This window comes from Polyangiaceae bacterium, assembly GCA_016715885.1.
In the GTDB taxonomy this organism is placed as follows: domain Bacteria; phylum Myxococcota_A; class Polyangia; order Polyangiales; family Polyangiaceae; genus Polyangium.
The window spans coordinates 185,172-242,437 of the sequence record JADJXL010000016.1 but is presented as its reverse complement, the minus strand read 5'-3'; the positions used below and the strand labels follow the sequence as shown (position 1 = coordinate 242,437).

Sequence of the window (57,266 nt, the reverse complement as noted above, 5' to 3'; positions counted from 1 at the left end):
AGTGGCACAGCTAACGCAATCCATCGCGGCATTCTCCTCGGGCGAGGTGCAATCTTCTGCCGAATGGGATCGGTCGTCAATTCGGTTGAGGCGCGAATCTGTTATCCTTGCGCGCACTCGTGCGTTACGTCCTTCTCGATCGAATCACTCGCCTCGAACCGCCGAAGTTTGCGGCGGGAATCAAGTGCGTTTCCTTGTCGGACGATATTTTCGCCGACCACTTTCCGGGTCATCCCATCATGCCTGGAGCCCTCATCGTGGAATCGCTCGCACAACTTTGCGGCGTGCTCCTCGAAGCTGCTCGACGTCTGGAAGGACAAACCAACGTGCATGCGCTGCTCACGATGGTCGATCGTGCGCGGTTTCGTCGCGTCGTACGCCCCGGCGACAAACTCGACCTCGCGGCCGAGATGATCGTTGCGCGTGAAGATGGTGGACAAGTCAAGGGGACGGCGAGTGTCGATGGTGCGGTCGTTGCTACGGCGGAGCTCGGGTTTGCCCTGGCTCCCGTGACGCACCCTGTCTTGCTTGCGCGACGCAAAGAATACCTCGACATCTGGCTCTCCGGCTCGGCGGCGGAACATTGATGCGGCACGTGTTCGTTCGCGGTGTTGGGGTCGTCAGCCCACTTGGACAAACCTGGCCCGAGGCGCGCGATGCACTCGAGTTGGGCAAGACGGCCGTTGCTCCCGTGACTTCGTTTGACGTCGAAGGATATCCATCGCGCGTCGCTGCATGCGTTCCTTGGCCGGTCGACGATGCTCGAGATCGACGCCTCGCGCTCGCTCGTCGTGCAGCCGATGAAGCTTGGCAGAGCGCGCGCATCGATGCGCCCTCATCGCGGATCGGCGTTTTCATCGGTGCCGAGAGTGGTCGCGCAACGTACGAGACCATCTTTGCACTATCTCGTGCTGCAGGCGGCGGCTCGCGATTCGATCACGCTCGGTTTGGTCAAGACGCACGGCACCTTGCGGCATCCATTCAGAGCGACACGGTGTCACCAGCAGCCGTTGCATCGGCTCTTGCGGGCAAGATTGGCGCGCACGGTCCCGTAGAGACGATCTCGCTTGCATGTGCGTCCGGAGCTGCGGCGATTGTCGAAGCGACGCGTGCGATCCGTCTCGGCGTGTGCGACATCGCGCTTGCAGGAGGCGTTGGTGCCGACGTCGATCCGTTCATGCTCGTAGGATTCGGTTTGCTCGGCGCGCTCAGCGCGCGTGGCGTATCGTGCCCATTCGACGTGCGTCGTGACGGGTTTGTCGTGGGCGAAGGAGCGGCGATGGTCGTGTTGAGTGCCGAACGAGGCGATGCATCCGTTGAAGTAGCTGGTGTTGCTCGGTCACTCGATGCGCATCACCTCACCGCACCGGATCCTGCCGGTGATGGAGCCGCTCGCGCGATGCGCGGCGCGCTCGACGATGCGCACGTTGATGCGGTCGAGTACGTGCAAGCGCATGGCACGAGCACACCGCTGAACGATGCCGTCGAAGCGGCGGCGATTTCGCAAGCTCTTGGATCTGCCCTCGCAAACGCGCACGTCGGCGCAGTCAAGGGCGCGCTCGGACACTGGATTGCAGGTGCGGGCGCCATCGGTTTCGTGTGCGGGTACGAGGCAGTTTTGTCAGGGATTTGCCTACCCACAGCAGGGCTCGTAGAACCGGATCGTGCGACATGGTTGCCACACATCATGGGTCGGGGGATTCGTAAGAACGTGAGTGCGGCGCTCGTCAACGCCTTCGCATTCGGTGGAGCGAATGCGAGCATCGTGGTGACTCGGTGCAGCTAACGACCGATGTGTTCGTCGTGGCCGTGTCGACGTTGACCCACGTCGGCATGCTGGGCATCGAGCTCGGAAAGCACATTTTGCGGGGCGATCTTCCCGCGCCATCGCCGATCGACGTTCCCGTTCCTTCACGACCGGAAGACATTCGCCAACGCAAGCTCATGTCACGTGCTGCATGGATGTCGGCGCTCGTGATGCGTGATGCGCTGCGCGGCGCGGGCTCTTGGGACAAACGCGAGGAAATCGGCGCGTTTTTTGGCGTAGGTGCATCGGGCGCCGAGATGGACGACGTCGCGCGACTCGTCTCCGCGAGCATCGACGAGCAGAAGAAGTTTTCGCTCGCTCGCTGCGGCAAGGAGGGGCTCGATGCCTGCAATCCCCTCTTTGCCTTCCAGATCATGAACAACTTCACGCTTTGCCACGGCGCGATCCTCGAAGGTTTGGCGGGACCGAACGCCGCGTTTTTCTCCCGCGGCGTCGGCACCGTGACGGCGCTCGAAGAAGCTTGCCTTGCGATCGTCGAAGGCGATTGCGAGCGTGCCCTTGCCGGCGGCGCGGACACTGCAACGCACCCGGTCACGCTTGCCGAGCTCGAGCGCGAAGGCTTTTTGCGCGATGGCCTCGTTGCCGTCGACGGTGCGGCCGCACTCGCGCTTGCACGCGAAGCGGAAGATCCTCTTGGTCGAGTGGAATCCATTTGGGTTTGTCCCGTAGAACGCCCACGCGATGCGCTCGTGCCCCGCGCAGGCATGTTGCGGGATGCTGCCGTGCTCACGGCGGCCGATGCGCTTGCCGAGCGACCGTGTGATCTGCTCGTGCTCGCGCCTTGGGGCACGCCCGCGCGCGAAGCGATGATGGACTTGCCCGAAGCTTTGGCGGTCAAACAGTCGATTGACTTGACGAACCTCCTCGGCGAATCGCTAGCGGCATCGCCCGCAATCGCGTGGGCGGCTGCGCTTGGAATGCTCGTCGAAACGGGCAACACGCGTGCGCTCGTCCTTTCGGCAGGACCGGACGGAGATCTCGGGGCAGTCGTGCTCACGCGAGGGGGGACGCGATGAGCGACCGGCGCGCAGTCATTACGGGCGTTGGCGCCGTTTCGGCCTTTGGTGTGGGGTTCGGTGCGCTCGAAAAGGGCTTGCTTGGTGGACGCAGCGCCATTGGCCCCATTCGTAATTTCGATGCTTCAACGTTTCCCACACGTGTCGCGGGCGAGGTCCCGATTGTCCAGACAAACGCGGCGTTCATCACGGAGCACCTCGACGTTTTTCTGCGTTCGGGTGAAGCCGAAAAATGGGAACGTTCGGGACTCCTGCGAGATAGAAAGGTTTGTTTTGGCCTCGCGGCAGCAACCGAGGCATTTCAAAATGCGGGCTCCACTGCCGAAGAACGGCGCGCTGCCTTGTCGCTCGGTCTTGGGCTCGAGCAAGCGTTTCTGGACGACGTCGCAGCCGAATACGACGGCGAGCGAATTCGAATTGGCCCGGGCGCGATGGCAGGCGGGGAAGGCATTCGGTATCGGTCTCGCGTGGATTTGTGCGCGCAGAAAATACGCAGTGTATTGCGTTTGTCGGGACGCGTTGCCGTGCATGTATCCGCATGTGCCGCGGGAGGCATGGCCGTCGCACATGCGGCATCCATGATCGAGCGCGGGCAAGCCGACGTCGTTTTATGCGGAGCAGCCGATTCGATGGTCAATCCACTCGGCGTGGGCGGCATGTCGCGTCTTTCGGCGCCATCTCCGCGCGCAGAATCATCCGCGTGCCGTCCCTTCGATCGGCGTCGAGATGGCCTCGTGATTGGCGAAGGCGCCGCCATCTTCGTCGTCGAAGAGGAAACGCGCGCCCGCTCGCGTGGCGCAACACTGCTCGCGCGTATTCTCGGATGGGCTTCGACGCAAGACGCGTATCGAGCCACGGCCCCTCGCCCGGATGGTTCGCGCGCCAAAGCGGCCATGCAGCAAGCCGTGCGTCGTGCCAAACTCACTCCAGCCGACATCGGATACATCAATGCCCACGGTACGGGCACTCCCCTCAACGACGTCGCCGAAGCGAAGGCCATTCGAGAATTATTTGGTGGCGTACCCGTGAGCTCGATCAAGGGTGCCGTCGGACATCTCATGGCCGCGGCCGGAGCCATTGAATTGGCCGCTTGCCTTTTGCCCTTCACGCACGACGTCCTTCCGGGAACTGCCCATTTCGAGCAACCCGACCCGGAATGTCCCATCGACGTCATCGGCCGAACGCCACGAATCGCCCGCGTCGATTATGTCCTCTCGAATTCATTCGGTTTTGGCGGGCAAAATGTCAGTGTAATCCTCGGGAGGGTGGAATGACCGAGCGGCCACTTCGCATGGCCGTGACGGGTTTTTCGCTTCGCACGCCCCTCGGGGACGATGTCGATGCCATCATGAAGCGAATGCTCGCAGGCGATCGTGCTGCCGCGCCCAACGCAAGATTCGACGCACGCACGTACCCTTGCAAGCTCGCAGCAACGATTTCCACGGAACCGAAGCCCTCGAAACACCGGAAATTCGTCAAACGCATGGGGCTCTTCGGCATCGAGGTCGGAACCGAAGCATTCGCCCGCTCCAGCACGCCCGCACGTGGCGCGCGCCTCGGCTTGTTTTGCGGTTATGGCGGCCTTCGCGCCCATTGGGACGACCTCATGCCGGTGCTCGAGCGTCAAGACGGTTCGCCGCAGGCGAGCGGCGCATGGGCGAAAGGTTTTTCTTCATTGCACCCTTTTTGGATGCTGTTTCATTTGTCGAACAATGCCCACGCCCTGCTTTCGATAGGCATCGGCGCTACGGGCGATGGCACGACCACGGCGGGATCCAATGCTGGAGCGCAAGCGCTTCGAGCAGCCATTGCGGCGCTCGAAGTAGGCAGCGTCGATGCGGCCATCGTTTTTGCCTACGATTCTCTTGTCGAGCCGGAAACCATTTTGTCTTTGGGCGCATCGGGCGCCGCCACGCCCGAAGAAGCTCCGTCTGCGGTCATCGCGCCCTACGACGCACGTGCGACGGGGTTTGTCCCGAGTGAATCCGCAGCGGCCGTCGTGCTCGAGAGACCCGCGGATGCCGCCGGACGAACTGTCGGGTTCGTCTCGGCCGCCATAGCAGCCGACGGCAATGCTGGGTTCGCCGACGCATCCACACTTGCTCGAGCCCTTTCGACGTTAGCTCGCGGTGATACGATCGTGGATGGCGCTGGCCTTTCGCATCGAGAACGCGACGACGCCGAACGAGCCGTCATTGCGAACGTTCTTGGGGAAAGCGCCACGCTCGTGTCGACCACCGCCAATTTTGGACAAATGGGCGCGGCCACATCCGTCGTACAAACCATTTTGCTCACTCACCTTCTTGCAAAAGGCGTCCTCCCGCCCATTGCTGGCTTGACAACCCCTTCCGCGGGGCCTCTGCGCCCGCTCGTCGAAATGCACTCAACCCAATATCGATCGGCGATTGCGTTGTCGTGTGGCATGCCGGGTCTCGTCGGAGCAATTCGCGTGGAGGCACCATGAACACCTCGGGCAAGCGAGTCGCTATCGTCACCGGTGCAGCGCGAGGCATTGGTCGGGCCATCGCCGAAGTCTTGGCACGGCGCGGTTATTCGATTGCGGTGGTGTATCGCCAAAACGAGGATGCTGCGCAAAAAACCGCTTCCATCGTCGAATCGGCGGGCAGCGACGCCGTGCTCTTTCGCGCCGACGTATCGAATGAAAACGAAGTTGCCGAGCTCTTCGAACGGGTCGATGCGGACCTCGGATCCCTCGACGCGCTCGTCTGCAACGCGGGCGTTACCCGCGATAGCTTGCTCGCAGCAGCGACGAAAGACGAGTACGAACACCTCTTCGGCACGAACGTGCAAGGCGTCGTCCACTGCTGCCGAGAAGCATCTCGCCGATTCATTTCTCGACGCAAAGGCGTCATCGTCAACGTCTCGAGCGTCGCGGCAGCACGCCCCGGTCGTGGTCAAGCGCTTTATGCAGCGTCCAAAGGTGCCATCGAATCGCTATCCAAGGCGCTTGCGGTCGAGCTTGCTCCGCGTGGCATTCGCGTGAACGTCGTTTCCCCGGGGATCATTGAAACGGACATGACGGCGGAATTGCGCGCCGTCGCACCGGAGGAATTATTGCGACGCATTTCGTTGAAGCGAATTGGACGGCCGGAAGAAGTCGCCGCCGTCGTGGGATTTCTGGTATCCGATGAAGCGAGTTACGTCACGGGACAGGTGTGGAACGTGGACGGAGGATTCAAGCTGGAATGAGCACCGCGAAAGCCCCGAGTGGCCCTGAAATGCTCGAATGGCTCGAAACACGGAGATCTCGTCGTGTTTTCGAGGACAAACCCGTGGACAAAGAGATCCTCGCGAGACTTTTGCATGCGGCGGTGACGGCTCCATCGAACACCAATCGTCAACCGTGGCGATTTACCGTCGTGACCAAGCACAGCGTGCGTAAGCAGATTGCCAATGCGGTGCGTACACGCGCGGAGGAAATCAAAGCTATCATCAAACGCGGCCACCATGCGGACGATTTTGCCAATTATGGTGATTTCTTCCACGAGCCGCTGGACAACGCCGCTGCCATCGTGATTCCCCAATGGCGCGATTATCCCGACCTCATTGCGGATTTCATTGCGTCCGGCGGTGGAGATCCAGCGCAATGGCATACGGCTCGCAGCATGCAAGCCGAATTGTGTTCGACGTGTGCTGCGGTCATGGCTCTTTTGCTTCAAGCCCACGCCGAAGGAGTTGGCGCTTGCTGGATGGCCGGACCCATGATTGCAAAGCCTGAAATCGAGGCGATGCTCGGAATTCGTGAACCATTTCGCATGGTTGGGGCCATCGCTCTCGGTTGGCCCGAAGGCGCCACCCCGCCGTCACCAGGAAGAAAGCCCATCGAACGCGTCGTGCAATGGGTTGAAGACTAAGACGGACGCGCTGATTTCGCCTGCGATTTGGCTTTCGATCCGCTGTGTTGCAACCGTCCCAAACAATGCCTCAGCCCGAATTTGACATTGCGGAGCAGGCGCATGTGTTCGAATCGCACGTCGAGATCCAAAAGAGCCGTCGCCACGGCAGGGCGAATTCCCGTGAGAATGCATTCGGCGCCAACGAGCTCGACCGAGCGCACCAAATCCAATAAGTGCTGAGCGCTCTGGCTATCCATCGTATCGACGCCCGTCCAGTCCACGATGACGCATTGCACGCCGCGCGAAACGACCTCATCGAGCAGGCGCGACGTCATCTCTGCGCCACGCTGCGCGTCCACCGTACCAATGACCGGCAAAGCCAATACGTTGTCCCAAACTTCAATGATTGGTGTCGATAATTCTTTGACACCAGCCTCGAGCCTTTCAATGAGCACCCGTTTTTCTTCCACGGTTGCTGCAACGACTTCGTCGAGCTCGCGCACGAGCTCTTTATGCTCGGTAATGTCACGCGTCACCAAAACACATCCTCGTACGGATCCGTCTTGCTCGCAAATGGGTTGTGACGATTGAATGATCCACGTCGCTCGCTCCGGCGCCTCGAACGGACGCACGAGGCTTTCCATTCCGTCCACCGGATGCCCCTCTAGCGCACGTCGAATTGGATCTCGCTCCGGTGGAGCCTTCGTAACACCGTCCGGCAAGAATATTTCGCATGGCGGCGGTTCGTCAAAACATTCGAATGATCCACCGATGATGGATTTCATAGTGGCGTTGCACATATGAAAGTGACCCGCAATATCAGCCACCGCCACGCCCACAGGCATGGCCTCGAACGCAGCCCGCAAGAAATCACGCTCTTCCACGACACTGCGATGAATCCGCGCTTGCTCCTCGATTTGCTCGGTCAATTGGGCAACCCGAGCTTCGAGCACCACGGCTTTTGCTGCTAATTCGTTGACATCCACGCGATACTCCTCCGGCGTGATCCGGCGCGACATTCACACGGATCGCAGGAATTCGTCAAGCTTCGAAACAATCTCGACGACCACCTTTTTTTGCCAGTCGAGCTCTGTCGCAAGACGCGGAACGAAGACCGCGCGACCCGCATTGGGCGCTACCGTGAGTTGAAATTCATGCGGAACGTCGAGAACATAGAGTGCACCGCTTCCGCGAACGGATCCACGTGATACGAGGTAATCACGGAAAGCCGGAGGAAATGGTACCGAAGTCGTCCATTCGAATTGGTCGCGACGGATGCAAGCGTAACGTTGGGTTATTTGGACATCGCCGATGGCGAAAACGGCAATCGTATCGCCGTAACACAATGCGCCGCGGGTACTCGCAGCGTCGGAAGGCACATCGTCGTCGGAATTGTCCATGTGCCGCGAGGGCTAGTGGCGTTGCCGCTCGACGACGATTTCGCAGTGCGAATCACCCATTGCAAGGCAGCGGGTTTCTCGAGCGCGGAAGCTACGCGGATGGCCGAAGACTTCATGGTAGTAATCCTCGGTCAGCGCGGGCCTTTTCGTGATATCGCCCTGGTACAGCAAATTCATGAGACCTGCACCGCCACCGGCCGCCAAAAAACACCGCGGGTGCTTGGCCTTGCCATAACCTTCGAGCATGCCGACGGCTTCGTAACTATGCGCAATTTCGAGCACCAACCGCTCGTTCGGCACGAGCTCGGCGAGCCGATATCGTCCCCATCCGAGCGCATTGACGACGCCGATCATGCCTTTGGCCCAGTCTTCGCGCGTCGAAATCATGGGGCGCACGACCGCGTCCCATTCCACGGAAACCATGATGCCGCCGAACGTGTGAAATGCGCAAACGTGACCTGCTTCGGTCAACAGCGCAATGGCGTCCTCTTCGAGCTCGGGTAATTCTCGAATGAATGCACCGACCAAACCGAAGGAAATCCGATTGTAGTAATCGGCGAAATGCTTCGTGAGGTACAGGCCGAAAGCCGGGATCAATCCTTCTTCATTGCCGCGGAGCTCGAGCCCGGCGACGGCTTCGGTGACCGCGCGTTCGTCCATACCCATTACCACACCTCCACGACGAACGTGCATTGCTCTGCGCCGGCCGCGTAACACGCCGTTTCCGTCGCGACGACTCGCTCGGGCGCGAGATTCGATGCAATGGCGACGGCACCTGCGAGATACCCGGCGGGAAAGTAGCAACCAGGCGTTTGGCGAATGCCCCAGCGTGAACGCCATCCGATGGCATAATGCGACCGGGCAATGGTCGCCGTACCGCCCTGGTCATTCATTCGACTGATATCGATAGCACCAAAACCATGCTCGGCGAAGATACGCACGGCACGTTCGAGCGACTCACGCGGCGAAGCGGATGGCGCTTTCACTTCCAGCCCGCCAAGCAAATTACGGGCAGTTTCCATGCCTGCTGCTGCAAGCAACCGCGGCGCACGGGCCTTGAGACCATCCTCGATGGTGCGTTGAAGGAAGACATTGTAATGGTTGCAGTGCAGCACGACGCGCCTGCCACCAAGATCAATAATGCCCCGCTCAATATCGAATGCGGGGCCTATTTCCTTGCTCATCACGCTCCTTTGGGTTCCGGCTCACCAAGAATCGAGCGAGCGTGGAACCAAGCGCGCTGAACGACTTCGGGCTCGTCGGGCAACGTCATCGCATTGCGCGAAATGGCGCGCCCAACAAGCAAATTCAGCCTAGCGAGATCCACGACCGCCGTCCCTCTCGATTTCAGACGCACGTAGTCGACCACTTTCGCCAGCTCAATGCCCATCGCTTACCCCACCTGCTCTCGTATCATGTCACGTGCGGGCCACACGGATGTTGGCCGCATTGCGCCATTCAGTGATCCCTGAACCCGCAGTCGCGGATCGAGCACAATCTGAAAAGGGCTGCTCGACAACAACATCCTCTTCAGATTATTCCGATCCGAGTCAACCGTCAAGCGACATGTTGTAACTCGGTTCGGCAACTTGTGAAGGACTCGGGACGAAATAGCACATACTCAACGCTCGAAATATTGGTAGCATGCGCCCCACCATGACGACATCGTCCGAAGCTTCCGCAGACTTGGGCGCATATAGCGAGCTTGCCAATCACGCGATCCGCCTATGCCAAACGCTTCTTCGCATCGACACGACCAATCCCCCGGGCCGAGAACGAGCCGCCGCGGACGTCGTGGCCGATGAGCTCGATCGCGCCGGCTTGTCACCGAAACTCATCGAAAGCGCACCCGATCGGGCGAATGTCGTTGCGCGGCTCACGGGCACTGGCGAATTGCCGCCATTGCTTCTCACCGCACATCTCGACGTGGTCGAAGCGGATCCCGCCGTGTGGGCTCACCCCCCATTCTCGGGCGTCATCGCCGATGGTTGCTTGTGGGGTCGTGGGGCCATCGATATGAAAAACATGGCCGCGATGTCGATTGCCATCATGACTCGTCTCGCGCGAGAAAAACGCAAGCTCCGCAGGGACATCATTTTCGCAGCCGTCGCGGACGAAGAGGCGGGTTGTGATTACGGTTCACGGTTTCTCGTGGAGAATCACGCGGACCTCGTGCGAGCCGAATACGCCATTGGCGAAAGCGGCGGGTATACGCTCCATGTCGGAGGTGGCATTTTTTATCCCATTCAAGTCGCCGAAAAAGGGATTTGTTGGGTGCGTGCGCGCGTGACCGGTGAAGCCGGGCACGGCTCCATGCCTCGCGAAGACTCCGCCATCATCAAGCTCGCAGAAGCCATTGCAAGGCTTGGCGAAGATGGTTTGCCCGTGCACGTGACGCCTTATGTGCGCGATTTCGTAGAAGGGCTTGCATCACGAAAAGCCGGCCCGCTCACGCCGCTGCTGCTCAAGCTTTTGCACCCGAACGTAGCTCCTCATATTCTCCGCAAGCTTCCCGATCGCTCGATCGCACGCTCGTTCGCGGCGCTTTTATCGAATACTGCCTCTCCGACACTGCTTCGCGCCGGCGCAAAAATCAATGTCATTCCAGGGGTTGCCGAAATGGATATCGACGGACGAACCCTTCCCGGACAAACCGAAGACGACTTCTTGCGCGAACTGTCCGCGGTGCTAGGCCCTGGCATTTCTCTCGAAGTGCTCAAGTACATGCCCGCAACGACCACCGATCCCGTCGAATCTCCTCTATTCGACACCATCCGCAATGCAATCCTCGCAAGGGAACCCTCTGCCGCCGTCATCCCCTACATGATCCCCGGCTTTACCGACGCCAAGTACTTCACGAAGCTCGGAGCCAAGTGGTATGGGTTTTCCCCCGTCAAAATGCCCCCCGGATTGCGCTTTGCCGAACTGTTCCATGGCCGAGACGAACGCATTCCCGTCGATGGGCTCGCGTGGGGCACCGATTTGCTCTTCGATGTCGTCGAACGCTTTTGCACGTGACGAATTCCCTTGCCCCGAGCATTCTCGACATGCTCCAATGGAGCAGCGGAAACGAGGTCTCATGGTTCCCCCGCGTCTACGGTTCTGGTTCGTCGTGCACTTCGTCGCCGACATCTTCTTTGCCATTCCACTGATCCTCGCGCCCGAAATGCTCCTTCGGCCGCTCGGCTGGACCGTCGTCGATCCGGTCGTCAGTCGAGTCGTCGGCGCAGCGCTCGTTGGAATCGGAGGTGAATCGCTGCTGGGCCGCCACGCCGACCTCGCGAGTTTCCGAACGATGCTGCGCCTCAAGATTCTTTGGTCCGGCGCGACGATCGTGGGTCTCATCCTGTCGATCGGGCAAGGCGCTCCGTGGGGCGCTTGGCTATTTCTTGCAATCTTTCTATGCTTCTGCGGCCTTTGGATTTACTGGGCCGGGCGGCTTGGGCAAATCGCCGCGTCCACGAATGCATCCGCCAGTACGTAGGCAACCCGTTTCGATCAGGTACACACCATGCAAGCGAAATACTCGGTTATGCAATCTCGTCGCCTCTTTGTGCTCGCCACGTTCGTGGCGCTCGTCGGCGTGGCCTGTGTCAAAACGCGCGCACCGTCCGTCGCCACGAACGCGCCTGCACCCGCGTTTTCCCTGACCGACTCCGCGGGCAAACAGGTCTCGCTCGCAGACTTGACGGCCAACGGCCCGGCCGTCATTGCGTTTTACCGTGGATATTGGTGACCGTATTGTCGTGTCCAGCTCGGGCAGCTGGCAAATCTGTATCCGGTTCTTCAGAAGCGAGGTGTCGGAATCGCAGCGATCAGCGTCGATACTGCCGAAGATTCCGCCAAACTGGCGAAATCTCTCGAATTGCCCTATCCGCTGCTCGAGGACAAAGACTTGCGTGTGGCATTGCAATGGGGCGTGGCCATGGAAGGCCGAGACATCGCCGTTCCGGCGGTTTTCGTGGTCCTCCCGAACGGCACGATCTTTTGGAAAAAAGTGGGCGAAAATGTCGCCGACAGGCCCACGAACTCCCAAATCCTCGAAGTCACGGCCAAAGCCGTGGAAGCATCGAAACAGAAATGACCAGGGGGCTTGATGGACGCGCCGCTAGCGCGTAACATCGCAGCCACTTCGCTGGAGAACATTCCCAATGGCCGTCGTCTTGCCCGAATCGTCCGATCCCGAAATTGCTGAAAAAGTCCGCAACATCGTCGCCGAAGCCCTCGCGCTCGATCCCAGCGCCGTCAAGAACGAGTCGCTTCTCATGACGGACCTCGGCGCCGAATCGCTCGATTATCTCGACATCGTCTTCAAAATCGAGCGTACGTTCGGCATCCAGATCACGCGGGGCGAAATGCAAAAAGCAGCCCAAGGTGACATGACGGACGATGAATTCGCCCCCGGAGGCGTCGTGTCCGAAAAGGGCCTCGAAAGGTTGCGTGAATTGCTCCCCGAAGCGAAAGATCGCATCGTGCCAGGCCTACGGCCCGTACAAATCCTCGCACTTTTTTCAGTACAAACATTCATTCGAATGGTCGAGGTCAAGCGCCACGGAATCACGGTTTGATCACAAACCACCATCGATGACGACCTGACCACCCGTCATGAACGAGTTTTCGTCGGATACGAGCCACGCCGCAAAATCTGCGATTTCTTCGACCGTTCCAAGGCGACCGAGCGCCGATTGCGCGACATAACTATCGACGCGGTGTTTCGGCAATCGATGCGACAGTCCCGTCTCGAGCAGTCCCGGCACGAGGCAATTGACGGCAATTCCATAGCGACCGACTTCTTTCGCGAGCGCCATTGAAAACCCAACGATCGCCGCTTTGGATGCGGCGTAATGCACGGGCGCATCGAGGACCCGATCGGCGCCGAATGATCCGATGTTCAGAATGTGCCCCTTTTTCGACCGAATCATCGACCGCAACACGGCACGCGAAAAAAGATACGGCCCCTTGACGTTCGTATCCATCACGGCATCCCATTCGTCTTCCTCGATGAGCGCAATGGGCAATATCTGTGTAAGGCCGGCATTGTTCACCAAAACGTCGATGCCGCCAAACGCGACTTCCACCGCTTTTACGGCCTGTGCCACGTGCTTCGCATCGAATACGGAGCCCTTCACGACGACGGGTTCCACACCGATTTCGCGCAAAAGCCGGCCCGTTTCTGCCGCGTCGTCATCGCGCTCTTTGTATGTGTATGCGACTTTTGCCCCCGCACGACCCAGCGCCAAACAGATGGCTCGACCGAGGTTGCGTGAACCGCCCGTGACGAGACACCGTTTACCTTCGAGCGATGTTTTCATGCGCGCCGCCCCAAACCGAGCTTGACGAGCGCAGCGGCGGGTTGCGGGGTGAACCTCGCATCGCGTTCGCGATAAAGAACGTTGTAGGCGCATGAAGGAATGTTCGATCCATCGGGACCCGGCATCCCCACACAACACTTGCGAATGCGATCCGTATCGAACGTTTCTTCGTCCATGTGCGTGTGCACGTAAATGGCCTTCGTGCATGTTTCGGCAATGAGCATCCGGCGCTGCTCGTCCGTATCGGGGGCAAACATGCGCGTCACGAGCTCTTTGAGCGACGCGAGGACTTCATCCAGGTCTTCGCATTCCACTTCGCCCGCCCACAATCGGTTGAGCACGTCCGTGAGAATCTGTTCCATTTCCGGGCCAGGCACGATATAAAGCGCAAGCGAAAGGAGATGGCGCAGGTCGTCGCGCGTCATGAAACGCGTAAAAGGTATCCACCGACCATCGCGCAATCGCAACAAGTATGCGATTTGATAACATAGTGGATGCGCGAGCGGCGACGGCACGAAGTCCTCGACCCGTATGAGGCCTTGCGTTTGTCTTTCGATATCGGCCACGGCATCGAATGCCGTATATCTCGCGCTGCGCTCGAAACTCGTCCCGCTTTGCCCGGTGAACGTCATTGGATGAAATTCGACGGATCGGATGAAATTTTTTGATAGTGCCAAATCAAGGAAAGCGCCGATCTCGTGATCATTTACACCCCGTGCCAGAACGGGCAAGAGCGTCGTATCGACATGGTGCTTTTCGAGCAAGTCGAGAATTTTCAATTTTGCATTCAGGTGATGACCCCCGAGCATTTTCTTGTTTGCTTCACTTTCGAACGAATCGAACGACAAAATGATCCGCGCGCCCATTTTCGCGAGACGTTCGAGCAAAGGTTCGTCCCGCAAGAACCGCAAGCCGTGCGTCGATATGGTGACTCGATTGATGCCATGTTGCGCACACAAATCAACCAGCTTTTCAAATGCCGGATGCTGCGTCGGTTCGCCCCCAGTCAAATTGAGAATGCGCCTGTCCGGCACCGTATGTTGCAAGTGCTTCAAAATGGAGGCAAGCTCGTCCTCCGACATGTGATACGCGCCGTCGTTTTTATTGTGTGTATAACAAATGGGGCAATCGAGGTCGCATTTTGATGTGATGGGAACGACGGGCAAGTGATTACGTTGCTCGTGGGAAGCACACGGGCCGCAATCGTACGGACATCCAGCCGCCACCGGTCGAGGCTTTGCGGGCGGCGAAAGGACCGTAGAATGAGCCACGGTGCTTTCATACCAATCGGCCGACGACGAAAGCAATACGTCTGCCGCGCCGTGCGCATCGCATCGCTTGCGAAGAAAAACCTCATCGCCTGTCCGCACGACTTCGGCTTGCACCGTCTTTTTGCACGTATGGCAAAGACTCGTCGTGATGCTCAACGTTTTTTCTGCCGATGCCCCTGCGTCCGCCATGATGCGTCAACTCCCGAGCTCGATTGCGCTCGTGCGTGCGAGCCATTTCCGGACGAGCCAGTCGGTGGTCATGATCAAGAAAAAACCGAATATCAGATTGACCACCCAGGTTGCCCAAAGGGCACTCGTCAAACTCGCAACCGGCGGCCACGGCCGGTGCGCGAGATTCACATTGAGCGCAGGTGGCGTGAAATAATACGCGAACACCACCATCGACGCAAGAAAAGCAAACGATATCCACGGTGCCCATCGCGGCAACCCCGACCGGCGCACTTCCGCAAATCCCACGACGAGCGGCGCCACGTGCACCAGCACCGACGTCCACGTCGTTGTCCGAGTGGCGCACAGGTCGAATAGGTACCCCCAGGATCCTGCGCCCAAATGAAACGAAAAACCAAAAATGACAAATTCCTTCTTTTTTAGCAAAATTCCAACAGCGAGAATGGCCGTTGCCACGTGGCACGCGTAAAGCATTTCGTAAAGCAGATTGGACGGCAATTTCTCGAAAAAAGCATGCGCCACGAGCACCGCGAAAAGCCCAATGCCAACCCATCGAGGCGTCATAATCCCCCCGTCACGGGCAAGATCGACCCGGTCATCCACCGATTCGTAAGCGCCAGCCGAACGATGGCACGGGCCGCCTCCACGGATGTCCCACGCCGAGACAATGCGCTGAAACGCTGATAGTCCTCGAGCTGGGCCTGTTCGATTTGTGCCGTAATGCCCCCATCGAGCACGCCGAGCAGCACCAAATTGACGCGCACGTCCGCAGAACCAAGCTCCTTGGCAAGCGCGTGCGTCATGCCGAGTCGCGCCGATTGCGTTGCTGCAAATGGAACCGACGCTGGCAGTTTCGTGATTCCCGCCTGCGAAGCCGTCAAAACGACGTCACCACCTCGCCCACCAAGCCTCGAAACGAACGATTGCACCGCAACGAGGATTGACCGCACGTTGACCGCATACAATTCATCATGATAGGAATCCGTGACATCGGCGATAGACGAGCGACACGCGAGCACGGCACAATGGATCAAAATGTCCGGCACGAGCGAGTGTTCATCGAGGCGTGAGAATAGCTCACGTATTTCGTTTGGATTCGTAAGGTTTGTCGGAAATGAACGTGCACCGGTCTCGGCCTCGAGCGTTCGAGCAACGTCGGCATGACGATGGTATGTGAATACCACGCCGATTCCCTCGCGAGCGAAGGCCCGCACGACTTCACGTCCAACGTATCCGGTACCTCCAATCACGAGCGCCGAGCGGGGAGGATTCATGCGCGCGCTCCCTCGGCCGCCTGCAATCCAAGCTCGAATCGTAGCGTTTCGTCCGTACGTACGTGCCAAATATGCTGGTCGAGATAATAATGATGAAAAAAGATTCCCCAATACAGGACGAGAAATAGGTCCGCGATTGCACTCTGACGGGGAAACGGCGTTATACCAGGAAGAACCCCTCGCGCTGCGTTCAACGCGAGATACCCGAGCGATATGACCACGAATACCCCGTATGCTAAAAGCGGTCGTCTGCCCAAGAGCGCGGCGATGGAACCGTCGGTGTTTTGCCCGTGGCGGCGCAGTCCCACGATCGCCGTGATGCCGAGGTAATTCATCCCATGAACGATACCACCCACGGATGTGGACGCCATGAATGCTTGTTCGGGGTCCTCGGGGCGCGGAATCAGCGGTTCGAAGGTGCCAACGACGAACATCGCATACAATTGCAAACCAATCGCGGGCCCAAGCAAAAACAAAAGGGGCCTCGAGCTTTCATCGGGAAACCGCAGGCGACGAAACATGCCGTACGCCACGACCGATACACCGAGCGTCACGAGCAGGCCCATGCCAGCCATCGAAATCCAACGCGGAAAATCCTGCGGGAATCCGAAGAGTGAACGATTTTGCGGATGCCCAAAAGAAAACAAACCGAACGCCAGCCACAAAATTCCATGCAAAAAGTAACGATCGCAGCGTCGTGCGACGAGCGCGCTGCGTGCATGATGCTGATAAATGGCAAGAATGCCATAAAACTGTCTAATGGCGTGATGAAAGCTCCATAGCGTAGCAAAAAGCAAGAATAGATCTATCGGGGCGCGTGAATGCGTAAGGTGTGCGGCTAGCCACGCCAAAAGTCCCGGCAAAAGCCACGCAAAACTTCCAACGAGCAGTCTTCGTCGACGGCGGCGTTCGGCCGCATCCAAATACGTACGAGCCCACGTGGCCAAAAGGTGTGGGCCGTCAACGAATAGGAGAAACGCCCAGAAAAGCGGCACGACGAACCCAGGCACGGCCAATGCGAGCGCGCCAACGCTTGCGGCAACGAGCGCACTGCCGAAGAAAAAGACCAGATCGAAGCGGCGATGGCCGATCCATCCGGTTTCCGCTGCGCTTTTCCATGCCATCGCGGCGCTCGTCACGACACGACTTTACCACGACTGCGGCGCGCGCGTGCAAGGTATTCGAATGAACGAGATGACGAGGCACTCATTACGCGACCAGTTTGCCTCGCCGTAGGCGCAGGACACGCGGGAATTCTGCAAGCAGCTCGGTATCGTGCGTGCACACGACGACTGCCGCGCCGCGCGCATGTGCGCGACGAAATAGCGCTATGACTGCGGCCGCATTGGCGTCGTCGAGGTTTGCCGTCGGTTCATCGGCCAGCAGCACGGCTGGATCGTTGATGAGGGATCGAGCAATCGCCACGCGCTGCATTTCACCTCCGGAAAGCTGCATGACGTCGCTGCGAGCACGTTCTGCAAGCCCAAGCTCCCCCAACAGTCCGTCGGCGCGATCGAGCGCGCGTTTCTCGTTGCCATGCAGCTTCCAATGGGGAAGCGCAACGTTGTGACGTACGTCGAGCGCGGGCAGCAAATGAAAACTTTGAAAAATGAGCCCCACTTCGGCAAGTCGCGTGCGCGCCCGCTGCCGATTCGACATGCCTCGAATCGATCGGCCACGCATTTCGAGGTCGCCAGTGAATTCGGCGTCGAGCAAGCCGAGTATCCCCAACAGCGTGCTCTTGCCCGAACCGCTCGGTCCCACCACCGCAATCATTTCGCCATCGGCAACGGTGACGGAAACTTCGGTCAATGCTTCGACGATGCCCGCGGGCGTATGAAACGACTTAGAGAGGTTTTGAAGAGCGTAAAGCATAAAAACTATTCTCTGCGCAATTCGATGGCCGGCTCTGCTCGCGAAGCAATGACGGCCGGAACGATGCCTGCAAATAGCGTCGTTGCGAACAAGACGAGCGCTGGGACCAGAAACGCATTCAATGTTATGCTCGGTAAAACCACAAATCCAGCATGTGAAAAGATGGGGTGCTTTATAAAGTATTTGCAGAGGGCATAACCGACGCCCGCGCCGAGCATCGTGCCGATTCCACCCACGATGAGCGCTTCGAAGAGATGAATGGCAAAAATTTCGCGCCGGCTGAATCCGAGCGCTGCAATGGTCGCAATGCGACGGCGTTCCGCCAGCACGTGAATGTAGAGAAGCGCGAGAACGGGGATCATGACGGCCACGACGACCATGGACGTGGATATCGCGGCGATGGCGCGGTTGGCGTCAATGGCATTTTTGATGAATTCGTGCGCCTGAAACCAGGGCTCGACCTTGTGCTCCGGTGCGATTGCCGAAACCCGCTTTGCCCATTCCTCCGCTTTGCGATCATCGGTCGTAAAAACCCGGATTTCCGTGCCCGCTCCCTGCTTTTTGAAGATATCGCGCATTGCGCCGAGCGGCGCATACAATGCGTAATCGGTCCGGAGCCCCCCGCCTCCTTCGAGCACTCCTACGACCTCGAAATGCTCCGAAACGAGCCGCAGGTCGTCGCCAATGAAATACGGCAGCGCCACTTTCAGTTTGGTTCCGACCTTGGCGCCAATTTGTTCCGCGAGCACAGCACCAATGACGGCCTGACGCTCTTCTCCCGAAGTGATGCATTTGCCCGAAGCCACTTCACGACAAAACCCGATGGTCGCATCCTCTGCCGATACGTCGATTCCCGTCACGCGGGCCGATGCAGTTCGGTCGTCGACGAAAAGCGAACCTACGTGGACGAACCGAACCGCAGCACCTTTTGCAAATGGCTCTTGGGCGATACGGGCTGCGAGCGCGTCGGCATCGGAAAATGCACCACCGTTTCGCGCCGACACGACGACGTGCCCAGTGTCGCGTGAAATCCCCTTTTCACGTAGCTCGGCGGTATAACCATTGAGGTTTGCAGTATTGGGGATTTGAAAACCGACACCTGCCGCAACCGCCGCAAGAAGCAGCACAAACGAAATGCGGCTACGCACGAGCGTTCGGAATGCGAGGTAGAAAAGGACTTTCACGAATTGCGTTTGCGACCGCGCGCACGCACGCGACGCGAAAGAAGCAGCACCGCTGCGCCCAGAGTCCACGCCCCGACGGCTCCTGCCATGCCGCCATTTCGCACGGAACAGCCGCCCTCGTCCTCACTCGAACCACCACTGCTCGACGAAGTCGAGGAGCCGGACCCCGAGCTGGAACTGGCAGACGTTGTGCAAATCAAACAATCGTATTCAATGGTTCCAGGGGGCGAACCATCGCTGTAATCGAGCTTGGTGCACGTGGACGTCACGCATGTTCCCGCGGACCCGTCGTCTTTTTCGCACGCGTCGCCCGCGGCCTTCATGTTGCAGCCGTACGTGTCCGGAGGTGGTACATCGGCAAACGCAACGGAAGTCGTGGCAACGGACGCAAGCACGCCAAGAACGAGCAAAAAGTTTCGCATGGCCAACAGGTAAGCAGAAATGAGCGCGCATGACAAGAGCGACTCACCTTGCAACGCACGAAGGCTTGACAAACGAGACGAGTTGAGGCGCTTTGGCGCGAAGAGACCTGCACGAGGACGATGATGAAGAACGACGGCGGCGACCTCTTGACGCTTTCGATGATCGTAAAGGACGAAGCGGCGACGATCGCGCGCACGCTTCGAAGCGTGAAACCGTTCATCGATCGCTGGGTCATTCTCGATACGGGTTCGAGCGATGCGACGCGGGAAGTGATTCGTGAAGAAATGGCCGGCGTCCCCGGCGAGCTCTACGACGAACCGTTCGTGGACTTTTCCACGACACGCAATTTGGCGCTCGATAGGGCTGGCACGAACACCGAGTTCATCCTGTGGCTCGATGCGGACGACGAGCTCGAAAATGGCAAGTCTTTGCGAGCGTTTCTCGCACGCGAACGCGCTGCGCGAGGGCCGGATCGCGAAGCGTACTACGTGCGCGTCCGAGCGGGGATATTGTTCGATTCGGCACGCGTGCTCCGCGCGCGCGCTGGCTGGCGTTTTCGCGGGGTCGTGCACGAGGTTCTCACGCATGCGGATAGGCTCCCGCCGAGCCATCGAATACCGGACGTCATCATTCGACATCACCCAGGCCAGGACGCGCTGGAACGATCGCGAAAGCGATGGGAACGTGACGTGGGCCTATTGCAAAAAGCTCTCGCGGACGATCCTCGAGACGCGCGAGCCGCGTTTTACTTGGCCAATACACTTTTTTGGCTGAAGCGATACGACGAAGCGGAAGCGGCGTTTGGCCGGCGGATCGCTCTGGATGGTTGGCGCGAAGAAGTCTTCGAATCACGCCTCACGCTCGCGAAAATTGCTGCTGCGAAAAACCGTTCGTGGCTCGAAGTTCAATCACGGTATCTCGATGCGCATCTTTTTGCGCCGCATCGTGCCGAGCCGCTTTATGCAATTGCAGCGCACCATGACGCCTTGAAGCAGCACGCGCTCACGTTTTTGTTTGCACGTCGCGGCTACGAGCTACCCTTTCCCAAGCAAGATACGCTCTTCGTGGATGAAGAAGTCTACACGTGGAAAATGGCGGACCTCGTAGCATCGAGCGCGTACTGGATCGGCGAATTCGAGATTGGCGAAGAAGCCGCCCGAAAAGCAGCTCGAGCAAGCCCCAATGACAAGCGCCTCCAGACGAACTTCGAGTTCTACTTGAAGCGCAAAAAGAAAAAGTGACTGGGCTTGACTTGTTTTACTTAGACAAACGTTCCCATGCTTTTGTCGCACGCTCGCCACGCACGCGCGAGGCAACGTCGAAGATGGGTTTGTCCGTTGCAAACTTGGCGTATTCCTTCGGTGCAGTCTTCGCGAAGACTCCGTCAATGTCGCGAAGGATGGAGCCTGATTCGGCAAGAAGTCCCGCCAAGATGATATGCGTCACAGGATCTTTCGGATCGGCTGCGGCAAGCGATCGAAGCGACGCGAGAACGTGAACGAGCCTTTCGATCAAGGCGCGACCAAGGTCGTGGGTGCGACAAACCCGGACGAGATACCCGGCCCCCGCAGCATGTACGTGGATGTCTTCGATCGTCCGAAATGGTTTTACGTAGTCGTCGTAGCCGTCCCCTGGAAGGATGTCGGCATCGCTCACGGCCACTTTGTCGAACGAAATTTCAGCGTGCGAGATTTCCGGGACAAACGGAGGTTCGGGCATCGGGACAATTTTGACGCCCGCGGCCTTGGGAGATACGCGAACGACGCGAAACGAGCTACGGTTTGTCGCGGGATCCTCAAAGGCGCTCGCGACGACGAGGAGCAACCCGGCGTGTGGTGAGAGCGTCGCCCAGCGTTTTTCCCCGGTGATGGTGTACGTACCAGACGCACCACTTTCGAGTCGGGTACGAATGGCACGAGGGTGCCCGCCACCGCGCTCCGTCACGCAGAGCGACGTGACGCAGTCCGTGGGCAAACCAGGCACGAGCGCGCGCAGAGCCGCATGGTAGCCGCAGGCAAACGCGGGCGCGAGGGTTTCACTTAGAAAACCGCCCAAGATGGCAGCGTCGATGTCATTCGTTGCAGCACAAACGATCGTCCGATGACGCTGCCACCATGCTTCGAACGTGCTCCACGGAGCGTGCTCGATGGGCGCGGTGAGGATCTCGCGAAGGACGTTCAACCCTCAGCCCCCGACCAGCAGCGTGAAGCCGCCGAAGATCATGCGTTTGCCGTCGAAGGGCATGGTTGCGGGGTCCATGTTCGCGAGGCGCGGATCGCTCATGGCCAGCGCGTTCACCTGGTCGCGATGTTCGCGTGATCGAAAGACGATGTACGCGAAAATGACCGTCTCGCCGGGCTGCAAATCCACACTTTGGGGAAACGACGTGAGCTTGCCGGGCTGCACGTCGTCGGCGACCCATTCGTAGTACTCGAGCGCTCCGTGTTCGCGCCACACCTTGGCACCCTCTTGCGCTATGCGCCGATACTCTTCGAGTTTGTCAGAACGAACTGGCAGGACGTAACCATCGACATACTTGGACATTTCGGCTTTCCTTTGCACGTCTCCCTGCGATGGGAGCGATGCGATTGTGGTCAAACCCGGAGTGTCGTCAAGAAGGCAAGATGCGTTCTCGACGTCGAGAATCTGCTCCGTCTTCGAGTGGCGGATGTGTCGACCGCCATGATTTTTATTCGGAGCCAAAAGGACGCTTCATGATATTCTACCAGCTCACTTACGAGCAGCCTACGGTTCGAGGTTGTTCGCTCACCGAAGGAGCTTTCCATGAAATCGAATTCATTCTGGAATCGTCACGTCGCTGCATGTTCGCTCGTTGCGCTGGCGTCTGCTCTTGGCTGCGGAGGCGGCGGGAACGGCGAAAATCCAAGCGGATCCAGCAGTTCGTCGGGGACTGCAGGTTCGGGTGGCAATGGCAGCGGTGGTGAAGGCGGCGCTGGGAGCGGCGGAGCGGGACAAGGCGGCGCCGGAAGTGGTGGTTCGAGTGGGCAAGGCGGCGCTGGAGGCGGAAGCATGGCGGGATTTGCAGCCGTCGTATTGCCGTCGAGCCGCGCGGTGCTCGAAGCCGACAATGGTGGCGCGCTTTCGGTGCAATGCGGCGTGCAAAAAGACGGCATGCCCTATGGTGGCGCATTCACGTCGAAGGTCACTGTCGCGCCGCAAGCAGGCGTGGTCGAAAACGCAGGGACGTACACGTTCGCCGAAGCGGGTGCATTCGATGCAAGCTGCGAAGTGGTTGTAGACGGACAAACGCTCACCGCGACCGTGCCCATTTCGGTGCTCAATGAAGCCATCAAACCCGCGCTGGCCAAGGCAGGTATTGGAATCTCGGGCGTCGAAAATGGGATTTTTGCCGTCATGGCTGCGAATGGTGGCTCGGACCAAGCTTTGAAGGATGCGGTCGCCTCGCTCGACAAGGGCGTTGCCGATTTGGATCCCGCCCATTATCAGGATCTGACGGATGTCCTGCGCAAAATCCCCGGTGATTACCCGACTCCGGCAAAGCTCGATGCGGCAGGCGTCACGAAAACGACGGGCGACGACGAGCTTGGAGCTGCCATTTCAGAAGTTTCCACTTCGCTTGCCGCGCTTCGAACGGCCATTGCTTCGATTGATCCGATGGCCCTCAAGGCATCCGATGAGACGGAGCTTTCTGCGCGTCGCGCTGCGCTGGAGACCGCCGTGCAAAAAGTCAATGCATTGAATTTGACGGCGCATGGAGTGATCGCAAATCGAAACACGCTCGCGACGCTCGTGCGCGACGAGATCGCGCCCACGACGCGCGCCATGGGGCAATTCGTAACCGCCGCGGCGAAGGCAGAAGCTGGCGCGGTCTTGATGGTCAAGGGTCAAGGGCAAACGCAGTCCGCGGTCGGTTCCGGGACGAGCGATTTCGGTTTCTTGAGCCTCACGATGGGCATGTTCAACCAAAATGCCCTCTTGTCACAAATGATCAATGGGATGTACGGCGAGCTGATCGACGCGATCGACAAGAGCATCAACAACCTGATCTTACTCCAGGCTATCGATTATCTCTTGCCTCCGAATCCTCAAGGCCCCGTCATCGACATGTTGTTCGCAAGCTCGAGCCAAGGATTCTCCAAAGTCGGGTACGACACGTGGGTGTATGGGTCCGGATTCAACAAGGATCCGAACATGAACATCTTCATCATCATTGGCGACGGGTGGCAAACCATCGTTGAAAACATCTTTAGCGCGTGCGGCGTAGGCGATGCGAATACGCTTCCGGAAATGGTCGATACCGTGGAGCAATGCATCAAAGACGTGCAAGAAGCGGCGACGAACAGCCTGCCCACGGATTCGATGGAGGTGATCGAGCCTGGAACGCTGGGAGAGCAGGACGTTCACTTGGGACCATTCCCGCCGGCATGTTCGAGCGCCATTCCGCTCGCCATTGGCATCATCCCGGTGAACTTGGCGACGGGCCGCGGGGCGACGTGGAAATCGAACTGCATCAAGTAGGCACACAAATTTGATTTCCCGTGGCTACGGTTCTGTCTTAGAATCGTGGCATGACTTCTCGCCTTCGCTCCTCCCCTGCCCTCCTTGCACTTGCACTCGTAGCGGCGCCCGTCGTGGCATTCGCCTGGGAGCCGAAAATCGTGCAATACGATCCACTCGTGCGGATGCCCGGTACGCAGCCCCGACCCGATCTGACGCTCGAAAGCGCATCGAGCTGCCTCGGGTGTCACGGAGGATATGCGCCGGAAATCGAAGCAGGTTTTACCTGGCGAGGGACGATGATGGCGCAAGCGGCGCGTGACCCGTTTTTCTGGGCCGCGCTGACGGTAGCCGCGCAAGATTCGATCTGGGCACTCGGAAATCCCAATGGAACGGACATTTGCCTGCGATGTCACATGCCCAAGGGGTGGCTCGAATTACGCAGTGATCCCACGAGCGGTCAGGCCATGAGCGGCTCGGATTTCGACGGTGTGCAATGCGACTTCTGCCATCGCATGGTCGACCCATTTTTCCAAGACACGTACGATGGAATTCGCGAGGGCAGTGATTGGTCTGGATATTGGGACGAAACGAACGCCAGCTTCACGCCATCGAACGCAGCCGCGGAAACCACGTACCAGGCGGACGTTTTGCAATCGAACATGCAGACGTTGTTCAATGGAAACAAGTTTTACGGAGCCGATCATCGCCCGGTACAAACTGGATACACCGAAAACGCGTCGGGGCAATATTTCATCAGCAACAAGCAAGATCGGCGCGCATCGTTTGCGGATGCGCAAGGGTTTCACCCGATGCTCTACAGCCGATATCACAAAAGCAAATATTATTGCTCGACGTGCCACGACGTATCGAATCCGGCGCTGGCAAATCAAGCGTTCGCAGCAACGATGCCAGACGACGGCAGCACGGTATTGCCCACCGAACAAAAATCGGCTGCAGAATACTTTCATGCCGAACGAACATTTTCGGAATTCATGCTGAGCGATTATGGTTTGCCTGGGGGTTCCCCCGGCGTGGGGCCTTATGCGCCGGACAAGCTGACGACGGGACAACCAGGCAATGCGATTGCATCGTGCCAAGATTGTCACATGCCCGATGGTGTGGGCCCGGGAGCGTCGATCGTGGGCGCGGTCGTGCGACCGCAAGAAAGCACCGAGCATCCATCGAGCGGGCAGCCGATACACGATTTGACAGGTGGCAATGCATTGGTTCCGTGGCTGCTCGCGAGCACCCAACCGACGAGTCCGAATTACGATGCGACAAACGCGATGCTGCTCGGCCAAGGGTCGGCAAAACTGACATTGACGCTCGACGAAGGATTACCGCTCGACCCAGCAGCGCTGCTCGCAGCGTCGAATCGAGCCGTTTGGACTTTGAAACGCGCCGCATCGATCCTCGATTTGGCCTACGATCCGGCAAGTGGCGCAACATCGTTCAAATTGCGCAACAACACCGGCCACAAGCTCATCAGCGGATATCCGGAAGGACGCCGGATGTTCGTGAACATTCGCCTTCATAGCGGAACTCAGCTCACGCACGAGGTCAATCCTTACGATTCGAATGCGGGCACTTTGCGAGGGCTCGATCCGGTCGATGCGCCTTCGAGTCCGCCGCTCGGTGCAGCAGAGCAACACGATGACTCGTTGGTGTACGAAGTAAAAATGGCGAGCTCGCTGACGGGACAAACCAAATCGTTCCATTTCATTCTGGGGACCGAGCGAGCCAAGGACAACCGCGTGCCACCGAAAGGTTTTCGAATTGCCGAGGCAAGCAAGCGAATCGTCGACCCCGTTTGGCTTGGAACACCGGATCCCAATCACTTCACGGCCGACGAATATACGGGTGGGTACGATCAGGTGAGCTTGACGCTGCCAGCGGGCGCGAGCCGCATCGATGTGCGGGTCTATTATCAAACGACGAGCCGGGAATACGTGGAGTTCTTGCGTGATCAAATCAATGGAACGGCCACGTCACTTTTGAGCCCCACGCCGTCGGGCGAGATGAAGGCATACATCGCGCAATCGGATCCGTTCTTCTTGCAGCTTGCAGCATGGGGCGACACGATTTGGCAGCTATGGGAGCACAACAAGGACGTTCCTGGAGCCGCTCCGATTGAAATGACTCGTGCAACGTTGGTTCTAAACGACATCTGCAAAGACGCCGGAACTGTGGACGGAACTCCATGCGACGATAACGACGAATGCACCGCGGGCGAAACGTGTTCGGGCGGAGCGTGTGGAGGCGGCACGGCAGTCAGTTGTGACGATGGCAATGGGTGCACGAATGATAGCTGCGACGCAACACTCGGTTGTGTGCATCAAGCAAATGCCGAAAGTTGCGACGATGGGAACATCTGCACGTTGAACGACTCGTGTGCTTATGGCGCTTGCACGGGAAAAACGAAACCGTGTTTGGACGGCGACCCTTGCACCACGGATCGTTGTGATCCTCAAGTGGGCTGCGTTTACGAGCCCATTGCCAATTGCGGGAGCGGCGGCGCGGGTGGCGGCGGAATGGGAGGCGCTGGCGTAAGCTCGAGCAGCTCGGGAAGTTCGAGCACGGGTGGTGCAGGCGGGACCGGTGGGCAAGATTCGGCGAGCGGCGCCGGAGGCGGCTCATTGGGTAACGATGACAATTGTCATTGTCGAATGGTCGGGCAAGGAGACGGCGGGAGCGCTCGATCAGGCCTTTTGGCATTGATCGCCGCCATCGCTATACGAAGAAGGCGAAATAAACCCTAAAATTCACATCGCATCCGATGTCGACGTAATGGGTCAAGCATTCTCAGCACGACGCTTGCATGGGCTTGGTCGGTGCCTATGCTACGAACCCTGACGATTTTCATCGCTGCCGCGTTTCTCTTTTTCTGCTCGATCGTTCGCGCAGAAGAAGCACCCATTCCACCCACACCGTCGCGATGGGTCACCGACACGGTGGGGTTCTTGTCCACGGAAACTCAACAAGCATTGGACAAGCGCCTGGAACAATATGAAAAAACCTCTGGAATGAAGGTCGCCATTTGGATCGGAACGACCGCTGGCGACGCAGCGCTCGAAACATGGGCGCAGAACGCCGTGAATGCCTGGAAAGCGCAGCAAAAAGCTTTCGGAAACGGCATCGTGATGTTCATTCTGACACAGGATCGCGCAATCGATGTCGAGGTTGCCCCTGGGCTCGAAAGTCGAATATCGGACCAATTCGTGGCGCAGATGATTTTTGAACAGATGGCGCCACAACTCGACAAAGGTGATGCCAACGGAGCGTTGACGGCGGCTGTGGACACGATGCTGAAAAAGCTCGATATGCCCGCGGCCGAAACCAACACTGCACCTCAGGCGCCGCAAAAAGCGCCGCGACCGACACAGAAACCGGCCGATGATTCTGCCAAGGAACCGGCCGATGATTCTGCCGAAAAGCCCGCCGAGTCGAAGGAAACGGCGCGCAAGCCGAGTGTTCTGCTGCTCGTGGTGCTCGGAGCGCTGGTGATCTTGTCGACCATCGCAATCGGCGCAGTGACCTTGTCTCAGCGACCAAAGACGAAGACGAAGCAGTAGTGCCTTTGGGGATTGACTCCCGTACGAGCACGTGAGCTGCTCATGGGATGAGGAAACGACATGATATCGAGCTAGCAGCGCCCATTGCGGCGCTGCTGCTTTGTGCAACTGTCACCGCGTGTGATTATTCAAGTCCTGCGCAAAGTACGGGAGCTGGCGGTGGCGGTGGTGGTGGCGATGGCGGGACCGCAGGGAGCGCTGGTTCTGCTGGCAGTGGAGGCGGCGGAGGCGCCGGCGGTGGAATGACGATACCTGCGTGTTCGGCCGAGCAGGGAATGGTCGCGCTGGAAGGCTGGCCGTGGTTCGGATTCGAGAAAGCATTGCCGGATCCGAAACCAGAATTGAATAGCGGTGCGCCGGCTACGATTGTCGCGGTCGAGCTTGGATGGTTGAGCATGACGTTCGACGGCGCCGCGGTGGATTCGCGCCTTGGATGGGTGGGCCCGGATTTGAATGAGGTGTTTACAGCGGGAGACATGGTGACGGTCACGATGGATGCGGGGCTGCAAGCATATCGAGTTGCGGGTGCCAAAGGTCAAGCGGTGGTATTGCGATATGCGAATGCGGAAGTGCCACAAGCATTGCCAGCGATTCCCGGTGGTGGGCCCAATTTGTCCATCGAAGTCGAATGCGCTCACGAAGAAAAGAAAATGTGTGATGCACCCGATCGGAGAACGCTTTACACGTTGACTGCGTCATTGGCAGCGGGGAGCACGAAAATTCCCAGCGGCATGACGGGACAGGTGGGGACGTGGAAAATCCGCCACATCAAGTCGATGAATCTCGAGCTTCACTCGGGCGCGGAATGCACGCTGATGAAGTTCTTCGATGGCGCCGTGCACGCGCTCGAGGTAAAACCTTGAGCAAGCTCAACCCCGACGGAGTTTGCCGCGGTCGATTTTACCAAGGTGCGTCCGCGGTAGCGAATCGACCAAAAATACTTCTCGCGGGGCCTTGTACGGTTCGAGTTTTTCTCGAACGAATGCCTTGAGCTCCTCGCCGAGGCCCTCGTTCGTTTCGCGCGTGAGCACGAATGCGTGAGGCTTTACGAGACCATTTTCGTCCGAAACTCCAACGACTGCGCATTCTTGCACGGCGGGGTGTTTCAGGAGGCAATTTTCCACTTCGGCAGGAGCGAGCCACTTGCCGCCGACTTTGAGCATGTCGTCGCCTCGGCCGCAATAAATGTAGTATCCATCGGCATCTTTGCGAAGCATGTCGCCGGAGACGTACCATTCGCCGCGGAATGCGCGCTGCGTCTTTTCCATTTCGTGCCAATAACAGATGGCACGTGATCCACCGCGGACCCAGAGCCAGCCGACTTCGCCGTCGGGCACTTCGCGGCCATCGTCATCGCAAATGCGCACTTCGAATCCGTCCACGACTTTGCCAAGCGTGCCAGGACGAACGTCGCCGGGGCGGTTCGTCAAAAAGATGTGCCACTGTTCCGCGGTGCCGAGCCCATCGCAAAGCTCGACGCCAAACGCCTTCTTCCAGCGATCGTAGAGCTCGACAGGAAGCGCTTCGCCCGCCGATGTGGACACACGCAAGCACGAAAGGTCCTGCGCCGCAGCATCGGGATGGGAGACGAGGTTGTTGATCATCGTAGGAACGTTGATCAAAATGGTGGGTCGGTGTTTTCGAATTTGTGCGAACAGAGCGTCGGCCGTGCACCGTTCGGGAAAAAGGACGGCGCTTGCTCCCACGGAGAATGGGAAAAGCAGATTGCATCCGGTTGCATACCCGAAATAAAGCTTGGGAACGGACAGGGTACAGTCCTCGGGGCCATATCCAAGCACGCGTTTGGCGAATAGCTCGGTGGTATTGACGAACGAAGCATGCGTCTGGACAACCGCTTTGGGGCGCCCCGTGGTGCCACCGGAAAAGAGCCAAATGGCAGCATCGTCGCGGTGACTGGGAAAAAGGTCGAAGGAGTCGGGAACACTTGCCGCAAGAGCTTCGAACGATGCGTGCTCGGTTTGCCCGGACGCACCGACGACGAGAATACGTTCGAGGTGGCGAGCGCCGCGCGCAGCTTCGGCGAAGGTGGCGAGTTGGTCTTGGTGCACGATGACGACGGCGGCACGGGTGTATTCGTAAAAGTAGGCAATTTCGTCGGGCTTCAGGTGACTGTTGACCATGACGACGACGGCGCCCATGGCGAGAACTCCAAAGAATGCACCGGCAAATTCAGGAATATCGGGCAGCGCAATGATGACACGTTGTTCGGGGACGACGCCGAGACCACGCAGGACATTGCCGAACTTGGCAGCAAGGCGGTCGACTTCGGCGTACGTGATGCGGCGATCGCCGGCGATGATGGCAACACGATCGCCCTGGCCTTCACGCAATCGGGCGCGGAGAAACCAATCGGCCATGTTGAGGTCTTCGGGGATCTCGAAAGGTTGCATCATGGGGCGGATGGTGCGACGAACGAAGGGGCGAATGCAAGAGGAACGAGGGATCGGGAAATCGTGATATTCACGTTTCAGCGGGATCGATGTCGGTAGCAAGCCGTAGCGCCCGTTCGGCTTCTTCGCGCTCGCGTGTGAGCTCGGCCCGGAGCTCGTCTTCGGTCGGCAAGTAGGTTTGATAACGCGCAGCAACGACCTGTTCGTTGTCTGCGGGAAGCGTAATTTTTACCATTGCGTCGTTCTTGTCCGAACACAAGACGATCCCAATGGTTTTCTCCTCGTGCGGTTCGCGCTGAAGTCGATCGAAAAAATTTACATACATTTGCATCTGCCCAAGGTCTTGATGGGTGAGTTTGCCCATCTTCAAATCGAGCAGAACGAAGCAACGCAACAGCCGATTGTACAAAACCAGATCCACATAAAAGTGATCGCCGTCCAGCGTGATGCGCTTCTGGCGAGCGACGAAGCAAAAGCCTTTGCCCATCTCGAGCAGAAAGTCCTGCAGCCGTGCAATGAGCGCATGCTCCAGGTCATGCTCGTGCAGGGTCGGCATATCTCGCAAGTCGACAAACTCGAGGAAAAACGGATCCTTGAGCACATCACTTGGAACAACAACTTCTTGCCCACGCTGCGCAAGGGCACGTACCTGCTCCGGGTTCCTGTTGGCGCAGAGGCGCTCGAACAACATCGCCGCAATCTGGCGCTCCAGCTCGCGCACGGACCAACTCTCGCGTGCCGCTTCGATCTCGTAGAAGGAACGCGCCAACGAGTCTTGAACGCGCAGTAGAACAAGGTAGTGCGACCACCCAAGAATGGGTGGAAACAGCGCCTTCACGCGCTTCGAAGATTCGATCAACGCTGTTGATCGAATCTTCTTCGTCTTCTTCTTGCGGCGTACCTTGGTGGAGACAGCGCTGCCGGATTCGATCAACGCTGTTGATCGAATCTTTTTCACGGTTGGCTGAGAACCGACATCGCTGCCCGATTCGATCAACGGTGTTGATCGAATCTTCCCCCCTTCTGTCCCCGATTCGATCAACGCTGTTGATCGAATCTGCGATCGGCTTGGATCCGCGGAGATCGCAGAACCGTTGGGGAACGTCTGGTAGAAGGCGCGTGCTCGACGTAGCGTCGCGACGCCGATGCCGCGGCCGAAACGCTTCGTGAGACGACGGGCAAGACGCTCGAGGAGACGCTCGCCGTAGATCGCTCTCTCGGTTCCTTGCTGCTCAACCTCGACGATTTCGCAACCGATGAGCCAATAGGCGCGAACCATCGCAGTGTTGACGGAACGCGCGATGCGTGACCGCGCATGATCGAGGATTGCAGCGATGCGCTCGAAGAGTTGCGCTTCTGTGCTTGGACGAAGCTTGCTCATGCAGGGATAGGGTCCGTGGGCGGGATGTCAGAGCACGCAGTCTGCGACAAACCTGCAGGCGAACGCAAGAAGACACCGCCCTTTCATCGCGTAGCTGAACCGAAATTTTCGACAGCCGCACGACGCGACCTCGTTCGTCATGCAAAACGACGTCGCCCAAATCCGCTCCCCTTCAAAGGAGTCTCGACTCGCGCAATCCTTCGGCGCCTAGCTCGGGCGCCCACTCGACAAGCCCCGGTGTCGCCTCCGCTCATTCCACGCTAAAGTCCCCCCGTCGTGAACATTCGAACCTGCATCTTTCTCGCCTCCCTGGCCGCTCTCGTCGCTTGTGGCTCCGAACCAAAACCCAAAGAGCCGCTGGGCCTCATTCCGAGCGCAACCACCACCGCCAAACCCGAGTGGATTCCGTTCACGGTTCGTGCGGGCAAACCCGTCGAAGCCGATCCCAAAGAGCGCCACTTGACCGAAGTCCGACAACTGACGTTCGGCGGGGAAAACGCCGAAGCATACTGGTCACCCGACGGCAGGAAGCTCATTCTCCAGTCGACGCGAGACGGAGCTCAGTGCGATCAACAGTTTGTCTTGGACCTCGAAACGGGCGAGGCCAAGCGCGTTTCGAGCGGCAAAGGACGCACGACGTGCGGCTACTTCTTCTACCCGAAAGGCGACAAGATCCTGTACAGCTCGACCGAGGCTGCAGGCGACGCGTGCCCGCCGAAGCCTGATCGATCGCTCGGATACGTCTGGCCGCTCGAGCCGCACGACATCTACGTAGCGAGCCCCGACGGCTCGGACAAACGCTTGCTGATGGGCGGCTCCGGCTACGACGCGGAAGCAACGATGGCTTTCGATGGATCGCGGATCGTGTTCACGAGCAGCCGCGATGGGGACCTCGAGTTGTACACGATGAAGCCGGACGGCACCGACGTCCGGCGCATCACGAACACTCCGGGCTACGACGGCGGAGCGTTTTTCTCGCCAGACAGCACCAAGCTCGTATGGCGCGCGAGCCGTCCGGAAGGCAAGGATCTGGAAGACTTCCGCGAGCTGCTTGCAAAGGGCCTCGTTCGTCCAACGAAACTCGAAATCTTCGTCGCTGGCGTCGAAGGTCAGAACGCTCGGGCCATCACGAACAACGATCGGGCGAACTTTGGTCCGTACTTCTTGCCCGATTCGCGACGCGTGATCTTCTCGTCCAACATGGACTCGCCGCCGGGGCATCGGGGCGCGCCGAACTTCGAGCTTTACGTGGTCGATTCAGAAGGACAAACCCAGCAGACCGGCGTCGCACCTCCGCCAGAACGAATCACGTTTTACGATGGATTCGACGGGTTTCCGATGTTCTCGCCAGACGGCAAGTACCTCGTCTTTGCCTCGAACCGTTTCGGTTCTACTCCTGGTGAAACGAACCTGTTCGTCGCAAGGTGGGTCGATTGAGCGTAAAACACCGCAGCTTGCGCACAGGTGCATGGGTTTGTCCTGTGCTGCTTACTGCAGGGTGCGGTGCGTCTGAACCTCCCCCACCGGAACGTCCCAAGCCTCCGCCAACTCCACAATTCGAAGCACCACCGACGACTTTCACGTCTCCCGCTCGATGGTCGTTCCATCCGCAGGCGCCAGCGGCAGCCACGTCCGCGATCGCTCTGCCGGACGGATCGTGCTTGCTGACGACCGACGAAGGACTGCGGATTCGCACGACGAAGAGTGTGCGTTCGCCGAGCGGTGGCGTGACGTGCAGTGGGCAGATGACCGCTGCCGCTGATGTCGCGCCCGAGCCGCTCGTGGGGATGGTCGAGCGAGCCGGCTCGTCTTGGATGTTCGTCGGAGAACGGGGCAATTTGTATGAAACAGAAGGACCGATGGAGTCCTTCCGTCGAGTCATTGGTGCTCCAACGACCTTCACGCGAGTCGTCGGAAGTGGAAAAACCGTGCTTGCCGTGACGCCCGCGGGTGAGCTCTTCCGCTTGGACGACACATCTACGTGGCAACCGGTGAACGTGCCCGCAGCGCGTATCTACGATGTCGCAGTGGCCGATGACGGGCGAGCGCTTGGCCTTGCGCTCCCGGAAAAATTCTTCACGAGCAGCGACGGACAGAAGTTCGTGGAGGCGCCCAACATCGGAACGATCGGCGCGCGTCGCGTGGGGCGCACGCCCAAAGGCGCACTCGGCGTGCAAGGTGTGACGGGCACGATCGTTTGGGAACCAAGTGCTTCACCGCCGCTCGCACAGACAAGCGAGCCAATCAGTCCACGCGGATCGGTGCTCGAGCTGGACGCAGCGGTCGTGCCGACCGCAACTGCCGTGGTGGAAGGTCGCGCGACGCTCGATGGCGATCGCTACGTGGAGGCCGTGCTGCTCGACGAGGAAAACGGCAACTGGAGTCTTGCTTCGGGCTCGTTCGAGGGCCCGCTTGCGACGACGTCCTTGCCCGACACCAGCGAGTGCGCTGGCATGCGTGTGGGCGCACGAGGTCGGTTTGTCACGACCGTATGCATCAAGACGGACGACGACGGCAACTACGTCGGCATCGTGCGCATGAGCAGCGATGGCGGCAGGAAGTTTGGCGAGCCAGCACGCTTTGCTGCGGGCGATGGTGAGCTTTTGGGCGTCGCCGTTGCGAACGACGGCACTGCGCTCGTAACGGGCATTTGCAAAGCACGCACGGGCCAGTCGGGTTGTTCGGGCTCTCCGCCTGTGCTGATTCGAACGGACAAAGGCGCCATCACGACGACGCTCGCGGCAGCACCGCCCCTCATGGGTTTGCCCATCTCGCCAGCGTTCTCGGTGGATGGACGGTCGGCGTATTTCCTTGCGCGTCGAGCCAAAGACGAACGACTGGCGCTGTTCGTGTCACACGATGGCGGTCGTACGTTCACGGAACGATCACTCGATGCGCGTGCGGGTCGCGCGCCAACGGAATCGTATGACGAATACGATGAATCGAGCGACGAGGAACCTACGGAAGAGAGTCTCGATCCGAGTGATTTGACGACGCTTCGTCCGAGCGATGACGGCACGCTCGGCATGGTGCTCACGACGTCGCGAGGTTTGTCCTACTTCACCACGGACGAGGACGGGCGCGTCATAGGCGTATCGCGCCCCCCGGTGGATCAAGCCATCATGGGCGGTTACGGGCAGCGCGTGATTGCTTTGGCATTGGCTTCAGATCGCACACCAAGCGGAGAAGACGCGATCACGGCATGGGAATCTGCCGACGGTGGATCGAATTGGAACGAGCTTTCGGTGACGCGATCGGTGGTGCGTGAGATCGTCACAGGTCCGATGACCGCCGCATGTGCAAGCGCAGGATGCCTGGTGGGAACGACGATCGCTCGGGTTGGATGGGATGGTCAGTCCGATCCTCCGCCGGTGACCACCCCCAAAGCGCCGGAGATGCACAAGATCAACGCCGTGCGAACGCCGATCTTGTGCACGCTCGATCCGAAGACGTCGTGGAAGCAGATTGGCCACGTGTGGTCGAACTTCGCTCTTCCCACTCTTTCCGATACCGCGCGTGGTCGAGTTCTCTGGTCGGTGCTCTCGTTCGATCCTGGAGCGAGTGCCGTTTCGACGACGCTGGCGCTCTTGCCTGAAAAAGGGAACGGGCCAGCGCGCGTGACGACACGGTCGCTCTTCGGTCCGGCGCCGAAGGGAGTGAAATACGCGGTCGACGTCACGTATCAGATCGAAGGATACGCGGCGGCGCGTGTGCGTTTGCCTGAAGGCGATCGCGTAGCGGGGCCGATGCGCAACGTCGAGATAGCTTGGGAAAACTTCGTCGACGGTACGTCGAAACGAACGACCATTCCCGATGCGGGCGAGTTTACCGAAGGCGACGTCAAGTCGAACGATGAGCGCCACGTTCTCGATACGGGCCTTTTGTCGGTCGCAGCCGGCGCGATCTTCGTGCGTCCGCATTCGCGCGATTCCAGCGATGCACGCATGTTTTTACTCGATGCGAAGGGCAAACGATCGACGCACTCGTATCCCGATTGGCAAGCGTTGCTCAAGTTCGGCAAGACGAACCTCCGTAGCGACACGGCGCTCGTGGATGGAACGCCGATGGCGGTCGGAACGGTGGACGACTTCGATGGAGATGCGTTCGGACCGCTGACGATGGTGTTGGCTCATGCGGCTACGGATGGTTCGTGGAAAACGACGGCGACGTCGCTCACTCCTTTGACGTCAAAGGATCGGCTCCGCCTGCTCAGCCACGATTGGACGTATCGAGGGGGCACGGAGGTGGGCGTCGCGGCGATCACGAGCGAGCCTCGGGCGGGTCGTGCAGCGGCGATGTTCTTGCCATTTCGTGCGGATGGCAGCCTTGGTGCTCCGCAAGAATTGCCGACTCCATACGACTTGCCTGCGATGCCTCGGCCATGCAAAGCGGACGAGCGACGTGCAACGCCGCGGCTCGGGGCACCTGGGTTTCCCGGCGGTGAACCGATGTTTCCAGGGCATCGTCACCCGGTGCTCGTCACGGAGGCTCAGAAGGACAAACCTGCACTGGGTGAAGCGCTGGTGCTACTCACCTCGGGCGTGGTGCTACATGGGACGAAAGACGCGCCTTGTGTTGCTGCATGGGATGCGTTCGGCATTGCGCCGATGGGCATTGGGGCCGTGATCGCCGGAGACCCGTCTCAAGCGTGGCTTTTTCGGCGCGCTCGAGACCCGGCTTCAATCCCGGGTTTGCGGATGGACGTTCTCGCTTCGCGACGCGAAAACGTCGTGCTCGAGTATCGTCCGATGAGTTGTCGGTTCGATGCGACGGCGACCATTCCGGAAACGGTGTGGGCGCAGCCCGGCACGTTCCGCTGGTCGACGAAGTGACAATGCGTATTGCCGCTCGCAGTCACGGGCGGTACTGCAATGGAGTGTCGTCGAAACGCCGCAATCGATCGAGCATAGTGCGTAAGCGGTTTCCAGGCGGTCGATGAATTGTGTGTTCGGGCTTTTCAATGTGACGGCATTTGGTGCTTTGTGGTTGACCCTTCCTAAAATTCGCCTATGCCTCGGGACCGGCGCCACTTCGACAATGGAACGAGGGTGGCGGAGCCGACCTTCGACGGGCCATGCGCACTTTCATCGATGTTCTTCGTGCCAATGCTGTCGATGCCGATCGGGCACTGACTTTCGTGCGCACCAATGGGGCAGAGCGTCGAGTGACGTATGCCGAGCTCTGGGCGGATGCGGCATCGCGCGCGCAAGCGTTGCGAGAGCTTGGTTTTACGACGGGGGATAGGGTCGGGTTGATACTTCCCGAGCCTGACGAGTTTGTCTTGTCATTCGTGGGAGCGCTCGTCGCGGGGCTCGTCGCCGTACCGATGTATCCACCGGCGACGCTCGCAAAGATGGATGCCTATGGCGATACGGTGCGGCACGTGCTTCGAGCGTCCGGGGCGCGGGGCCTCATCACGACCGACACGATGGGGCCGCTCGTGGAAGGTCAATTGCTCGGCGATGGGGCAGCCTCGCGAATCGTGTTCGAGCGAGACATACGTGGACATGCATTGAGCGACGCGGGTTTGCCGGACGTGCGTGGTTCGGACTTGGCGCTGCTGCAATTCACGTCGGGGTCGACGTCACGGCCGAAGGGCGTAATGGTGACGCACGACAATTTGACGGCAAATGCTCATGCCATCATGTTCGAGGGGCTTCGTTCGACGCCTGAGGACCGGGGCGTGACGTGGTTGCCACTTTATCATGACATGGGGCTCATTGGGTTCGTCGTGGCGCCAGTATTCGCCCGCGTACCTGTCACGTTTTTGCCGACATCATCGTTCATTCGTCGTCCGTCGATTTGGCTGGAGGCAGTGCACCGTCATCGAGGAACGATTACGTTTGCTCCGAATTTTGCATTTGCTCTCGTGACGCGAGCGGTCACGGAAGCGCAGGCGTCGGCTTGGGATTTGTCTTGCCTTCGGGCGCTCGGTTGCGGAGCCGAACCCATCGTGCCCGAGGTGCTCCGGGCATTTTTGACGCGTTTTGAAAAAAATGGTTTGTCGCCAAAGAGTATTTTGCCCTGTTACGGAATGGCCGAGGCGACGTTGGCGGTTACTTTTCATGACTTGGGAACGCCGCTCGTCACGGATCGCGTGGATGTCGATGCCATTGCGAAAGGGAGTGCGACGCCGGCACAACACGCCGAGTGCTCCGTGGAATTGGTTTCATGCGGCCGGTCATTTGCAGATCACGAGGTCATCATTGCCGATCCCGAGGGAAAACCCCTGAGCGAGCGCGAAGTGGGCGAGATACGCGTGCGCGGGCCGAGCGTAACGGCGGGATATTTTGGCAATTCCGACGCGACCGCCGAAGTGTTTCGTGACGGATGGCTTTGTACCGGGGATGTCGGATATCGAGTGGGAGAGGACCTTTTCATTTGTGGGCGCCTCAAAGACTTGATCATTTTGAATGGTAAAAATCACTATCCGCAAGACATCGAACGGATTGCGTCGAAAATCGACGGCGTTCGCGATGGTCAATGTGTGGCGTTTTCGCGCATTGGGTCTTCTGGCGCGGAAGAAGCGGTGCTCGTGGCAGAATCGAGGCGCGTAGGAGACGCGAGGCAAAAGCTCGTGGATGAAGTCGTGCAAGCGGTGCGCACGGAGCTTGGCGTGTCTTTGACGGAGGTGGTGCTGATCAAGCGGGGGACGTTGCCCAAGACGTCGAGCGGGAAGGTTCGTCGACGCGAAACGAAGGAGCGACTCGCACGCGGGCAACTCGAGCTTTCCACGGACCAGGACAAGGCAGAGGGCGAAGGAGCTTAACGAATGGGATCGAGCCAAGCGGACGTGGAAGTCAGTTACGACGTCGGAAACGAATTCTTCCGGCTCTGGCTCGACGAACGCATGAACTATACGTGCGCCGTTTTCGAGTCCCCGGAAGAATCGCTCGAAGCCGCGCAAATCAACAAGCTTCGCACTCTTTCGGACTTTGCGAAAGCCGGCCCCGGAATGTCGGTGGTCGATATCGGCTGCGGCTGGGGAGCTTGCTTGGAATACCTCGCTCGCGTGCGTCATGTAAAACGTGCGGTCGGCGTGACGTTGTCTCGAGCGATGGCGGACGAGGTCAATCAGCGTGGAGTGCCCGGCGTCGAATGCGTCACGGCCGACTTCATGAAGTGGGAAACGGACGAAACGTTCGACGGACTGATTTCAATTTGCATGATCGACCATTTGTGTTCGCCCGAAGAAGCACGCCAAGGTAAAGCCGTCGACATTTACCGAGCATATTTCAAGAAGTGCTGGGAGATCACGAAACCAGGAAGCGCTTTTGGGTTCCAAGCGATCTTGCGCAATCGGACGCCCAAAATGCGCCCGTGGGGAGGCCTTCCGGCGGATACGCGACAGGACCTCGAGGATTTCTCCTTTTCGTCGCGGGAAATTTTTCCCAATGGCCTGAACCCGCGCCTCGAAGAGCTCGTGGCCGCGGTAAATCCCTATTGGGAAATCAACACGCTCCACACGCGGCGCGAAGATTATCGCCGCACGACGGCCGAATGGCTACGGCGCCTGCGAAGCCATGAAAAAACCATTCGCGAACGCTGGGGCGACAAGGTATTCGCAGATTACGACAGATATTTGTCGACGTGCGTTCGCGCATTCGACATTCACTATAGTTCCTTGGTGCAAATGAAGCTTCATAGGATTGGCTGAGACATGAACGAAAAGCGGGAATTGCTCGAGCTGTTCAAAGATGTCGCTTTGCGTGTGGACAAGCGCGCCTTGCCCCACGTGACGCGCGAGTCCAAAATCAGCGAGCTGGGAATCGATTCGCTGTCCGTGATGCAGATCGTCGGAGAATTGGAAACCGAGCTCGACATCTTGATTCCGGACGAAGATCTCGTGGAGATCGTGACAGTGGGCGACCTTTGCGACAGAGTCGCCGAGCGGCTCCGGAAAGACCAATAGAAGCGGCCTCGAGAGCGATGCGACGACGGGTCGTGGTAACGGGAATGGGCGTCGTGACCCCGGTGGGTCATGACGTTTCCGCATTCTGGGATAGCCTCTTGGTTGGCCGTTCGGGCGTTTCATTCATTCGCGATTTTCCAACGGACAAACTACGGAGCGACATCGCAGCAAGCATCGTCGATTTCGACGTCTCGCGGTACATGTCCCCCAAAGAAGCGGAAATTCATGGCCGAGTTACCCATTTCAGCGTCGCTGCAGCCGCTGAAGCCGTAACCATGGCGGGGCTCGATACGCTCGGACGCGCCGATCCGCATCGAATTGGTTGTTTGATTTCCACGGGAATGGGATCCGTGGACATTTTCCAACATCAAATCGAACGAAGCCGCGAACGCGGACCACGAGCCGTGTCTCCGTACTTCGTTCCCGGCGTGATGCCCAATGCCGGAGCGGCCGTCGTCTCGATTCGATATGGTTTCATGGGCCCGTCTTACAACATCGCCAGTGCATGTGCGACGGGCACGCATTCCATTGCGACGTCCGCCATGATGATCGAAGCCGGCGAAGCAGATGTCATGGTAGCCGGAGGCGCCGAAGCAGCAACGCGCCTCGATACCGTCGCGGGGTTCGGCAATGCACGAGCGCTCGCGAAGGCATTCGAGGGGGATCCGACGAGGGCGAGCCGGCCTTTCGACAAACGACGGCAGGGGTTTGTCATGGGCGAAGGCGCCGGCGTGGTGGTGCTCGAAGAAGAAGAGCACGCGCTTCGGCGTGGGGCGAAACCGCTGGCGGTGTTGCAAGGGTTTGGAATGACAACCGATGCGGCGCATTTGACGAGGCCCCATCCCGAGGCCGATGGGCTGAGGCGCGCTATCGTTCGGGCCATCGAACGGGCTGGGCTGAAAGCGAACGACGTGGATTACATCAACCCGCATGCGACATCCACGCCGCAAGGTGACGCAGCAGAAATCATTGCGCTACGAAATGTCTTTGGCCAGCGTCTCGCCCACATTCCCATGTCGGCCACGAAATCGATGATTGGGCACCTTTTGGGTGGCGCAGGAGCGGTCGAGACAATCGCGGTAGTTTGCTCGCTGCGAGACCAAATGCTGCATCCGTCAATCAATGCGGACGAGCTCGATCCCGACTTTGGACCGCTCGATGTCGTGCGCGAGAAGCGATCCGTCACGTGCTCGTGGGCGCTGAAGTGTTCGGCTGGGTTCGGCGGGCACAACTGTGCACTCTTGCTGGGTCGGATGTAGGGAAACGTCGTAAGACGGCACTTTTTCCAGCAACGGTTCTTCCCGTCGCGTCCAATTTCGCATAAGGAGTGTACCATGAGCGCTCGAAGTCAAAACCGGCTCGGTGCGGAGAAATCGCCGTATCTCCTGCAGCACGCGCAAAATCCGGTCGATTGGTATCCATGGGGCCCTGAAGCGCTCGAGCGGGCGAAACGGGAGGACAAACCGATCCTCTTGTCGATTGGCTACGCCGCGTGTCACTGGTGCCATGTGATGGAGCGCGAGTCGTTCGAGAATGCGGCGATTGCGCGGCGCATGAACGAGCTATTCGTGAATGTAAAAGTCGACCGCGAGGAGCGGCCGGACCTCGATCACATCTATCAGCTCGTCGTGCAGCTCATGGGCCGAAGTGGCGGATGGCCCCTGACGGTCTTTTTAACGCCCGACCAGAAACCGTTTTTCGCGGGGACTTATTTTCCACCGTCCGATCGCCAAGGTGTTCCTGGATTTCCAACGATTTTGGAAGCCGTGGCGAATGCATATCGGAGCAAGCGTGACGAGGTATTTGCTCAAGCGTCGGACATAACGAAGGAAATCGAAGGCGCTTTGAGTCTGCCGCGTGCGGAAGCAACGCTCGGCCCGGAATTGCTTCGCAAAGCGTGTCGGAAGCTCTTGGCACGTATCGACACCCTTCAAGGTGGGTTTGGCGTGCGGCCGAAGTTTCCGAACACGATGGCGCTCGATGCGCTGCTTTTGCGCGGCGTTTTGGAAGGAGATGGCGTCAGCAAAGAGAGCGTGCAGCTAGCGCTCTCGCGTATGCTTCGTGGCGGCATTTGGGATCATTTGCGCGGTGGTTTTCACAGGTATTCGACGGATTCGCGGTGGCTCGTACCGCATTTCGAGAAAATGCTTTACGATAATGCGCTGCTTTTGCGCCTCTACGTGGACGGTTTTCGCGTGTTCGGCGACGCGAGATTCGCGGAGACGGCCCGGTCCATCGTGGGATGGCTATTTGCGGAAATGCGCGACGAATCAGGCGCGTTTTACGCAACGCAGGACGCTGATTCGGAAGGGCGCGAAGGCGCGTTTTTCGTGTGGAAACCGTCCGACTTGCGTTTGGCCATGCAAACCGACAGCGAAGCCTACGATGTGGCTCGCGTGTATTTCGGTATCACGGACGAAGGCAACTTCGAGAACACCGGGGCCACGGTGCTTTCCGAAGTGCGATCGATTGAGCTGACCGCAGCCATCCTCGATCTCCCCGTTGATACCGCTCGCCAAGCACTCGCGCGCGCAAAAGAAAAAATGCTCGAGACGCGAGCCAATCGTCCAAAGCCTTCACGCGACGACAAGATGCTCGCGAGCTGGAATGGGCTGCTCATCGGTGCCCTTGCAGAAGCGGGCCGCGCGCTTGGCGAAGCGTCGTGGGTCGAAGCAGCCGAGCAGGCATTCGAAGCGCTCGAGCGTCGCGTCGTACGGAATGGGCGCGTTCGTCGCTACTACATACATGGCGAAAACGAAGCGCCGATGGAGCGTCGTGGGTTTCTCGATGACCACGCGTATGTGGGAAACGCCGCGCTCGACTTGTACGAAGCGACGGGACGAACGCGATACGTCACGGTGGCTCGCACGATTGCCGATGCGATGATCACGCACTTCGAGGATGCGAGCGACGGAGGGTTTTTCTTCGCGCCGGACGACGGCGAATCGCTGATTGCGCGAACGAAGGACGTCTACGATCAAGCCGTACCCTCGGGCGCCTCGATGGCTGCGCTCTTGTGCCAACGACTCGGTGAAATGGTGGACGATCGGTATGCCGAGCACGCGCTGAGGCAGGTCGCGATGGTTGCGCCGTCGGCGATCGACAACCCGATGGGCCTTGGGAAAAGCGTCGCGGTGATCGACCGGCTGGCTCGCGGGACGGTGGATGTCGTCGTCGCGGGCGAACGTTCGAGCACCGAGGCGCAAGCGATGGTGAACGCGGTCTTCCGTCGATACTTGGCGCACCGAAACGTCGTGTGGGTGGATCCGACAGAGCCCGCGACGATCGATGCGGTGAAGGTGATTGGGAGTGACAAACCTGCCGTGGAGGGCCGCGTGACGGCGTATGTTTGTCGGATTCGAACTTGCTCGTTGCCCGTCACGAGCGTGCAGGAGCTCGAGGCACTTCTCGATGCGCGATGACTTGGATCGTCGCTCAGCGCGACCGTGAAGGAGCGGGACGCAAACGTGCGTCCATCCTGGCGACGCACGCCTTGTCGTTTTGCTGATGGCAAATAGCTCGAAGCAGTCTGACGTCGTCTTTCGTTGCCGTCCCTGCGGCTAATTTCTTTTCGATCGTGGCTCGCGTTGCAGCGATGTCGACCTGAGCAGGGGAAGGCGCTCCCATCGTGAGGCGCACGGCTGTGGTTTGTCCGTCGAGAACCCGCACCTTGATCGTCATGTCGGGTGCGCCCTTGCGCTTGCCGGTGATGACGTGGTCGCCCGGGGGAAGCGGGACGTTCGTGTGTTTGCGACCAAGCGAGCGTTTGCCGTCGACGACGACATCGTCACAACCGGGATCGCATTGGACGTTGAGCCATCCGTCCATGGCTCGTCTGCGCGCGGCAATGCGTGCGGCCATGTCGGCGGGAGGTGCTTTGGGAGGCGGTGCTTGCGTCGTGAGCGCGAAGTTGAACGAAGCGGCTTGGCCCGCCGTGACGACGAGTCGTTTGCGCGTGTCGGCCTGGCTCTTGCGCTTCAGCTTGACGTCATAGGCGCCGGCGGGCAGTTCGGCTCGAACGACCGGTGACGGGCCGAAGGAGCGATTGCCGATGACGACATCGTCGCATGATGGATTGCAGACGATGTTGACGACGCCCTTGGCAGAAGACTTGGCAGACGAAGCGGGAGGCTTGGACTTGGCGGGTGCGGATTGCGCAAAGGCAGATGCCGAGGCGAAGGCAAACGCGGCAAGGATCGGCAGGCTCCAGAGCTTCATCATGTAACTGTACCGCGCAATAAACGGACGGGGACGACTTCCGATGCAAAGGAATTTCACGGTTCGTGAATGCGCAGACGACACGCACCGACACTGCACCCAGCATTGGCTCGTTCCAGTTTGCACGTGCACGCTTCGACAGGTGCAGGCGCTGCGGCTTGCGCGCATCCGCGAGCAAAACCGTCGAGACGTTCGATGGACGGCGCGCAAACGTTGATGTCGATGGAGGAGCCGTCGTCGAAGTCCGTGAGGAACGTACACTTGCACGTGTAGTCGTCGCCCTGTTCTTTGGAGCAGGACGTAACGCCGACGAGCACTGCAACGAGGCTGAACGACGCGAAGCGCCGCATGTCAATTGGATGACGTGGAGCGTTCTTTGATGATGAACTCGACGCGGCGATTGCGTTGACGTCCATCATTGGTGTTGTTGTCGGCGATGGGTCGTTGCGGACCAAAGCCTTGCGAAGTGAGGCGTGAAGCGTCGATGCCGCCCTTGTTCACGAGGTAATCGAGCACGGCTTTCGCGCGATCCGCAGAGAGCTTTTCATTGAGCGCGTCGGAACCGCGGTTGTCGGTGTGACCTTCGATCGCGAGCAGTTTGATTTCCGGGTTGACCTTCAAGAGCTTCACGACCTCATCGAGGATCGGATAGCTCTGCTGCAAGATCGTCGACTTGCCCGTAGCGAATTCGACCTTCTTCAGGATCTGAATTTCGTTCGAACCCGAAATTCTTCGGATGAAGTTCGGGCATCCGTTCTTGGCTGCATCGGCGTTCCTGTCGCCCGGTTCTTTCGGGCAGGCGTCTTGAGCATCAGCGATGCCGTCCTTGTCGGGATCGTCTTCGGGGCAGCCGTCTTTGTCGTCGACCTTGTCGAAATCCTCGGGTTCGTCCGGGCACTTGTCGTTGGCATCGGGGATGCCATCGCCATCGCGATCGGGAGCAGCCGGACAGCCGTCATCCGTGTTCGGTGGCTTCTTGTCTTCGGGCACGGTCGGGCACAAATCGATGTCGTCGGGCAAGCCGTCCTTGTCGGTATCTGCGCCCTCGTTCGCGTACTTGAACTTGAAGCGTTTGGTGGGTGATGGCGGATTGACGTCCGAGATGCTGAACGCGTAGCCGACCGTGGCAACGACGCGCATGTCTGGCGCGTACCCAGGCGTGAGGCGAGTGCCCGCGCCGGCGCCGACCCATGCACGCTGCTTGCGATCGATGGCGAAGCGGCCTTCGGCCATCCACTCGAGTGGCGTGTTGTTGGCATTGAAGAACGTTTCGTCCGTGATGCCCGTGGATCCGAAGATCTGCGCGCCGAGGCGCAACGCACCTCCACGTAGCGGCATGAATGCACCGAAGCCCCAGCGCCACTCATCATCGGACTTGAAGTCGTTGATGCCGCCCGGGGGCCGGAACTGGAAACCGGTGTTGAAGACGAAGAAGAGCGTTTTCAAGCGGTACTCGGCCGCAACGCCGAGGATTCCGGCGACGCCCGAGCTCGTGCCGCGATTTGGATCGCCGCCGAACGACAGCTCGTTGCCTGTGGGAAGCCAGATGCCCCCTTGAAGGCCCAACGCGAAGTTGCGCGACGAGGATTGGAACACCTTCACGCGCGCATCGAGGCGCATATCCATGGGCGCAACGGTCTCGATCGCAACCGAATCGCCGGGCGCGCCGGGCAAGCTCGTCTTGTTGCCGCCTTGCGCGAGGATGATGGGGAAGTTGACCTGAATCGATACGCGGTCGAGGATTTCGGTGCCGACGCCGAGGTAGCTGATGAGTTGCGCGCGAACGGGCGGGCCGCTGTCGCGATTCAGAATCCCTGCGAGCTGGTCGTCTTCACGATGATTTTCGACGCGAAAGGGATTGAGGGCGAAGCCCATGCCGAGCTGGCCGAAGAAGCGCGTCTTGGGGTTCCAGTAGGGTCGCCACAAGCCCACGGCATCTTCGGGTGCGCCGCCGATGAAGAGGCGGTCGAGGTACATCGTGGTGGTTTGCGCCTTGGCCACGTTTGGAGCGACAAACAGCGCCGCAGCGATCGCTGTCGAGGCGAGAGCAAGCAGGCCTCGGCGTTTGGTGGCGCGGGTTCGCGCGGGTTCATGCGCGCCTGACGACGATGCCGAGGGTTCGGTCGCGTTCGGTCGCTCTCGGCGATGGTCAACGTAGGCCATGATGTTTTGGCATCTCCTCGGCAGATCCATCTGCTGCTGCGGCAGTGGTGCTGCGATTCCCAAAGAAGTCCGCTTGGATGTCGCGGCAAATGCGCTCGGCGAAGTTGGAAAGTAGTCTCCAACCCTCTTGTCCGAGGAGGCTACACCATCCAATCGGCACGATGGAACGGGGTGGCACGGTCACGCGAGGCGTTTGGGGCCTTTTACATTCGCACGCTGGACATAGGGACAAGGAGCAAGATCGCGCTTTCGGTTGACCTGATGGAGGTCCTGTGCTTTCTTTGCGCGCCCCGAGGAATCAAGGGTTTTACCAATGAAGCGCACGTACCAGCCCCACAACACGCGGCGTGTTCGCACGCATGGTTTCCGACAGCGTATGAGCACGAGCGGTGGCCGCAAGGTCATCAACAATCGTCGCCGCAAGGGTCGCGCCCGACTCGCGCCGACGATTTACAAGAAGTAGTGTCGCCACTCCCGACAAACGGGACAAGCCTTCCTCGACAGACGCTGCCACGTACGCGACGCCTACTTCGGCGCAGCGACTTTTTGCGTGTCCAAGAGGGGGGCGCTCGCGTGACGACGCGCCATCTACTCATCTTGCTTGCGCCCTGTCCTGACGGGGACGTCACTCGTTTGGGTATCGTTGCTTCGCGCAAGATGGGTGGCGCGGTCGAGCGAAATCGGGCCAAGCGATTGGTACGCGAGTCTTTCCGGCGCAACTTGTCGCTCTTTCCTCCGCGTACCGACGTCGTCGTGATTGTTCGTTCGGGTGCCGACGCGCTGTCGCAGCACGAGCTCGAGGCGGAAATCGTCGGGGTTGCATCGTTGCTTCGCAAGCGAGCGGGGGGCGATGGGCGGTCGGGGCGCTCGGAACGAGGTCCTTCGAAACCGCGTAAATGAACCTGCTCGGGCGCTTGCACCGGGCAACGTGTGCCCCCAAGCTTGCCAGTCATCCGGTGCCGCGGCTGCTCACGACATGCTGGCCAAACTCCTCCTCGTTCTCATTCGCATGTATCAGCTCACGCTGTCGAAGCTGATTTTGGCGACGATTGGCCCAGTTTGTCGATTCGAACCATCGTGTTCACGGTACGCAGCAGCCTGCATTGCCGGGCAGGGTGCACTTCGCGGGAGCTTGCTTTCGGTTAAGCGCCTGTGTAAGTGCCATCCGTTTCACCCTGGGGGTTACGATCCGCCACCTCCTCCGCGTTTTGGCCGTTCGACAGCGGCGACGACTCCGGCGGCCGACGACGCTGGTGAACATGAGCGTCATCGCCGGAGTCATTCACCCAATCACGCAGGGGTTTTGCCTTCCGGATGATGGCGCGATCGAAAAGCCCCGCTAGCTTCCACCATCGCATCGCGCGCAGTTGCGCGTCGACTCGCTTCGTGCGCTGGCGACGAGCGGCAAAGCGCGGCGAGAACGACTAGGTTTCGCGGCACGTCGAAGTGTCGAAGGATTTCATGGAACGCGGCAAAATCGCTCAGTGGCTGTTGATTGGCCTGGCCGTCATCCTGCTTTGGCAGTTTGGTGGTGGGTTTTTTGGTGCGGGCGGCACGGACGCTCAACCGAACCTGCTCACGGATCTTCCGGCAGCCGACGCGCAGCGGGCACCTGAAGAGACCTGCACGATCAAGGGGCCGAGGTTCGAGGCTGACCTTTCGACGCAGGGAGCGTCGCTTCGTCATCTGCGGCTGACCGATCAGGGCAAGTACTCGACGAAGGACGGCAAGCCCATCGATCTCGTGACGACATCGCGAGAATGGCGGAGCCCGCTGCGTACGAATCTTCGTGTACCCACCGGCGACAAACAGCAGGTTTCAGCGGACAACCTCGACTGGAAGCTGACTGCCCGCGACGATCAGTCGTGCACGTTCGTGTACGAAGACGCGAACACGAAATTGACGAAGCTCGTCCGCTCGACGGGCAAACCTTTTGAGCTCGAAGTATCGCTCGATGTGACGAACCTCGGCTCCGAACCGCTCAAGCATCGGCTTGCGCTCGAGCAGACTTCGTGGCGCACGACGACGGAAACCGAAGGAAGTCTTGGACGCATCTCCGAGCACATGACGGAAGTCGTCGCAAAGACGTCGGAGACGACGGATCGTCTTGGTCCGGATTCGTTTGATGCGAAAGATTTTGCAGACAAAGAATTCACGAGCGAGCACTGGCGGCGAACGCCTGGTGATGCGCAATGGGTAAGTGTCAGCAGTGTCTACTTCACGAAGGTAGCCATCCCCGTCGAGGGTCCAGCGCCGGCTGCCGAGGCGTTGATTGAAGAAGATTGGAACCGCAAAGATTTCACTGCGGCGAACCGAGCGAAGGACAAGGAGAATCACGGCTACGTCTATCGCGCACGCCTCGTGTATCCCGAGCAAGAGCTCAAGCCCCAGGAGACTCGGTCTTACAAAGTCTTGAGTTTTACCGGGCCGAAGGAGCGCGAGGTACTGGCGGCCGTCAGTCCGAACATCAGCGAAGTGATCAACCTGGGAACCTTCTCGCCGATCGCGAAGGTGCTCGTTGGTTACCTCAACGTGCTGCACCGGTTCGTGGGGAGCTGGGGATGGGCGATCTGCTTGCTCACGATCACCGTTCGTCTCTTGCTGTTCCCGCTGAGCATTTCGCAGATCAAGAGCAGCGCGGCGATGCGTCGTCTCAAGCCGGAGATGGACGAGATCAACGAGCGCTACAAGAGCGACCCTGCGCAGAAGGGTCTCGCGGTGCAGGAGCTTTGGCGCAAGCACGGCATCAACCCCATGTATGGGTGCGTTCCGGTGCTCTTGCAGATGCCGGTGTGGTTTGCGCTGTATCAGGCGCTTCAAACGGCCGTGGAGCTTTACCACGTGCCATTCTTGTCCACGGCGATCATTCCGGACCTGTCCGATGCCGGTAGGTACTTCGTCATTCCGGCGATCCTTGGTGCGTCGAGCTTCTTTCAGCAGAAGCTGATGCCGCCGCAGGGCGATCCGATGCAGCAGAAAATGATGCTCTACATGCTGCCGGGCATTTTCGTCGTGATGATGCTCTATCTACCCGCCGGCCTTGGCGTATACATGCTGACCAACACATGGCTCGGCATCGCGCAACAGGTCGCGGTCGAGCGCTACCTCCAGGCCAAAACGCAGGGACCTGCAAGCATCGAGGTGCGCGAGAAGCCAGTGAAGACTTCGGGCGACGACACGAAATCGACGCCTGCTCTTGGAAAGGGAAAAGCACGTGTCCGCGGATAATGGATCTCCCGGAAAAACCATCACCAACTCCGACGCAGCCGAGCCAAGCGACGAGGCGCACGTTTCTGAGGAAGCGCCGTTTGTCGAGGACGGCCGCGCCGATCAAGCGCTCGACTTCGTGATCGACACACTCGCCGCGATGGGCATGGATTGCACCGTCGACTTGCTCGAGAACGAGCCCGAGGATCCTCCCGAGGAGATTCGACTCGAGATCGAAGGCAACGATGCGGGTCGCATCATTGGCAAGAAGGGAACGACGCTTTCAGCGCTTCAGTTCCTTACGAACCGCGTCATAAACCGGCCTGGTCGTCAACGCAGGCATGTGATCATCGATGCCGAGGGTTATCGAGCGCGTCGCGAAGAAACGCTCACCACGATGGCTCGCCGCCTTGGCAAGCAGGCCGTCGACGAAGGCAAGATCATCACGTTCGAACCGATGAACCCTCAGGATCGGCGCGTCGTTCACATGGCGCTCGCGAAGTTTCCTGGCGTGGTCACCAAGAGCGATGGTGAAGGCGACGCGCGTCGCGTGCAGATCATCCCCGTTCGTCGCTGAAGCTCGAGTCCCTCCATGTTGCATCGCGCTGTCGGCTCTCGTCTCGGGCGAGCGCGATGCCCATCGATCCAGTTGACAGCCCCATGTCGGTATGCATAATGCCGCTCCCCGTCGTCCCGGAATGGCGACGCTCGATGCGATCGCTTGCTGGGGCCCTGCCTCGAAAGACACACCATGCTCACGTCGAACGTACTTGCGAAGATCGAAACCCCGCAGCTCCGTGAGGGGCTCCCGGAGTTCCGGGTTGGCGACACTGTCCGTGTCCACTACCGCATCGTCGAAGGCGAAAAGGAGCGCATTCAGGTCTTTCAAGGTGTCGTGCTGAAGCGTCACCGAGCTGGTGCGCGCAGCACGTTCACCGTGCGCAAGGTCAGCTTCAACGTGGGCGTCGAGCGCGTTTTCCCCTTGCACACGCCGCGTATCGACAAGATCGAGGTCGTGTCGCGCGGCATCGTGCGTCGCTCGCGTCTGTTCTATTTGCGTTCGCTCACGGGCAAGGCTGCTCGCGTGCGCGACGCCAAAGATACCTGATCGAAGCGGTCACTCCGCTGCGCAAAAATCTGAACGCTCCGACTGTATCGTCGGATAAAAATCAACATCGACATTGCTTGGCGCCCTCCGAGGTGCCCGGCGATGTCGATGTTGTTTTGTACCTTCCCAAAAGCTCATGACTTTATATGTCGATGCATCGACGCCACTTCGTTCTTGATCCTGGGTGTGCACACCACGGTATGCTGCCGCCGATGCGGAGTTGGTCCGCCATCACGCGAAGGAGACCATGAACTGCCCTCGTTGCGGCGCACCAGCGACGCCCGCCGACAAGTTCTGTGCGATTTGTGCCTCTCCTCTTGGAGCGCCTGCGGGGCCCCCTGGATTTGGGCCTCCGCCTCCGCCACCAGCCTTCGGCAAGCCGCCCCCGGGGCCTCCGGGGTTTGGCCCGCCACCGGCACCTCCGGGGTTTGGCCCGCCGCCTGAGCCGGGATATGGCCCACCGCCGGGTGGTGGTGGATTTGGCCCGCCGCCTGCGGCGTTTGGTCCGCCTCCAGGGGGTCCTCCAGGGTTTGGCCCGCCCCCGCCACCGCCGGCTTTCGGGCCTCCACCCGGGCCGCAAGGCGGTGGGTTTGGTCCACCGCCAGCGCCTGGATTCGGACCACCTCCGGCTCCACCGGGCTTCGGACCGCCTCCGGCTGCCCCTGGGTTTGGTCCGCCGCCAGCGGCTGGATTCGGACCGCCTCCGGCTCCACCGGGCTTCGGGCCGCCTCCAGAGCCTCCTCCACCGCCTGGCGGTTTCGGGCCTCCCCCGCCGCCTCCAGCGTTTGGTCCGCCCCCTGCGGCCCCGGGTTTCGGCCCGCCGCCGGACGCATCGGGTGGTTATCCCTCCGCGCCGCGTGGCGGCTTTGGCCCGCCGCCTCCAGCGCCTCCGCCGATGGCAGGCGACGGTGGATTTGGTCCGCCGCCTGCGCCCGCCGCAGAAGGCGGCTATCCCGAGCACAAGGCTCGGCAAGGTTCGAGTGCATCCACGGCGCTTGGTGGTGCAGGTGCGCCTGCACCGAGGCATGGCGGCGGAGCAGCGTCGCCGACGGAGCGGCGTGCTCTTGCTGGATTTCTCGTCAGCTACCAGGACGACCCGCTCGGGAAGTTCTGGCCGCTCTGGCAAGGTCGCAACAGCATCGGCCGCGCGGACACCGGCCAAAAGCTCGACATCGAGATCGCTCACGGAACGACGTCGACCCATCACGCAGCCATCGACTGCGAAGGGGGACGGTTCGTTCTGCATGATCTCGGTTCGACAAACGGCACCTTCCACAACGAAGATGCCATTGGTTTCAAAGGACGGCGCGAGCTTCGTGATGGCGACAAGATCCGCTTCGGCGGCTTCAGTGTCATCACGATCGTCATCACCGCTCGCACCTAGAGATCGCGCGGAGAGTCACCGTGCGAAACGTTCCGATCTCCGAACCCGGATCCTCGAAGAGATGACGTTCTCTCTGCGCTCGAGTCGCAAGGCCGAAGTCTCGCGTATCGAACGCATCCGGCGCAACACACCGTTCGTCGAAACAAACACCCTCGAAAAGTCCAACACTCCGCCTCGAAAATCGCGCATGCAGTGTCGCGCACGCGGCCATCGACGGGTTTGTCGCGCCGAGCACCAAGACCATTGGAGGCTTACTTCATGACACCGCTCCCCACCGCAGCAGCCGTCCACTCCTTCCGAGCACGCGCCAAAGCTCCGCTCTTGGCTCTCACCGTGCTCGCGGCTCTCGTGGCGCTCCTTTGCGCTCCTGCGTCGTCGTTCGCCGCCCCCGAAGCAAAGATCCTTCGCATCGATCCGCGCACGAGCACCGTCGATGGCGCGCCGGTTCTCACGACGGTCATCGATCTCGTGCAGAACAAACGCGTGTCCGATGCGACGCGCCCCTGCGCAACGCTCAACGGCGACGCCTTTTTCGACTGCGTGTCCAATGCTCTCGAGCAGCCCAACGCCCTCTATTCGTCGTTCGACTTCCCCGAGAAGAACGCGATCCTCACGGTCTCCGTCGATGGATCGGACACGATGGCGCGTTTCGAATCCAAGGCGCGGTGGGGCGAGAGTGCAAACCAACCGGGCGTCGGAACTGCGTGGCTCATTCTCATCGACGCGGCTTCGTCGATGGGAACTCGATTCGACGAAGCGAAGGCCGTCGCGAGCGCTTTCGTCAACGCGATGGGACCGAACGACATCGTCAACGTCATGTTCTTCAACGACAGGAGCGTCGTCGAAGACTCGAAGTGGGTGAACAACAAGCAGGCTGCGCTGCAAGTCATCGCGAACGTGCGCAACACGTTCCCGACCCAAGGACGCACGAGGCCCCTGTTCAACATCATCAAGACGGCCGCGACCGATGGCTTCAAAGAGCTCGGCAACGTCGGATCCAACGTCGTCGTGCCGATGCATCAGGCGATGGTTGTCTTGTCAAACGGCTCGGCCGGAGGTGACGTCAGCTCGTCTCCTGCATCCGCCGCTCTGCTCAAGGACTACCTGACGAAGGGGCGTTTTCCCGAGAACAACGAAGTCCTTCCCAAGACGCCCGTCCCCGTCATCTCGATTTGGTTCCCGAACAAGGTGATCGAAGAGTTTGCTGCAAGTGCCCGCGAATTCATGGAGGGCATGGCGAACCCCGAGATCGGTGGGTTCCACAGCATCGTGCGCGACCGGCAGGAAGCCCGCGCCGCCAACATCGTCAACGTCGTTCGCACGCGCTTCAACAAGATGCACATCGTCAAGTGGCGTGTGTCGTGCGTGGCGCTGAGCCTCACGCAAACGCTGAAGCTCGCGTTCTTGTCCACCGATCCTCCGATTGCCGGTGATGCAACGTTTCAGAACGTTCCCGTCGGCATCGATCCGTCTCAGTGGCCGCTCGACATCGATCGCGAGGCCACCGAGCGCGCTGCAGCGAAAGAGCCCGCGTATCCCGGCGGAACGCTGAAGGTCTACGGCAACTTCTGCTGGGGCGGAAACGCGCAACGCGCAGAGCTCTACATGGTGCCGAAGAACCAGCCTGCGCCCGCATCGTTGCAAGGCGGAGGCATCGACGACGCCAAGAAGGCACAGAGGTCCCTCATCGAGCAAGGCATGCGCGGCAAAGCCATCACGGCAGGCGAAAGCATGGTCGAGTTCGAGTTGCCGAAGTCCGACAAGTTCCTCTCGGGCAAGGGCGAAGCCATGACTGCGCGGCTCATCGTCTACGACAACCAAGCCAAGCGCACGAGCGCCATCACGGCCGACAAGATCATCACCGTCAAAGCGAAGGAAGCGCCCCTGCCCTACTTGCTCATCGGAGGCATCACGTTCGGCGGCGTCGTCCTCATCCTGCTCGTCGTCTCCATCTTCCGCGGCGGTGGCAACAAGCGTCGTGCACCAGCGCCTACGCAAGCACCGCGACCGGTCGTCGCTGGTCCTTCGATGCCTCAAGGTGGGTACGGTCCCCCGCCACCCATGTCCGGACCCGACTTCGGTGGTGGCGGTTATGGACCGCCGCCAGGCATGGGCGGCTCTGCAAGTCGCGCGGTGCTCTCGAGCTCCATTGGCGTCTTCACGTTCATGCCTGGCCAGGAGATGCGCGTCGGCCGCGATGGTTCTTCGTGCCAGATCGTCATCAACGAACCTCGCGTGAGTGGCAATCACGCAGTAATCAAGTTCGAAAATGGCCAGGTCTTCGTGCGCGACGAGAACTCGAACAACGGCACCAACATCAATTCCAACCGCATTCCGCCGCTGGTTTGGACCGTCGTGCCTCCGGGAGCCGTTCTTCGGTTCGGCCCCATCGAGTTCAACGTGCGATTGGAGTAGGCTGAGACCGACGCGGCTCGCTGCGTGCCCTGCCCTTTTTCTCGCCCATGCAAAACACCCACGCCTCCGGCATACGCGTCCGCATCGAATACGCCGAAGCGACCGATCCGGGGCGTGATCCGGCCAAACAAATCAACGAGGATTCCTGCGGTTACAGCGATACGCGCTTCGGCCATCTCGTGGTCCTCTGCGATGGAATGGGTGGTCACTACGGGGGACGTGAAGCGAGTCGCACGGCCATCGCCACCATCTTCGAACGCATCGATCAAGCTCCACCTGGAATACCCGCCAGCGCTGCGATGAAGGCTGCGTTGGAGGAAGCAGGACGCCGCGTCTTCCTCCTCGGCGGACCACCCGACAACCGAGCTCGACCCGGTTCGACGGTCGTTGCGTTGCTTCTCGGTGATCGCGGCCTCGACGTCGCTCACGTCGGAGACAGTCGTGCGTACTGCATTCGAGCCGGCCAGATCTATCCACTCACGCGCGATCACTCCGTCGTGCAGAGCATGATCGACTCCGGCATGATTTCCGAAGCCGAAGCGATAGGGCACCCCGAGGCCAACAAGATCACGCGTGCACTCGGTATGGGCCCCGAAGTCGAAGTCGAGGTGAGGCCCGAGCCGATGGAGCTGTTCCCCGGCGACATCTTTTTGCTCGCCAGTGATGGCCTCACCGACCTCGTTCTCGGCGCCGACATCTTGCGTTCGGTTCGACAAACCATGACGAGCGGCACGTTGGCACACGCGTGCAAGCAGCTCGTGGAGCTCGCCAACGATCGCGGCGGACACGACAACATCACCGTGCAGATGGTGCGTGTCGTCGACACGCCGATGCGCACTTCGCAAACGATTCCCGAAGGTCCGGCGCTCGGCGGGACTGCGGTTGCTCCGCGCCCCATGCCTCCGCATGAAACGCGTCCCATGACGGCTGCCGACTCGTATCCGCAAACGAAGGTTGGCATGCCACCGCCGCCCATCGCGACCACGCTCGTGTCGACGCCTGTTCCACCGGCGGCAGCATCATCGCCATCGAACTGGGCGCCCGTTGGTCCGACGGCCGTCGACCGCCCCTCCGGTTCATCGCCGACGATTTCCGAATCTCCGGGCGGAGCGGCGCGCCTGACGCCGATCGCAGCGCAGTTGCCTCTGCCACCGGCATCGACGCGCCATGCACCGGTGCAGCCAACACAAATTCAAGCGACGGATCCGCCACCGCCGCAACCATCGAACACGCTCAATCCCGCATCGAGCACCCGCGCAGGTCGGCCTTCGCAAACGGGCATCTTGTACGTGTTCATTGGGATGTCTGCGGTCATCGCGGTTCTGCTCTTGCTGCTCATCTGGGCGTTATGGCTTCGCTAGCGCTTCGTCGTTCGTTCGTCGTGCATGTTGTTCCTCGTGACCGTTCGTGTTGAAAGGTGACCCTCATGGTTCCCGGTTTTGGCAAGCAGATCGTCACCATCGGCAGCGCCCCCTCGTGCGATGTCGTCATTCCCGATGGCTCCGTACTTCCCGAGCACGCACGCATCGTTCATCAAGGCGGCGGGCGGCTCGTCTTCATCGGTGGCTCTGGACCATCGATGGCCAATGGCAGACCGATCGCTCCGGGCGAGGAAGTTCCTTTCGATTTCCGCACGCAGTTTGTCGTAGGAAACGCCCCCGTACCGCTCAGCCACCCGGCAGTCGTCATGTCCATCATGACGACCGGCACCGTCACGGCGCCTCCAGGACAACTCGTCATCGGCCGCGATCCCGCACGTGCTTCGCTCGTCATTCAACACCCGAGCGTCTCCAGCCATCACGCCACCGTGATGCTCGATCGCATGTGCGTCGTGGACAACGGTTCGACGAGCGGCACATATGTTGGTGCTCAAAAGATTGCGCCAACCCAGCCAGTGCCCATCGATCCGAACGGCATCATCGCGTTCGGCCCCGTGCCAATTCCCGTCGAGCTGCTCATGCGCCTCGCGCAGGCGTCGCGCGGCCCCATGCAAAGCATGCAGCAGCCCGTGCACGCTCCGATGCAAAGCATGCAACAGCCCGTGCACGCTCCCATGCCGTCGCAACCATCGCCCGCGCCGATGTCGCCAGCTCCGATGCAGTCCATGCCGCAGCCGGTTTCGGGCCCGGTTCCATCGGGACAAGCAGGAGCGCCTGGGAAGAAAAACAAAACCGTTCTCGGGCAACTCGACTTCGCCGCCAACAAAGCTCCCGTCAAGAGCATCGGCCGCACACCCGACAACGACATCGTCATCCAGCATCCGCAAGTGTCGAGCCGCCACGCGCTCGTACACAACCAAGGCGGACAGCTCTTCGTCGAGGATCGAGGCAGCGCCAACGGCACCTACGTCCGCGGTCATCGCATCCCGCCCGGACAACGAGTCGCCATTCAAAGCGGCGAGAAGTTCTTCATCGGCCCGATGCCGCTACAGATCGAGCTCGCAGCGTCGGGTGCCGTCGAAGTCGTTCAGGAGGAGTACTCGGCCGATCGCTGGGCGGGCAAACCTCTGTACGAGATCGAAGCATGGAGCTTGGTGCTCGAAGTTCCCGATCGCGACAACCCGAGCGAGATGAAGCGACTGCTCGACGACGTCTCGTTCAAGGCGCTTCCGGGCGACATGATCGCGCTCATGGGTCCATCGGGCGCGGGCAAAACCACGCTCCTGCTCGCGTTGACTGGCTACTTGCCACCCACGAGCGGCGTCGTTCGCATCAACGGCGAAGACCTCTACAACATCTACGACAACCTTCGCGGATCCATTGGCTACGTCCCTCAGGACGATCTCGTGCACCCGGAGCTCACGGTCTTCGAAGCCATCAAATACAGCGCCAAGTTCCGCCTTCCGCCCGACTACTCCGAGGCCGAAATCGATGCCCGCGTCGAGCAGACCATCAAGGACCTTGGTCTCGAAGGAGTCAAGAACCTCCAGATCGGCAGACCCGAACGGAAGATCCTCTCCGGCGGCCAGCGCAAGCGCGTCAACATCGCCCTCGAGCTTGTCACGGATCCTGTCCTCTTGTTCCTGGACGAACCTACATCCGGCCTCGCTGCGGACGACACGACCGCGCTCATCACGCTCCTGCACGACCTCACCAAAGCCACTGGCAAGACGATCATCATGACGATCCACCAGCCGGCCAAGGACGAGTTCGAGAAGTTCACACACTGCTTCATCATGGGTTACGGCGGCGTGCCCATGTTTTTCGGGCCAAACAAGCCCGACGCGTATCGTTTCTTCGGCTCGTGGAAGGAACGACAACGTCAACCGAACGACGTCGACAACCCACGCGATATGTTCGAGATGATCGCGCAGCGCGAACGCGCGGTTTTCGATGCCATGCGAGCACGTGATCCCAACGTGCCCCGTGGCCACGCACGCAAAAC

Annotated in this window: 54 protein-coding genes and 1 pseudogene (1 of these 55 only partly in view); 34 read left to right on the top strand and 21 right to left on the bottom strand. The window is 59.8% G+C overall.

The window, feature by feature from the left end; translation table 11 throughout:
- Positions 1-119 precede the first annotated feature (119 nt).
- The 7 genes from fabZ to IPM54_18525 are packed head-to-tail and all read left to right on the top strand — an operon-like array spanning position 120 to position 6,719.
- Positions 120-587 (top strand): 3-hydroxyacyl-ACP dehydratase FabZ, encoded by a 468-nt coding sequence (gene fabZ / locus IPM54_18555; GenBank protein MBK9261789.1) that lies wholly within the window; start codon positions 120-122, stop codon positions 585-587.
- An 8-nt stretch (positions 588-595) separates the two neighbouring features.
- Positions 596-1,786: a beta-ketoacyl-[acyl-carrier-protein] synthase family protein gene (locus IPM54_18550; GenBank protein ID MBK9261788.1), complete on the top strand. Its 1,191-nt coding sequence runs from the start codon at positions 596-598 to the stop codon at positions 1,784-1,786.
- Positions 1,777-2,844 carry a hypothetical protein gene (locus IPM54_18545; protein MBK9261787.1) on the top strand — a complete coding sequence of 356 codons (1,068 nt, stop codon included), beginning with the start codon at positions 1,777-1,779 and terminating at the stop codon, positions 2,842-2,844. The genes IPM54_18550 and IPM54_18545 overlap by 10 nt, the downstream gene beginning before the upstream one ends.
- Positions 2,841-4,118: a beta-ketoacyl-[acyl-carrier-protein] synthase family protein gene (locus IPM54_18540; GenBank protein ID MBK9261786.1), complete on the top strand. Its 1,278-nt coding sequence runs from the start codon at positions 2,841-2,843 to the stop codon at positions 4,116-4,118. Before IPM54_18545 ends, IPM54_18540 begins: the two co-directional genes overlap by 4 nt.
- Positions 4,115-5,308, top strand: a complete 1,194-nt coding sequence (locus IPM54_18535; GenBank protein MBK9261785.1) for a hypothetical protein — start codon at positions 4,115-4,117, stop codon at positions 5,306-5,308. The genes IPM54_18540 and IPM54_18535 overlap by 4 nt, the downstream gene beginning before the upstream one ends.
- The gene (locus tag IPM54_18530; protein MBK9261784.1) at positions 5,305-6,054 is read left to right on the top strand and encodes an SDR family oxidoreductase; all 750 of its coding nucleotides are present in this window, start codon (positions 5,305-5,307) and stop codon (positions 6,052-6,054) included. Before IPM54_18535 ends, IPM54_18530 begins: the two co-directional genes overlap by 4 nt.
- Complete coding sequence (locus IPM54_18525; protein MBK9261783.1) at positions 6,051-6,719, top strand: nitroreductase family protein; 669 nt, start codon at positions 6,051-6,053, stop codon at positions 6,717-6,719. The genes IPM54_18530 and IPM54_18525 overlap by 4 nt, the downstream gene beginning before the upstream one ends.
- Here IPM54_18525 and IPM54_18520 read toward each other — a convergent pair.
- The 5 genes from IPM54_18520 to IPM54_18500 are packed head-to-tail and all read right to left on the bottom strand — an operon-like array spanning position 6,716 to position 9,491.
- Positions 6,716-7,720 carry a PAS domain-containing protein gene (locus IPM54_18520; GenBank protein MBK9261782.1) on the bottom strand — a complete coding sequence of 335 codons (1,005 nt, stop codon included), beginning with the start codon at positions 7,718-7,720 and terminating at the stop codon, positions 6,716-6,718. The two genes, IPM54_18525 and IPM54_18520, sit on opposite strands and share 4 nt — an antisense overlap.
- Complete coding sequence (locus IPM54_18515; protein MBK9261781.1) at positions 7,721-8,101, bottom strand: hypothetical protein; 381 nt, start codon at positions 8,099-8,101, stop codon at positions 7,721-7,723. It lies immediately after the preceding gene.
- A gap of 12 nt (positions 8,102-8,113) precedes the next feature.
- The gene (locus tag IPM54_18510) at positions 8,114-8,767 is read right to left on the bottom strand and encodes a hypothetical protein (protein MBK9261780.1); all 654 of its coding nucleotides are present in this window, start codon (positions 8,765-8,767) and stop codon (positions 8,114-8,116) included.
- Positions 8,767-9,285 (bottom strand): hypothetical protein, encoded by a 519-nt coding sequence (locus IPM54_18505; GenBank protein MBK9261779.1) that lies wholly within the window; start codon positions 9,283-9,285, stop codon positions 8,767-8,769. Before IPM54_18505 ends, IPM54_18510 begins: the two co-directional genes overlap by 1 nt.
- Positions 9,285-9,491 (bottom strand): hypothetical protein, encoded by a 207-nt coding sequence (locus IPM54_18500; GenBank protein ID MBK9261778.1) that lies wholly within the window; start codon positions 9,489-9,491, stop codon positions 9,285-9,287. The genes IPM54_18505 and IPM54_18500 overlap by 1 nt, the downstream gene beginning before the upstream one ends.
- A gap of 266 nt (positions 9,492-9,757) precedes the next feature.
- Here IPM54_18500 and IPM54_18495 point away from each other — a divergent pair, with 266 nt between their 5' ends.
- The 5 genes from IPM54_18495 (at position 9,758) to IPM54_18475 (ending at position 12,669) form a co-directional block, all read left to right on the top strand.
- Positions 9,758-11,119, top strand: a complete 1,362-nt coding sequence (locus IPM54_18495) for a M20/M25/M40 family metallo-hydrolase (protein MBK9261777.1) — start codon at positions 9,758-9,760, stop codon at positions 11,117-11,119.
- 61 nt (positions 11,120-11,180) lie between these two features.
- A complete protein-coding gene (locus IPM54_18490) occupies positions 11,181-11,585 on the top strand; it encodes a hypothetical protein (protein ID MBK9261776.1) in 405 nt (134 codons plus the stop codon).
- A 27-nt stretch (positions 11,586-11,612) separates the two neighbouring features.
- Complete coding sequence (locus IPM54_18485) at positions 11,613-11,837, top strand: redoxin domain-containing protein (GenBank protein MBK9261775.1); 225 nt, start codon at positions 11,613-11,615, stop codon at positions 11,835-11,837.
- Positions 11,838-11,864: 27 nt separating this feature from the next.
- A complete protein-coding gene (locus IPM54_18480) occupies positions 11,865-12,185 on the top strand; it encodes a redoxin domain-containing protein (GenBank protein MBK9261774.1) in 321 nt (106 codons plus the stop codon).
- A 67-nt stretch (positions 12,186-12,252) separates the two neighbouring features.
- A complete protein-coding gene (locus IPM54_18475) occupies positions 12,253-12,669 on the top strand; it encodes an acyl carrier protein (GenBank protein MBK9261773.1) in 417 nt (138 codons plus the stop codon).
- On the opposite strand, the gene IPM54_18470 is transcribed toward IPM54_18475, so the two are convergent.
- From IPM54_18470 to IPM54_18435, 8 genes are all read right to left on the bottom strand, one after another.
- The gene (locus IPM54_18470; GenBank protein MBK9261772.1) at positions 12,670-13,413 is read right to left on the bottom strand and encodes an SDR family oxidoreductase; all 744 of its coding nucleotides are present in this window, start codon (positions 13,411-13,413) and stop codon (positions 12,670-12,672) included.
- Positions 13,410-14,873 carry a radical SAM protein gene (locus IPM54_18465; protein ID MBK9261771.1) on the bottom strand — a complete coding sequence of 488 codons (1,464 nt, stop codon included), beginning with the start codon at positions 14,871-14,873 and terminating at the stop codon, positions 13,410-13,412. The genes IPM54_18470 and IPM54_18465 overlap by 4 nt, the downstream gene beginning before the upstream one ends.
- A 6-nt stretch (positions 14,874-14,879) precedes the next feature.
- The gene (locus IPM54_18460; protein MBK9261770.1) at positions 14,880-15,437 is read right to left on the bottom strand and encodes a hypothetical protein; all 558 of its coding nucleotides are present in this window, start codon (positions 15,435-15,437) and stop codon (positions 14,880-14,882) included.
- Positions 15,434-16,147 (bottom strand): SDR family oxidoreductase, encoded by a 714-nt coding sequence (locus tag IPM54_18455; protein ID MBK9261769.1) that lies wholly within the window; start codon positions 16,145-16,147, stop codon positions 15,434-15,436. Before IPM54_18455 ends, IPM54_18460 begins: the two co-directional genes overlap by 4 nt.
- The gene (locus IPM54_18450; GenBank protein ID MBK9261768.1) at positions 16,144-17,271 is read right to left on the bottom strand and encodes a hypothetical protein; all 1,128 of its coding nucleotides are present in this window, start codon (positions 17,269-17,271) and stop codon (positions 16,144-16,146) included. The genes IPM54_18455 and IPM54_18450 overlap by 4 nt, the downstream gene beginning before the upstream one ends.
- A gap of 85 nt (positions 17,272-17,356) precedes the next feature.
- Positions 17,357-18,022 carry an ABC transporter ATP-binding protein gene (locus IPM54_18445; GenBank protein ID MBK9261767.1) on the bottom strand — a complete coding sequence of 222 codons (666 nt, stop codon included), beginning with the start codon at positions 18,020-18,022 and terminating at the stop codon, positions 17,357-17,359.
- 5 nt (positions 18,023-18,027) lie between these two features.
- Entirely contained in the window at positions 18,028-19,206 is a 1,179-nt protein-coding gene (locus IPM54_18440) for an ABC transporter permease (GenBank protein ID MBK9261766.1), read from the bottom strand.
- The gene (locus IPM54_18435; GenBank protein ID MBK9261765.1) at positions 19,203-19,628 is read right to left on the bottom strand and encodes a hypothetical protein; all 426 of its coding nucleotides are present in this window, start codon (positions 19,626-19,628) and stop codon (positions 19,203-19,205) included. Before IPM54_18435 ends, IPM54_18440 begins: the two co-directional genes overlap by 4 nt.
- A gap of 120 nt (positions 19,629-19,748) precedes the next feature.
- Here IPM54_18435 and IPM54_18430 point away from each other — a divergent pair, with 120 nt between their 5' ends.
- Positions 19,749-20,870, top strand: a complete 1,122-nt coding sequence (locus IPM54_18430) for a glycosyltransferase (GenBank protein ID MBK9261764.1) — start codon at positions 19,749-19,751, stop codon at positions 20,868-20,870.
- Between the two features lie 16 nt (positions 20,871-20,886).
- Here IPM54_18430 and IPM54_18425 read toward each other — a convergent pair whose 3' ends face one another.
- Together IPM54_18425 and IPM54_18420 are read right to left on the bottom strand one after the other, a co-directional pair.
- A complete protein-coding gene (locus IPM54_18425; GenBank protein ID MBK9261763.1) occupies positions 20,887-21,810 on the bottom strand; it encodes an acyl-CoA dehydrogenase family protein in 924 nt (307 codons plus the stop codon).
- Between the two features lie 3 nt (positions 21,811-21,813).
- A complete protein-coding gene (locus tag IPM54_18420; protein ID MBK9261762.1) occupies positions 21,814-22,173 on the bottom strand; it encodes a DUF1428 domain-containing protein in 360 nt (119 codons plus the stop codon).
- Between the two features lie 240 nt (positions 22,174-22,413).
- On the opposite strand from IPM54_18420, the gene IPM54_18415 reads away from it, so the two are divergent.
- The 4 genes from IPM54_18415 (at position 22,414) to IPM54_18400 (ending at position 28,546) form a co-directional block, all read left to right on the top strand.
- On the top strand, positions 22,414-24,129 hold the full coding sequence (locus tag IPM54_18415) for a hypothetical protein (protein MBK9261761.1): 1,716 nt from the start codon (positions 22,414-22,416) through the stop codon (positions 24,127-24,129).
- Between the two features lie 50 nt (positions 24,130-24,179).
- Positions 24,180-26,870, top strand: coding sequence for a hypothetical protein (locus tag IPM54_18410; protein MBK9261760.1), 2,691 nt, complete (start codon positions 24,180-24,182; stop codon positions 26,868-26,870).
- Positions 26,871-26,948: 78 nt separating this feature from the next.
- The gene (locus tag IPM54_18405; GenBank protein ID MBK9261759.1) at positions 26,949-27,683 is read left to right on the top strand and encodes a TPM domain-containing protein; all 735 of its coding nucleotides are present in this window, start codon (positions 26,949-26,951) and stop codon (positions 27,681-27,683) included.
- Positions 27,684-27,730: 47 nt separating this feature from the next.
- Complete coding sequence (locus IPM54_18400; GenBank protein MBK9261758.1) at positions 27,731-28,546, top strand: hypothetical protein; 816 nt, start codon at positions 27,731-27,733, stop codon at positions 28,544-28,546.
- 6 nt (positions 28,547-28,552) lie between these two features.
- On the opposite strand, the gene IPM54_18395 is transcribed toward IPM54_18400, so the two are convergent.
- The 3 genes and pseudogenes from IPM54_18395 to IPM54_18385 form a co-directional block, all read right to left on the bottom strand.
- Positions 28,553-30,097: a benzoate-CoA ligase family protein gene (locus IPM54_18395; protein ID MBK9261757.1), complete on the bottom strand. Its 1,545-nt coding sequence runs from the start codon at positions 30,095-30,097 to the stop codon at positions 28,553-28,555.
- Between the two features lie 67 nt (positions 30,098-30,164).
- Positions 30,165-31,241: a DUF1016 family protein gene (locus IPM54_18390; protein ID MBK9261756.1), complete on the bottom strand. Its 1,077-nt coding sequence runs from the start codon at positions 31,239-31,241 to the stop codon at positions 30,165-30,167.
- Positions 31,242-31,430 (bottom strand): annotated as a pseudogene (locus tag IPM54_18385) (DUF1016 domain-containing protein).
- Positions 31,431-31,751: 321 nt separating this feature from the next.
- On the opposite strand from IPM54_18385, the gene IPM54_18380 reads away from it, so the two are divergent.
- The 7 genes from IPM54_18380 (at position 31,752) to IPM54_18350 (ending at position 42,809) form a co-directional block, all read left to right on the top strand.
- Positions 31,752-32,912, top strand: a complete 1,161-nt coding sequence (locus tag IPM54_18380) for a PD40 domain-containing protein (protein MBK9261755.1) — start codon at positions 31,752-31,754, stop codon at positions 32,910-32,912.
- Complete coding sequence (locus IPM54_18375; protein MBK9261754.1) at positions 32,909-36,307, top strand: hypothetical protein; 3,399 nt, start codon at positions 32,909-32,911, stop codon at positions 36,305-36,307. Before IPM54_18380 ends, IPM54_18375 begins: the two co-directional genes overlap by 4 nt.
- A 242-nt stretch (positions 36,308-36,549) precedes the next feature.
- Positions 36,550-38,244 carry a fatty acyl-AMP ligase gene (locus IPM54_18370; protein MBK9261753.1) on the top strand — a complete coding sequence of 565 codons (1,695 nt, stop codon included), beginning with the start codon at positions 36,550-36,552 and terminating at the stop codon, positions 38,242-38,244.
- 3 nt (positions 38,245-38,247) lie between these two features.
- Entirely contained in the window at positions 38,248-39,132 is an 885-nt protein-coding gene (locus tag IPM54_18365) for a class I SAM-dependent methyltransferase (GenBank protein MBK9261752.1), read from the top strand.
- A gap of 3 nt (positions 39,133-39,135) precedes the next feature.
- Positions 39,136-39,387, top strand: a complete 252-nt coding sequence (locus tag IPM54_18360; protein ID MBK9261751.1) for an acyl carrier protein — start codon at positions 39,136-39,138, stop codon at positions 39,385-39,387.
- Positions 39,388-39,404: 17 nt separating this feature from the next.
- Positions 39,405-40,646 (top strand): beta-ketoacyl-[acyl-carrier-protein] synthase family protein, encoded by a 1,242-nt coding sequence (locus IPM54_18355; protein MBK9261750.1) that lies wholly within the window; start codon positions 39,405-39,407, stop codon positions 40,644-40,646.
- Between the two features lie 75 nt (positions 40,647-40,721).
- Positions 40,722-42,809 (top strand): thioredoxin domain-containing protein, encoded by a 2,088-nt coding sequence (locus tag IPM54_18350; protein MBK9261749.1) that lies wholly within the window; start codon positions 40,722-40,724, stop codon positions 42,807-42,809.
- Between the two features lie 13 nt (positions 42,810-42,822).
- Here the strand turns inward: IPM54_18350 and IPM54_18345 are convergent, their stop codons facing one another.
- From IPM54_18345 to IPM54_18335, 3 genes are read right to left on the bottom strand one after another with little or no spacing between them, the layout of a single operon-like run.
- Positions 42,823-43,608, bottom strand: coding sequence for a PEGA domain-containing protein (locus IPM54_18345; GenBank protein ID MBK9261748.1), 786 nt, complete (start codon positions 43,606-43,608; stop codon positions 42,823-42,825).
- A gap of 53 nt (positions 43,609-43,661) precedes the next feature.
- Positions 43,662-43,955, bottom strand: coding sequence for a hypothetical protein (locus IPM54_18340; GenBank protein MBK9261747.1), 294 nt, complete (start codon positions 43,953-43,955; stop codon positions 43,662-43,664).
- 1 nt (position 43,956) lies between these two features.
- Positions 43,957-45,768: an OmpA family protein gene (locus IPM54_18335; protein MBK9261746.1), complete on the bottom strand. Its 1,812-nt coding sequence runs from the start codon at positions 45,766-45,768 to the stop codon at positions 43,957-43,959.
- A 313-nt stretch (positions 45,769-46,081) separates the two neighbouring features.
- On the opposite strand from IPM54_18335, the gene rpmH reads away from it, so the two are divergent.
- From rpmH to IPM54_18285, 10 genes are all read left to right on the top strand, one after another.
- Positions 46,082-46,231 (top strand): 50S ribosomal protein L34, encoded by a 150-nt coding sequence (gene rpmH / locus IPM54_18330; GenBank protein MBK9261745.1) that lies wholly within the window; start codon positions 46,082-46,084, stop codon positions 46,229-46,231.
- Positions 46,231-46,668, top strand: a complete 438-nt coding sequence (gene rnpA / locus IPM54_18325; GenBank protein ID MBK9261744.1) for a ribonuclease P protein component — start codon at positions 46,231-46,233, stop codon at positions 46,666-46,668. The genes rpmH and rnpA overlap by 1 nt, the downstream gene beginning before the upstream one ends.
- A complete protein-coding gene (gene yidD, locus IPM54_18320) occupies positions 46,619-47,086 on the top strand; it encodes a membrane protein insertion efficiency factor YidD (protein MBK9261743.1) in 468 nt (155 codons plus the stop codon). Before rnpA ends, yidD begins: the two co-directional genes overlap by 50 nt.
- 143 nt (positions 47,087-47,229) lie before the next feature.
- Positions 47,230-48,996 (top strand): membrane protein insertase YidC, encoded by a 1,767-nt coding sequence (gene yidC, locus IPM54_18315; GenBank protein MBK9261742.1) that lies wholly within the window; start codon positions 47,230-47,232, stop codon positions 48,994-48,996.
- Positions 48,997-49,135: 139 nt separating this feature from the next.
- Positions 49,136-49,552, top strand: coding sequence for a KH domain-containing protein (locus IPM54_18310; GenBank protein MBK9261741.1), 417 nt, complete (start codon positions 49,136-49,138; stop codon positions 49,550-49,552).
- A 174-nt stretch (positions 49,553-49,726) separates the two neighbouring features.
- On the top strand, positions 49,727-50,083 hold the full coding sequence (gene rplS, locus IPM54_18305; GenBank protein MBK9261740.1) for a 50S ribosomal protein L19: 357 nt from the start codon (positions 49,727-49,729) through the stop codon (positions 50,081-50,083).
- Positions 50,084-50,330: 247 nt separating this feature from the next.
- Positions 50,331-51,467 carry an FHA domain-containing protein gene (locus IPM54_18300; GenBank protein ID MBK9261739.1) on the top strand — a complete coding sequence of 379 codons (1,137 nt, stop codon included), beginning with the start codon at positions 50,331-50,333 and terminating at the stop codon, positions 51,465-51,467.
- Positions 51,468-51,725: 258 nt separating this feature from the next.
- Positions 51,726-53,882, top strand: coding sequence for an FHA domain-containing protein (locus tag IPM54_18295; GenBank protein ID MBK9261738.1), 2,157 nt, complete (start codon positions 51,726-51,728; stop codon positions 53,880-53,882).
- Between the two features lie 47 nt (positions 53,883-53,929).
- Positions 53,930-55,243, top strand: a complete 1,314-nt coding sequence (locus IPM54_18290) for a protein phosphatase 2C domain-containing protein (GenBank protein ID MBK9261737.1) — start codon at positions 53,930-53,932, stop codon at positions 55,241-55,243.
- Positions 55,244-55,308: 65 nt separating this feature from the next.
- Positions 55,309-57,266, top strand: the 5' portion of a protein-coding gene (locus IPM54_18285; protein ID MBK9261736.1) for an FHA domain-containing protein. The gene runs 1,093 nt beyond the window's last position; only the first 1,958 of its 3,051 coding nucleotides appear in the window; the start codon lies at positions 55,309-55,311; the stop codon falls past the right edge of the window.

What these genes read in the sequence shown, in the direction of transcription:
- IPM54_18445 (MBK9261767.1), bottom strand. Translation starts at nt 18,022, where the DNA reads ATGCTTTACGCTCTTCAAAACCTCTCTAAGTCGTTTCATACGCCCGCG.
- IPM54_18310 (MBK9261741.1), top strand. Translation starts at nt 49,136, where the DNA reads ATGGGCATGGATTGCACCGTCGACTTGCTCGAGAACGAGCCCGAGGAT.
- IPM54_18360 (MBK9261751.1), top strand. Translation starts at nt 39,136, where the DNA reads ATGAACGAAAAGCGGGAATTGCTCGAGCTGTTCAAAGATGTCGCTTTG.
- IPM54_18530 (MBK9261784.1), top strand. Translation starts at nt 5,305, where the DNA reads ATGAACACCTCGGGCAAGCGAGTCGCTATCGTCACCGGTGCAGCGCGA.
- IPM54_18485 (MBK9261775.1), top strand. Translation starts at nt 11,613, where the DNA reads ATGCAAGCGAAATACTCGGTTATGCAATCTCGTCGCCTCTTTGTGCTC.
- IPM54_18300 (MBK9261739.1), top strand. Translation starts at nt 50,331, where the DNA reads ATGAACTGCCCTCGTTGCGGCGCACCAGCGACGCCCGCCGACAAGTTC.
- IPM54_18350 (MBK9261749.1), top strand. Translation starts at nt 40,722, where the DNA reads ATGAGCGCTCGAAGTCAAAACCGGCTCGGTGCGGAGAAATCGCCGTAT.
- IPM54_18515 (MBK9261781.1), bottom strand. Translation starts at nt 8,101, where the DNA reads ATGGACAATTCCGACGACGATGTGCCTTCCGACGCTGCGAGTACCCGC.
- IPM54_18405 (MBK9261759.1), top strand. Translation starts at nt 26,949, where the DNA reads ATGCTACGAACCCTGACGATTTTCATCGCTGCCGCGTTTCTCTTTTTC.
- IPM54_18395 (MBK9261757.1), bottom strand. Translation starts at nt 30,097, where the DNA reads ATGATGCAACCTTTCGAGATCCCCGAAGACCTCAACATGGCCGATTGG.
- IPM54_18370 (MBK9261753.1), top strand. Translation starts at nt 36,550, where the DNA reads ATGCGCACTTTCATCGATGTTCTTCGTGCCAATGCTGTCGATGCCGAT.
- IPM54_18500 (MBK9261778.1), bottom strand. Translation starts at nt 9,491, where the DNA reads ATGGGCATTGAGCTGGCGAAAGTGGTCGACTACGTGCGTCTGAAATCG.
- IPM54_18420 (MBK9261762.1), bottom strand. Translation starts at nt 22,173, where the DNA reads ATGTCCAAGTATGTCGATGGTTACGTCCTGCCAGTTCGTTCTGACAAA.
- IPM54_18520 (MBK9261782.1), bottom strand. Translation starts at nt 7,720, where the DNA reads ATGTCGCGCCGGATCACGCCGGAGGAGTATCGCGTGGATGTCAACGAA.
- rpmH (MBK9261745.1), top strand. Translation starts at nt 46,082, where the DNA reads ATGAAGCGCACGTACCAGCCCCACAACACGCGGCGTGTTCGCACGCAT.
- IPM54_18455 (MBK9261769.1), bottom strand. Translation starts at nt 16,147, where the DNA reads ATGAATCCTCCCCGCTCGGCGCTCGTGATTGGAGGTACCGGATACGTT.
- IPM54_18465 (MBK9261771.1), bottom strand. Translation starts at nt 14,873, where the DNA reads ATGGCGGACGCAGGGGCATCGGCAGAAAAAACGTTGAGCATCACGACG.
- IPM54_18335 (MBK9261746.1), bottom strand. Translation starts at nt 45,768, where the DNA reads ATGGCCTACGTTGACCATCGCCGAGAGCGACCGAACGCGACCGAACCC.
- rplS (MBK9261740.1), top strand. Translation starts at nt 49,727, where the DNA reads ATGCTCACGTCGAACGTACTTGCGAAGATCGAAACCCCGCAGCTCCGT.
- yidD (MBK9261743.1), top strand. Translation starts at nt 46,619, where the DNA reads ATGGGCGGTCGGGGCGCTCGGAACGAGGTCCTTCGAAACCGCGTAAAT.
- IPM54_18435 (MBK9261765.1), bottom strand. Translation starts at nt 19,628, where the DNA reads ATGCGAAACTTTTTGCTCGTTCTTGGCGTGCTTGCGTCCGTTGCCACG.
- IPM54_18510 (MBK9261780.1), bottom strand. Translation starts at nt 8,767, where the DNA reads ATGGGTATGGACGAACGCGCGGTCACCGAAGCCGTCGCCGGGCTCGAG.
- IPM54_18340 (MBK9261747.1), bottom strand. Translation starts at nt 43,955, where the DNA reads ATGCGGCGCTTCGCGTCGTTCAGCCTCGTTGCAGTGCTCGTCGGCGTT.
- IPM54_18400 (MBK9261758.1), top strand. Translation starts at nt 27,731, where the DNA reads ATGAGGAAACGACATGATATCGAGCTAGCAGCGCCCATTGCGGCGCTG.
- IPM54_18525 (MBK9261783.1), top strand. Translation starts at nt 6,051, where the DNA reads ATGAGCACCGCGAAAGCCCCGAGTGGCCCTGAAATGCTCGAATGGCTC.
- IPM54_18295 (MBK9261738.1), top strand. Translation starts at nt 51,726, where the DNA reads ATGACACCGCTCCCCACCGCAGCAGCCGTCCACTCCTTCCGAGCACGC.
- IPM54_18345 (MBK9261748.1), bottom strand. Translation starts at nt 43,608, where the DNA reads ATGATGAAGCTCTGGAGCCTGCCGATCCTTGCCGCGTTTGCCTTCGCC.
- IPM54_18535 (MBK9261785.1), top strand. Translation starts at nt 4,115, where the DNA reads ATGACCGAGCGGCCACTTCGCATGGCCGTGACGGGTTTTTCGCTTCGC.
- IPM54_18495 (MBK9261777.1), top strand. Translation starts at nt 9,758, where the DNA reads ATGACGACATCGTCCGAAGCTTCCGCAGACTTGGGCGCATATAGCGAG.
- IPM54_18505 (MBK9261779.1), bottom strand. Translation starts at nt 9,285, where the DNA reads ATGAGCAAGGAAATAGGCCCCGCATTCGATATTGAGCGGGGCATTATT.
- IPM54_18540 (MBK9261786.1), top strand. Translation starts at nt 2,841, where the DNA reads ATGAGCGACCGGCGCGCAGTCATTACGGGCGTTGGCGCCGTTTCGGCC.
- yidC (MBK9261742.1), top strand. Translation starts at nt 47,230, where the DNA reads ATGGAACGCGGCAAAATCGCTCAGTGGCTGTTGATTGGCCTGGCCGTC.
- IPM54_18290 (MBK9261737.1), top strand. Translation starts at nt 53,930, where the DNA reads ATGCAAAACACCCACGCCTCCGGCATACGCGTCCGCATCGAATACGCC.
- IPM54_18355 (MBK9261750.1), top strand. Translation starts at nt 39,405, where the DNA reads ATGCGACGACGGGTCGTGGTAACGGGAATGGGCGTCGTGACCCCGGTG.
- IPM54_18490 (MBK9261776.1), top strand. Translation starts at nt 11,181, where the DNA reads ATGGTTCCCCCGCGTCTACGGTTCTGGTTCGTCGTGCACTTCGTCGCC.
- IPM54_18365 (MBK9261752.1), top strand. Translation starts at nt 38,248, where the DNA reads ATGGGATCGAGCCAAGCGGACGTGGAAGTCAGTTACGACGTCGGAAAC.
- IPM54_18470 (MBK9261772.1), bottom strand. Translation starts at nt 13,413, where the DNA reads ATGAAAACATCGCTCGAAGGTAAACGGTGTCTCGTCACGGGCGGTTCA.
- IPM54_18475 (MBK9261773.1), top strand. Translation starts at nt 12,253, where the DNA reads ATGGCCGTCGTCTTGCCCGAATCGTCCGATCCCGAAATTGCTGAAAAA.
- IPM54_18430 (MBK9261764.1), top strand. Translation starts at nt 19,749, where the DNA reads ATGATGAAGAACGACGGCGGCGACCTCTTGACGCTTTCGATGATCGTA.
- IPM54_18450 (MBK9261768.1), bottom strand. Translation starts at nt 17,271, where the DNA reads ATGGCATGGAAAAGCGCAGCGGAAACCGGATGGATCGGCCATCGCCGC.
- IPM54_18410 (MBK9261760.1), top strand. Translation starts at nt 24,180, where the DNA reads ATGACTTCTCGCCTTCGCTCCTCCCCTGCCCTCCTTGCACTTGCACTC.
- IPM54_18415 (MBK9261761.1), top strand. Translation starts at nt 22,414, where the DNA reads ATGAAATCGAATTCATTCTGGAATCGTCACGTCGCTGCATGTTCGCTC.
- IPM54_18460 (MBK9261770.1), bottom strand. Translation starts at nt 15,437, where the DNA reads ATGACGCCTCGATGGGTTGGCATTGGGCTTTTCGCGGTGCTCGTGGCG.